Below are 56620 nucleotides of genomic sequence, written 5' to 3'. Positions count from 1 at the left end.
CCGGCGGGCCCGCTCCACCACCTCGTCGAGTCCCACCGTCTCGTCCGTCTCGGACGCTCCGGCGATCACGACGGTGATCTCGCCTTTGACGCCATCGGCCGCCCACTCGGCGAGCTCGTCGAGCCGGCCACGCCGCACCTCCTCATAGGTCTTGGTGAGTTCCCGGCAGACCGCGGCGCGGCGGTCCGGACCCAGCACGTCGGCGGCGTCGGCGAGAGTCTGCGCCAGCCGGTGCGGAGATTCGAAGAACACGACCGTGCGCGGCTGCGTGCGCAGTTCGGCCAGCCAGTCCCGGCGCGCGCCCTGTTTGCGGGGAGCGAAGCCGTCGAAGCAGAACCGTTCGGACGGCATCGCCGACAGCGCCAGCGCGGTCGTCACCGCGGACGGACCCGGCAGACACGTGATCGGCAGCCCCGCGTCGGCACACGCGACCACCAGCCGGTAGCCGGGATCGCTCACCGACGGCATCCCCGCATCGGTCACCAGCAGCACCGTCGCTCCCCCGACGATCGCCTCCACCAGAGCCGGCGCTCTGGACGCTTCCACCTGGTCGTAGTAGCTGATCACCCGGCCGTTGATCTCGACGTCGAGCGCCGCCGCCAGCGCACGCGTCCGGCGAGTGTCCTCGGCGGCCACGATGTCGGCCGAACCGAGCGCCTCGCGGAGCCGGGGCGACGCGTCGCCGGGCTGTCCCATCGGAGTCCCGGCCAGCACCAGCCGTCCGGCCCCCGCTGCGCTCGACTGTCCGTCACTACTGGTCACCGACTCAGACTACTGATCCGGCTACCATCGCACAGGTGACCCCCGCCGCCATCCTCGACCGCGCGACCGCGGAAGACCGCGCGCTCACCGAAGACCTCGGCACGGCACCCGGTCCGCGCGTCCCGGAGCCGGTGTTCGGGCCCACCGACCGGCTCCGCGGCACCGTCGTCGGCGCGATCCTGGTCCTCATCGCGGTGGCCACCAGGTTCTGGGATCTGCAGCACCCGACCGACAAGGGCACACCGGTCTTCGACGAGAAGCACTACGTCCCGCAGGGATGGCAGGTCCTGACCGGCGGCAACTTCATCGAGGACAATCCCGCGTACGGCCTGGTGGTCCACCCGCCCGTGGGCAAGTGGATCCTCGCGGGCGGCGAATGGATGTTCGGCTACAACCCGATGGGCTGGCGTTTCATGTCGGCGGTCTCGGGTGTGATCATCGTGCTCGCGGTGTATCTGACGGTCCGGCGGATGGCGCGGTCGACGCTGATCGGCGCGATCGCCGGCGTCTTCGCGATCTGCGAGGGCGTGCTGTTCGTGCAGTCCCGCATGGGGATGCTCGACATCTTCCAGATCCTGTTCATCGTGCTCGCTTTCGCCGCCTTGATCGCCGACCGCGATCAGATGCGCCAGCGCATGCACCGGGTGTGGCTGCAGGGCCGGATGGACGACTCCCCCTTCGGTCCGCGCTTCGGCTTCCGCTGGTACCGGTTCACCGCCGGGGTGATGCTGGGGCTGGCCTGCGGCGTCAAATGGTCGGGCGCCTATTTCGTCATCGTGTTCACGCTGCTCTCACTGGCCTTCGACGTCTCGGCACGCCGCGCCTACCGCGTCCGGCGTCCGTGGGTCGGTGTGCTGCGACGCGACCTGATCCCGTCGGCGGCGTCACTGGGCGTGCTCCCCTTCCTCATGTACGTGGCGAGTTTCGCACCGTGGTTCTCGTCCGAGACCTCGGTCTACCGTTACGTGGTCGGAGAGAAGATCGGCGCCGGCGGCCCGTTCTCGTGGGTGCCTGCGGCCGTCCGGTCGTTCTGGTACTACGAGTCGGGCATCCTCGAGTTCCACGCCGGGCTGACCAACGCGGCGGGCAATCACCATCCGTGGGAGTCGAAACCCTGGACCTGGCCCATGGGTCTGCGTCCGATGCTCTACGCCATCTCCTACGGGCCTGATCAATGCGGTGGTTCGGACTGCGTGCGTGCGCAGATGCTGATCGGTACGCCGGCGATGTGGTGGCTGTCGCTGCCGATGATCGTGTGGGCGCTCTGGCGCATCGTGTCCCGCCGCGACTGGCGCTACGCGGCGGTCCTGGCCGCATACGGCGCGGGCATCCTGCCCTGGTTCGCCGACATCGACCGGCAGATGTACTTCTTCTACGCCACGGCGATGGCCCCGTTCCTGGTGATGGGGTTGGCACTGGTCTGCGGCGACCTCCTGCGCGCCGCACCCCGCGGCGCCACATCGGAGAGACGGCTGATCAGCGTCCTGGTGGTCTCGCTGTACATCGCGCTGGTGGTCGCGAACTTCGTGTGGCTCTGGCCGGTTCTGACCGGCGCGCCGATCTCTAACGTCGAATGGGGTCAGCAGATCTGGTTGCCGAGCTGGTCGTGAGCTGACGCGGTGTGACCAGCCACATCGCCAGGGCCAGCAGCACCACACAGCCCGTCACGATGAAGGCCGGGCCGAAACCGAAGACGTCGGCGACGAGACCGGTGAGGATCGGGCCCGACACCGCGCCGAGGTCGGAGGCCATGCCGTAGGCCGCGAGCGCGGATCCGCCACGCCGCTTGCCCGCCAGCATGTCGCCGAGCGCGGCCTGGTGCGTGGGTGCGAACAGGCCCGAGCCTACGCCGGCGACGGCGGTCAGAGCCAGCGCGATCCAGATGTCGGGCGAATAGCCCAGCAGCAGCGTCCCCGCAGCGGCCACGATCAGTCCGGGGATCATCACCGCTCGTCGCCCGTATCGATCCGACAACCGGCCCGACAGCAGGATCGCAATCATGTTGCCCGCGGCGTAGCACGCCAGAATGATGCCCGCCCAGGCCGTCCCGTAACCGAGCCCGTCTTGGACGAAGATCGGCACCAGTGCCACGCGGACCCCCATCGACGCCCAGCCCTGCGCGAAGTTCGAAGTCAGGATCGCGCGGTATTCGCGCTGTCGCAGCGACGCGAAGAACGCCGGCGCAGCGGGCAGGACCGCGTCGGCCGCGTCGGCGCGCTGCGGCTCGGGCGGAGGGGGCATGAACGTCGCCACCACAGCGGTCGCGACCAGCAACGCGATCGCGTACACCACGAACGGCAGACGGAGACCGAAGTCCACCAGCGCCGCACCGATCAGCGGTCCGGTGAGGTTGCCGACGAGAAAGCCCGCCGAGAAGTATCCGGAGGCCCGTCCCCGAACCTCCTGGGGCGAGAGCCGGATCAGCAATGCCATCGCCGAGACGGTGAACATCGTCGAACCGATGCCGCCCGCCGCCCGGAACACCAGCAGTTGCCAGTAACTCTGCGCGAACGCGCAGGCCGCGGTGCTCAGCGCGACGATCAGCAATCCGGTCAGGTAGATCTTGCGTTCCCCGAGGATCGTCACCAGACGGCCGCCTGCGGGCGCGAACAGCAGCCGCATCAGCGCGAACGCCGAGACCACGAACCCGGCCGCCGCCGACGACACGTCGAAGGTCTTGGCGAAGATCGGCAGCGCCGGGGCGATGAGACCGAAGCCGAGCGCGATCACGGCGTTCGCGATCAGCAGGATCCACAGTCCGCGAGGCAGGTTCTTCATTGTGGACTCAGATTATCGGGTGCGCGCGACCGGCCCGCGCATCCGGTCGGCGGCGGTCAGCGGCCGCCGCGAACGTGCAGGAGCCGGGCGCTTCCGCGCCCGGCTCCTGTCGAAACCCTGTCTCGCTACCGACGCTGCCGTCAGCGGCGGACGATCATCACCGGCACCTGCGCGTGATGGAGCACCTTCTGACTGCGCGATCCCAGCAGCAGGCCGGTGAAGCCGCCGCGGCCACGGCTGCCCATGACGATCAGCGAGGCCTTGTCGCCCGCGGCGTCGAGGATCGCCTTCGCCGGCTCCTCCGGAACCACCACGCGCTCCACCTCCACATCCGGGTAGTCCTGGCCGTATCCGGCCATGCGCTCGGCGACGGCCTCGACCGCCTGCTGCGACATCTCGTCGATCTCCTGCTCGTCGAGACCGAAACCGTGCAGGGCGTCGGCATCGAGCGGAGTCCAGGTGTGCACGGCGACCAGCTTCTTCTTCCGCAGATCGGCCTGGCGGTACGCCTCGGCCACCGCCGGGTCGCTGATCTTGGAGTCGTCGACGCCCACCACGACCGGTCCGTCACCGCCGAGGGCCCCGCCGGGCACGATCACGACGCGGCCCTTCGAGTGCGCGGCGACGCTGGTGCTCACCGAACCGAGGAACAGACCCTTCACACTGCTCAGACCGCGCGTGCCGAGCACGGTGATCTGCGCGTGTTCGCCGAGTTCGAGGAGCACGCGAGCGGCGTCTCCCTCGACGATCGAGCCGTTCAGCTTCACGTCCGGAGCCACCTCGCGAGCGGTGGCGGCGGCCTCCTGCACGAACCCGGTTGCTTCGCTGCGGATCGCGTCGATCACGTCCTGCGGGATCACGAGGCCGGGGGCGTAGTCACTGGTGGTGGAGCTGTATGCGGCGACGATCTTCAGATCGAGGTCCTCGAGGGCAGCCGCGGCAGCTGCCCACCGAACCGCATTGGTCGATTCGGGCGATCCGTCTACGCCGACCAGAATCAAGCTCATTTGCGACTGCTCTCCTTCACACCGGCCCGGAGCCCTTGTGTCGGCTTCCGTACTAAGCCTCGGCTCCCATTGTTCACCAAGAGCCCGGCCGCCGCATCGGTACTAGGTCCGGGTGTGTCGATCCGTACAATAGAGGTCAAACGTCCCCAACCCGACGCAATCGAGGTGTCCTGACGATGTCGACCACCACCGCCCCGCGCGAGATCCGCGACGCGGCGACGCATGTCTGCGTCACCCTCGCACTCGGAGTCGTGGTGCTGATCGCGGCGATGTCGACCAGCGGCGGACTCAACGAGTTCTTCATCCTCGCCGCCCCGAGCGTCGTGATCCTCGGGACCCTGGCGGCGATGGTCCGGACCTACCTGAACTGGAAATCGGGCGGCCGGTGGCAGATCTGGCAGGGTGCGACGTGGTTCCTGCTGGCGCTCTCGCTTCTCTGGTTCACCGGCGCACTGCCCAGCGTCATCGTGGACTGACCGGGCCGCAGCCGCTCACCGGCTCGCCTGCGCGTCGAGGCTGATCTCCTCCGCGTCGAGGCGCGCGAGCGCGGAGGTCAGGGCCTCCGAGCTGTAGGCCCCGCGGTCGCGGAGATCGATGAGTTCGGCACGCTGGCGGTCGATGATGACGCGTCGGACGCGCCGCATCTCGACCGCGTTGCGCAGACGCCGGTCCAGGACGTCGCCGGTGGGGTCGCCGTCGTCGGAGGCCTCCAGCGAGCGCACCTGTTCCACATTGCGGGCGAGCATGCTGTCGGAACAGACAGCGGGGTCGGTGAGCACTTCGACGCTGATGGAGGCCATCTCCCGGTTCAGCCGCTGCAGTTCACGCGCCGCGTCGGCACGGTGGTCGGGCAGCCTCATCCATTTGATGAACGCACCCAGCGTGCTGCCCTGGATCATCAGCGACCCGGTCGCGACGACGAAGGCGACGAGTACCAACAGCGAACGGTACGGCGTGTCGGCGGGGAGGGTCTGCGCCGCGGCCAGCGTGACGACACCGCGCATCCCCGCCCAGACCACCACGTGTCCTTCGCGGAAGCCGATCGACTCGGTCCGGTAGTACTCGATGTCCGCGAGCCGCCGGTCGATCCGGCGCTGGAACCGCCGCGTCAGCCGGTCGGCGGCCGCGTCGGGATCTCCCAGTCGGTCCTGCATCTGCTCGAGAATCGGCTCCCGGGCGATCACCCTGCGCGACCGCCGGGAGATGGCCGCGACCAGGGTCATCACGAATCCCCACCGGATCACCATCAACAGCACGAACGCGATCGCCGCGGGCCAGAAGGCGTGGATGACGCTTTCGTGGCTCGCCGTCACATCCATCACCAGGGCCTTCAGTTCGAGTCCCATGAGCAGGAAGACGCCGCCCTCCAAGAGCAACTCGACGGTTCGCCACGTCTGCTGGTCCGACTGCCGGTGCGCCGCGGTGAGCCTGCGCACCGACCCTCGGCCCGTCACCAGTCCGGCGGCCACCGCGGCCACCAGTCCGGAGGCGCCCATGATCTCGGTCGGCACGTACGCGATGTAGGGCGCGGTGAACGAGACCGCCGTCGCCACCGCGGCGTTCGAGATGCGCGCGCGGGCGACGATGAAGACCCAGCCCACCGCGCCGCCGACGATGACGGCGCCGATGATCGCCCAGACGAACGAGAGGGCCACGCCCACCATCGACAGTCCGCCCGCCATCGCGGCGATCGCGGCGCGGAGCACCACCAGCGCGCTCGCGTCGTTGAACAGACTCTCCCCCGAGAGCACCGTGATGAGCCGCTGCGGCGCACCGACCCGTTTGACGGTGGTGGTCGCGACCGCGTCGGTGGGACTGAGAATCGCACCGAGGGCCACGCCGGTGGCGTAATCCGCATCCGGCAGTATCAGCATGAAGAGCAGTCCCAGCAGGAGCGCGCTGATCACGACCAGCACGATCGACAGTCCGCTGATCGCCTGGAAGTCGCGCTTGAAGTCCATCGCGGGCAGCGCCACGGCCGCGGCGTACAGCAGCGGCGGAAGCACGCCGATCAACACGACCTCCGGATCCACCCAGATAGGCGGGACTCCCGGCAGGTAGCTCACGGCGACCCCGAAACCGACCAGCAGCAACGGCGCGGCGATCCGCACGCGGGGGGCGAGTTGGTTGGCGCCGGCGACCGCCAGCACGCACACGACGACGATTCCCACGATCTCCACGCGGTCATTCTCCCTTGCCGGCGGTGTGACCCGCGACACCGCCATATGTCCACGCTGACTGTGCCATCGAACATTGACAAGATCGGGCTGCGGTGCGACGCTTGGGACAACAAGTTCTACTTCGGCGGCCTTCGTCCACCGACGCAAGTCAGGAGAAGACAATGACGTCCACGCAGCCCCGGCCCACCACGTACACACCGCCTGCCAAGCAGGACACCGGGACCGACTACCAGCAGGTCCTCGAGGACCTCTCGACCGCGTCGGTCCGACGCAACTTCGACCCCTACATCGACATCGACTGGGACGCGCCGCACATGGCCGTGATCCCGAACGATCCGCGGTGGATCCTCTCGTACAAGGTGGACCCGATCGGCCGGCATCCCTGGTACCAGAGCCTCCCCAAGGAGAAGCAGATCAAGATCGGCATGTGGCGCCAGGCCAATGTCGCGAAGGTCGGTCTTCAGTTCGAGTCGATCCTGATCCGCGGCCTCATGCAGTACGCCGACCGCCTCCCGAACGGTGACAAGCGGTTCCGTTACACCACTCACGAGGCCAAGGAGGAGTGCAACCACACCCTCATGTTCCAGGAGCTGGTGAACCGCATCGGCATGGACACCAAGGGAATGCGCTGGTGGCTGCGCCGTGCATCGCCGATCATCCCGCTGTTCTCCACCTTCTGGCCGACGATCTTCTACTTCGGCGTCCTGGCGGGCGAAGAGCCGATCGACCACATCCAGAAGGACTTCCTGCGCGCACGCGAGGAACTGCACCCCGCGATGTCCGCGGTGATGGAACTCCACGTGGCCGAGGAGGCCCGGCACATCTCGTTCGCGCACAACCACCTGCGCAACACGGTCCCCCGCAAGGGCCCGATCACCAAGTTCGCACTGTCGATCGCGATGCCGATCGTCATGCGCGTGCTGTGCAGCGCGATCGTGGTTCCGCCGAAGGACTTCGAGCGCGAGTTCGACGTGCCGAAGAGCGTCATGAAGGACATCTTCTGGAAGTCGGAGCAGTCGCAGATCTTCCTGTCCGGCGTGTTCGGCGACGTCCGCATGCTCGCCGAGCAGTGTGGCCTGATGAACCCGGCCTCCCGCCAGGTGTGGCGCGCGATGGGCATCGACGGCCGTTCCTCTCGCTACCGCAGCGAGCCCACCTACAACGCGAGCTGAACAGACAACAGTGCCTCACGTCATCACGCAGGCCTGCTGCGGCGACGCCTCGTGCGTCTACGCATGCCCGGTCAACTGCATTCATCCCACTCCAGACGAGCCTGACTTCGGCATCTCGGAGATGCTCTACATCGATCCGTCGACGTGTGTCGACTGCGGTGCGTGCGTCAGCGCGTGCCCGGTCGGCGCGATCGTCCCGGGGCACCGACTTCCCGAGGAGGCCGCGCGCTTCGCCGACGTGAACGCCGGTCACTACCCGGATCCGGCGCCGACCGAGACGCGCTTCCCGGTCCGCACCGACTGGCGGCTGCCGATGGCGCCCATCGTCAAGCCCGCGGCGCTGGGCGGCGCGACACCCGACGAACTGCGCATCGCGATCGTCGGCTCGGGACCGTCGGCCATGTACGCCGCCGACGAGCTTCTGAAGCATCGCCAGGTCAGGGTCACGGTGTACGAGCGTCTGCCGGAACCCTTCGGTCTGGTCCGCTTCGGCGTCGCGCCCGATCACCTGTCCACCAAGACGGTGACCGACCTCTTCAACGAGATCGCGCGTCATCCGAACATCCAGATCCTGCTCAACACCGAGATCGGCCGCGACGTCTCGCTCGACGAGCTCCGCAGTGCTCACCACGCAGTGCTGTGGGCGGGCGGAGCACCCACCGACCGGCCGTTGCAGATCCCCGGTGTGGATCGCGAAGGCGTGCAGAGCGCCACCTCGGTGGTCGGCTGGTACAACGGCCACCCCGATTTCGCGTACGCCGCACCGGATCTCTCGGCCGAGCGAGCGGTCGTTATCGGCAACGGCAACGTGGCCCTCGACGTCGCGCGGATCTTCACCGCCGACACCGATCGGCTCGCACCGACGACGATCGATCCCACCGCCTTGGCGGCACTGCGCGCATCCAATCTGCGCGAAGTGGTTGTGGTGGCGCGCCGCGGTCCCGAGCACGCGGCGTTCACGCTCCCGGAGCTGATCGGCCTCGCCGACGGTCCCGCGCGAGTGTGGGTCGATCCCGCCGAGTTGTCCGGTGTCGACGCGACGAACATCGACGACCCGACGGTGGCGGCCAAGGTGAATCTACTGCGGGAGATCTCGCAGCGGAGCAAGCCCGCCGAGCCCTTCATCCGGCTGTCGTTCGAGCTCACCCCGGTGGAGATCCTGGGCGACGGGCATGCCTCCGGAGTCCGGTTCGTCAAGACCGGCGGCGACGAGGAGTCGGTGATCGACGCGGGTCTGGTGCTCACGGCCATCGGTTACCGCGGTCGCCCCGTTCCGGGTCTGCCCTTCGACGACGAGAAGGGCACGGTCGCGAACGTCGCCGGCCGCGTGGTGGAGAACGGCGAGGCGATTCCGGGCCTGTACGTGACCGGATGGATCAAGCGCGGCCCGACCGGATTCATCGGCACCAACAAGACCGACTCCGGCGAAACCGTGGCGAATCTGCTCGCGGACGCCGAGGCCGGCGCCCTCCCCCGGCCCGGAACCGCACCGGTCCCGGCCTGACCCGAGAGGAGACGGGCCACGCCGGCCTGTGGATGAACGATGGAGCCGAACAAGCTCCGCGTGCGTCTAACGAATGAAGAGTTCATCTCGATCATTCGGAGGCGTCCATGGGATTCGGCATCACTCCCGATCAACTGAACAGCATCGTCGCCCTCTGGCGACGGTCCAGCGATGAGATCGCCGGCCTCGACTGCGCGGCCGGCGATCTGTCTCTGGCGGGCAGCCGGTCGGCGGAATCACTGCGAGCGTGCGCCGCAGCGGTGCACGACGCCGCCGCAGCCCTCTCACGGCACCTCGCCGGCTCGGCCGCGGCGCTCGAGAAGTTCAACACGACGACGGTGGAGTCGGACCGGGCCTGCGCCGCCGACCTCGCCGCCCTCCGGAGGCCGCGGTGACCGGCGTCGCCCAGGTTCTCCGATGGCGTCCGGAGACCCTGCTGGCCACGGCCACCGCTTTCGACGTCGGCGGTGAGAGCGTCGCCAACACCGCCGATGCCGTCCGCCGGTCCTTCGACCTCGATCCGACCTGGTCGGGAGTGACCCGAACCAGTGCCGGGCACCGCGTCGACGCCGAAGTCACGGCGCTGCATCGATTCGAGCGGACGCTCGTCGACCTCTCCGACGCCACGCGAGAGGGACACGGACGGCTGTCCGCGGTGCGCGACCGCATCGTCGGCCAGATCCGCACGGCGCGGAGCTCGGGCTTCAACATCGGCGACGACGGCGCCGTCGCCCACCCGGATCCTCGACGTCGCGCGGACGCCGACTATCTCACCGAGCGGATCACCGCCCTCCTCACTGAGGCCGACGCCGCCGACACCGCGCTGAGCGGCAGGCTCACGATGCTGATGCGGCACCTCGACGGGTCGGGGAACGTGGTGCCCCTCCCGATCGGCGGATACGCTGAGGCCACCGAAGCGGGCCGACTGCTGGACCTGATGCCGCCGGACGTGGTGGAACGGTACTGGGAATCACTCGCTCCGGCGCAGCGACGCAATCTCATCGATTCCGTGCCGGAGGTTGTCGGGAACCTCAACGGCATCGACTTCGCCGACCGCGCGGAGGCCAACACCATCTCGATTCAGCGGACGCTCGACGCCGAAGTCGCGGCCGGCCGGCGCGACGGTGCGAAAGCCCGACAGCTGCGCGCCCTCCTGCGTCCCGCACCCGACCCGCTGCATCCCGGCAGGTCGGTTCCGCGGACCTTTCTGGGTTTCCGCGACGTGGGAGACGGCCGGTTCATCGAACTCGTCGGAGATCTGACAGCGGACGCCACCGGCGCGGCGGTGCTGGTCCCCGGCACCGGAACCGGGTTACACAGCGTCGACGTCTATCGGCGGCGCGCAGCCAACCTGTCGCACGCCAGCGGCGCACCGGTGATCGTCTACGCCGACGGCCCGCTGCCGCAGAAATTGATCGACGCCGATCTCAGCCCGATCGCGGGCACCGCCTCCGACGCCGAGCCCGCACGCCGGATGGCGCCGGGCCTGGTGGAGTTCGCCGCGGCGCTCGACCGGCAGATCGACGCGTCGGGGCTCGACCTGAAGACCACCGTCATCGGGCATTCGTACGGCGGAGCCGTGGTCGGCACGGCGGAACAGTCGGGGCTGCGATCCGATCGCGTGGTGTACGCCTCGTCGGCGGGCACCGGTGTGGAGGACCGGCCTTGGAACAACGCCGAGCCGCACGTCCAGCGGTACTCGCTCACCCCGCCCGGTGACCCGATCCAGTACTGGCAGCAGATGGGCTCATCGGTCCACGGCGGCGATCCGGACACCGCGCCGGGTGTGACACGGCTCGACACCGGGAACTACAGCGACGGCACGCCGGTAGCGGGACGCTCCGCGCACTCGGGCTATCTCGACGACGAGGGTTCCGGGGCGATGCGGGCGATGGCCGCCGTGGTGGCCGGGCGCTGTCCGCCCCCGTACATCGAACGCGCCCCGGATATCGACGCCGCGCAGGACGCCCTCGACGTCGTCGGCGGATGGATCGAGGAGGGGCTGAGCCTGGTGACGCCCGGAAGATGACTCCGCCGAGGCCCATGGAGGCCCATCGGGATCTCAGCCGAATACGTGGGGATCGGCGGCTTCGGTGTGCCGCGCCCATCCGGGATCTCCGGTCTTCGCGAACCGCACCCACGCCGCGTGCATCGCGTCGGCGACCGACTGGTCCGGGTCCGGTCCGGTGAGCGCGTGAGCCGCTTCCAGGTGATCGAAGACGAAGGGCAGCTCGACGGCGTGTCCGGCCCGGATGTCGCACACGGGGCTCTCCCAGGCGAACTCGTAGAGGTATGTCGGCGACTCGGGACGCAGTTCGGCGAGTGCTCTGGTGGGGTCGGCGAAGGCGATCGCCGTGATCGCCTCGCATAACGCATCCCCGGCGCTCACCCCGTCGGCGAGCCGTTCGTCCAGCAGTGCGGTCGGCATTCCGGCACGTGAGAGCATCGCCCGCGCCATCTCGGGAGTCGCCGCCTCGAGCACTCCGGTCGGAGCGAAGAAGAACCGGAACTCGGTGGCGTTCCAGCCGGCGAGCAGCCCGATCCCCGCGCCCGCGCCGTCGGCTATCCGATTCTGCGGAATGTCGGGCAAGATCTCGCCGTCGAGGACCGGGAAAATGTTCATGATGCCCATGCCGATGTCGGTGACGGTCTTGCCCCAGATCTCCGGGTCGGGGTTCATCGTGAACTCGAGGACCGCCTGAGTCTGCGCCTTCAGCAGATCCGCCGTCGGTATCTCGCCGAACGCGGCTGCGGCATGGGGGACTCCGAGCCGCTCGGCGAGTCGCGCGGTCACCTTCCGGGCGTCGTCGACGTCGGCCACCGTGATGCCGTTGCCGCTCTGCATCGCGGCCCGCCCGAACAGGCCGGTGACCCGTGGTGACGACAGCAGCGACGCGACACTCATCGCCCCCGCAGACTCACCGAAGATCGTCACGTTCGCCGGATCGCCGCCGAAGGCGGCGATGTTGTCGCGCACCCACTCCAGCGCCGCGATCTGATCGAGCAGTCCCCGGTTGTCCGGCGCGTCCGGGAAGGCGCCGAATCCCGGAACTCCCAGACGGTAGTTGACGCCGACGCACACCACACCGTCACGCGCGAACGTGTCGCCGGCATAGATCGCGATCCGGTTCGATCCTCGGGCGAAGGCACCGCCGTGGATCCAGACCATCACCGGCAGTCGACCTTCGGACGAAGGATCCGGAGTCCACACGTTCAGGTTCAGATAGTCGTCGCCGAGTTCGACGACGTTGTCGAGGATCGCGGCTATCGGTGCCGGATACCCGACCTGCGGTGCGGTGGGACCGTAGGAGGTGGCGTCGCGGACGCCGTCCCACGGCTCGTGCGGACGCGGTTCCTGAAAGGTGGCGGCCCCGACGGGCGGTGCGGCGTAAGGGATTCCGAGGAACGCGGCGACGCCGCCGCGGATCCTTCCGCGGACACGCCCGGCGGTGGTCGAGACCACCGGGGAACCGCCGCTCGGAAGTCCGGACGCACCGCCGCGTGCAGATGCAGATGAGGTGTGGGTCACATGTCCACGCTACCCGGCGCGGCGGTCAGTCACCCGTTGCGCGCGAGCCGGATTCGCGATCGGCGGCTTCGGCCGAAACCGGCCTCGCGTCTTATAGGATTCGCTTGTTCACGACAGTTACGGGGGTGAGGGACCGACATGTCAGAGCGCATGCACGTACCGGACGCCTTACGCGGCACCGGCGTGATCTGGGTGTTCCTCGGCGGAATGGCCGGCACCTTCGTCCGGTGGCTCGCCGAGGAGAATCTGCCGTCGGGCAAGGGGCGGTGGCCGTGGGACATCTTCACCGTCAACATCGCCGGCGCACTGATTCTCGGTTTCCTGCTGCAGTTGCTGCTGCGACTGGGGCCGGACGCGGGTCTTCGCAAGAAGATCCGGCTCGGGGTCGGCACCGGCTTCTGCGGCAGCCTCACCACCTACAGTTCCTTCGCCCTGGACCTCTCCGACCTCGGTCGTGACGGTTTCCCGTATCTGGCTGCCGGGTACGCCGCGGCGAGCGTCTTCATCGGACTGATCGCGGTGGCGGTGGGGGTCGCCGCCGCGCGCCGGTGCGTCCCGCAGCCCGCGGAGGCGACACCGTGATCGTCCTCGCCATGATGGTCGGCGGCGGGCTCGGCGCCGTGACCCGCTTCGTCCTCGACGCGCTGATGCGCACACGCAAGCTGACCACCGCGATCGGTCCGACCGCCATCATCAACATCCTGGGTTCACTGCTCATCGGTCTGATCGCCGGGTGGGCGACCACCGGTTCGCTCGACTCGAACTGGAACGTCATCATCGCCACCGGCTTCTGCGGCGGGTTCACCACGTTCTCCACCTCGATGTACGAGACCCTGTTCTTCGGTCTGACACCCCGCGCGGTGATCTATCAGGCGTCGACTCTCGCCGGGTCGGTGGTCGCGTGCCTGCTGGGGCTGGCCCTGACCCTGTGAGCGACCGGCGGGTGTCGGGGACCTCGCGACGTCAGTCGCCGCCCGCGCCCGGATGTCGCGCGCTGTGCGGATGGCCGTGTACGTGGGCGATCCCGACTACGTCGTGCAGGATCTGGTGCACCACGGCGTCGTCGATCATCGAGTAGCGCACGCGGCGCCCGGCCCGGGCGGTCCGCACCCACCCGCTGTCGCGGAGGGCACGGAGCGACTGCGATGCCGCGTTCTCGGTGATCCCCACGCGCTCGGCGAGTTCGGCCACCGCCAGATCGGGCTCGCGATGCATCTCCACCAGGAGCGCGAGGCGGGTGGGATCACCGAGAAGAGCGAAACGGGTCGACCAGATCTCGATCTGTCTCGGCGTCAGCCGCTCCCGCGACTGCGCAGACCGTTCCGCCATGCGCATTTCCTCTCGAACTCGTGTGGTCATTCCATCACGGTCGGGGCCGCGCCCGCGACGGGTCCGTCGATCGTTTCCGCGAATCCGGCCGCGCCGCCGAATCTCTGATACACGTTCAATTCGACATATGTCAGTTCACACACATGTCCCGTCCTCCTTCGACGTCAGGCACAGCTCCATGCGCACCGGCCGCCTCCTGTGTCCCGCCCTCGTCCTCGTTCCGGCTCTCGTCCTCGGCCTCGCCGGGTGCACGTCGTCCGACGCCGGAGGCACCGGCCAGATCGTCCTCGCCGACGCCGTCGAGCTCGGCGGCTACAACCCCCTCGACGGCTACGGGACACTCGGCGTCTCGCCCCTCTACGAGGGTCTCCTCCGGCCGTCGGCAGCGGACAGCTCCCGGGTACCAGACCTGGTGCCGGCGCTCGCGAGTGAGCCCCCGCGCGCGGTGAGCCCGGGGGTCTGGCGGCTGCCGCTGCGCGAGGACGTCCGATTCTCCGACGGCTCGGCACTCGACTCCGCCGACGTGGTCGCCACCTACCGCGCGCTCACCGACCCCGCGGTCGCCTCGTCGGTGAGCGCGGCGATCGGCCCTATCTCCGAAGTCGCGGCCGAAGGTCCGCACGCGGTGACCGTCCACGTGACCGGCGAGGCCGATCCGTCGCCGTATCTGCTGCTGGGCATCGTTCCCTCGGAGAAGGTCGAGAACCGTCCGGCCGCGGATTGGGACATCGGCAGGCATCCGGTGGGCACCGGCCCGTACCGACTCGAATCCCTGCAGCCCGATCAAGCGGCCTTCGTCGCGCGCGAGGACTACTGGGGGTCGGCGCCCGCCCTGAAGAAGGTGGTCTACACCTACACGCCCGACGACAACGCCCGGGCGCAACGGATCGTCAGCGGCGAGGTGTCGGGAGCGAACCTGCCGCCCAAACTCGCGAACAGTCTGGCGGACCGATCCGGCGTCACGGTGGTCGACGCCGACTCCGCCGACTGGCGCAGCGTGAGTCTGCCCTCGCAGAACGCGTTCACGGCGGACGTCGCCGCCCGGCTCGCGATGAATCTCGCGGTCGATCGCCGTGCGCTGGTCGACGATGTGCTCGGCGGTCGAGGCGCCCCTGCCGCCACCCCGATCTCGGCGGTCTACGGCGAGAACTACGAGCCCGCCGCCCAGTTCACGGTCGACGTCGCTCGCGCGGGCACGATCCTCGACCGCGCCGGGTGGGTCCGCGGGCCGTCGGGCGTCCGCCGGCGCGGCGGCGACAAGGCCGAGTTCACACTGCTCTACCCCGCCGACGACACCCTCCGTCGCGACCTGGCGGTCGCGTTCGCCGCCGCGGTGAAACGCGTCGGGATCTCCGTGGATCCGCACGGCGCCAGCTGGGACGAGACCGAATCCCGGCTCGCCGACGACGCGGTGCTCCTGGCCGGCGGCGAGTTCCTGTACAGAATCGATTCCCAGGTCTACTCCGCACTGCACACCCGGACGCCCGGTGCGTCGCCGTTCTCCAATCCAGGCGACTTCGGCTCTCCGGAGATGGACCGCCTGCTCGAACAGGCGCGCGCGAGCGCTCCGGGGCCGGCGAACGAAGCCCGCTACCGCGAGATCCAGCGGCTGTACCGGGAGGTGCCGTCCTCGGTGTTCCTCGCCTTCGTCCATCACACCTACGCCGTTCGCGACGACGGCTGGCGCTACGATCCCCCGGTGCTGGAACCGCATGCTCACGGGGTGGTGTGGGGGCCGTGGTGGAACCTGCCGTCCTGGCGGCGGTGAGACGATGACCATCGCGCCGAACCGGCCCGCCGTACGGCGACCGGCCCCGATCGACGAACCGCCCGAACCGCGCGCCGGCCGATCCCGGACGCGCCGCGCGGGCCGACTGCTCGTGCGCCGCGCCCTCATCGGGGTCCCGACCGTCGGCCTCATCTCGCTCGGCATCTTCGCGCTGGCCGCGGCATCACCGTTCGATCCCCTCACCGCGTATCTGGGCAGCAGGTATCAGAGCGCGACGCAGGCTCAGCGTGAGGCCACCGTCGCCGCCTATCACGTCGATCAGAGCTGGTGGTCGGCGTGGTGGCAGTGGTGGCGCGATGTACTCAGCGGCGACCTCGGCTGGTCCTCGACGCTGTCCCAGCCGGTCGCGACGGCGCTCACCGAACGCCTGCCCTTCACCTTCGGCATGGCCGCGGTGAGCTTGACGCTGGCGACCGTGATCTCACTGTCGGTCGGGACCGTGGCGGGCATGCGGAGGGGCGGACTGCTCGACCGATGCTGCACCGCGGGCGCCACCGTTCTCGCCGCCGTCCCGCCGTTCGTGGTTTCGCTGGTGCTGGTCACCGTCTTCGCCGTCGGTCTGAGCTGGTTCGCGTCCTCGGGTGCGCGAACCCCGGGCAGCCGCTACTCGCCGTCGGATCTGCTCGCGCACGGCGTGCTGCCGACGGTGGCGCTGACCGTGTCGATGATCCCGTGGCTGCTGTTGACCACCCGGGCCTCGGTGGTCGAGGCGACGGGCTCGGATGCCGTCCTCGCGGCGCGTGCGCGCGGGATCAGCGGGATGCGGCTGCTGCGCGGCCACGTGCTCCCGGTGTCGGTGCTGCTTACGCTTGCACTGATCGGGACCCGGCTGCCCGAACTGATCGCGGGCGCCGCGATCGTCGAGACCGTCTTCGGCTGGCCCGGACTGGCGAAGGCACTCGTCGATTCGGCCGTCGCACTCGACTTCCCGCTGCTCGCCGCGCTCACCCTGGGATCGGCGGTGCTGGTCATCGTCGGCTCGGCGCTGTCGGATGCGGCCGCCGCCTGGATCGACCCGAGGATCGGGCTCACCGCATGATCGGGCGAGTGAAGCTGCGCCCCGGCCGGACCGGATGGCTGGCGGCGGGCCTGGCGGCCGTCGCCGTCGTGGTGATCGCGCCGCTCGTCGCGGGCCCGCAGCAGCCCGACTTCGCGCGAGCGCTGACCGCGCCCGGACACGATTTCCTGCTCGGATCCGATCATTCGGGCCACGATCTGGCGATCCGGACCGCTCAGGGCCTGCAGATCTCCCTGCTCATCGCCGCGATCTGCGCCCTGGTGTCGACCGCCATCGGCATCGCCGTCGGCGTGGGAGCGGCCGCTTTCGGCGGCTGGTTCGACGCGTTGACCATGCGGTTGGTCGACGGTGTCAACGCCCTTCCCCATCTGGTGCTCGGGGTGGTCATCGCCGCGATGTGGCGGGGCGCCCCGCTCGCGATCATCGCGTCCATCGCGCTGACCCACTGGCCCGCGGTGGCTCGTGTGGTCCGCACCGAACTCCTGAGTCTGCAGACCGCGGGATGGATCGAGTCGGTGCGGCTCGCGGGCGCGGGCCGCACTTTCATCGCCACCCGGCACATGGTGCCCGCGGTGACCGGGCAGGCCCTGGTCGCGATGGTGGTGCTTCTGCCCCACGCGGTCTGGCACGAGACCACACTGTCGTTCCTCGGCGTGGGTCTGTCGCCGGATCGGGCGAGCCTGGGCACCCTGCTCGACGACGCCCGCGGCGACGTGCTCACCGGTGCGTGGTGGACGCTGGTGGTGCCGGGGCTGGCGCTGATCGCCGCCGCGCTCGCGGTGACGCGCCTGGGAACACTGGTGGCGCGGCGTCACCGACCGCCGGCCGGGAGCGTCTGGTGACGGCCGCGGTCGCCTCCCTGGCCGGCGTCACGGTCGACGTGTCCGCGGACCGGGGCCGGCGGCGCACCGCGGTGCGCGTGCTCGACGACGTCTCGCTCGAACTCGCACCCGGCACGGTCACGGCGCTGATCGGCAAATCCGGCTGCGGCAAGTCGATGGTCGCCTCGGCTCTGTGCGGACTGCTCCCCGTCGGCTCGGTCGCCACCGGACGCGTGCGGATCGGCGACCGCACGCTGGACCCTCGCGACTCGGCGTGGCATCGGGTACGCGGACGAGAGGTGGGCCTGGTCCCGCAGTCGCCGGCCACGAGCTTCACGCCGGTGCGGACCATCGGAAGCCACTTGTCCGAGACGGTGACGGTACTGGGCGCGGACCGCTCGGTCCGTGAACTGGCCGACGCGGTCGCGTATCCGGCGCGGGCGCTGGACCGGTATCCGCACGAGGTGTCCGGCGGGATGGCGCAGCGTGCGGCGATAGCCGCGGCCGTCGCGGGCCGGCCGCGAGTCCTCGTCGCCGACGAGCCGACCTCGGCGCTCGACCCCGAGTTGGCCGCGGCGACCTGGCGGTTGCTCGCCGGAGCCGCGGCCGACGGCGCGGGCGTCCTCGTCGTCACCCACGACATCGAGACCCTCCGGCAGGTCGGCGTCTGCGATGCGATCGCCGTGATGCGCGAGGGCCGACTGCTCGCCCGGTTCTCAGCCGGTGAGTTCGACGGCCTCGCCTCCACGTCAGCGTCGGACGCGGCGGACGCTGCGTACTCTGCGTACTCTGCGGACGCGACGACGCGACTGACCGACGACGAGTACATCGCGCAGTTCCTGCAGGAGGTCCGGTGATCGAGGCGAAGGGTTTGACCGTCTGCTACGACGGTGTCGAGGTGGTAAGCGACGTGGACGTCGACGTCCGTCCCGGCTCGATCACCGGTGTCCTCGGGCGGTCGGGCAGCGGCAAGACCACGCTGCTGCGGGCTCTCGCCGGCCTGGTCCGGCCCGCTCGCGGATCGGTCACGTACGACGGATCGGTCCGTCCGAGGCCGGGATCGATCGCCATGCTCGCGCAGCATCCGCGACAGGTGGCCGATCCCCGATGGACCCTGGCCCAGACCATCACCGAACCGGCGCGGATCGCCGGCAGGCGCGCCGAGCGCGACACCGCCGCCGCCGTCGCGGCGCAACGCGCCGGGCTCGCCCTCGATCTTCTCGACCGGTTCCCGCCACAAGTGAGCGACAGTCAGCTCCAGCGCGCCTGCCTGGCACGAGTGGTCGTGCAGCGTCCGGGATACCTGCTGTGCGACGAGCCGACGGCGATGCTCGACCCGATCTCGGCATGCGCCGTCGTCGAGGTGATCAGCGCGCTGGCGCGCGACGGGGTCGGCGTCGCACTCGTGAGCCACAGCCGCGCGCTCGTGCGAGCGCGCAGCCGATGCGTGCTGGACCTGTCGGACGACGCTGCGGGTCAGCTGCCGGCCGTCGGCCGGACCGACGTGGAACCCGTCACCGACTCGTCGTCGTTGTAGGCGCAGGCCCCCTGTTCCACCTCGTCCATGCGGTCCTCGTCGGCCGGGTCCACCCGCAGCCCGACCGTCCACTTGATGAGAAGCGCGATGATCAGCGTCAGGACGAACGAGTAGCCGATGACCGCCAGCAGTGCCACCACCTGGTGTCCGAGCAGTGCCCCGCCTCCCCCGAAGAACAGCCCGTCGTGGCCCGAGTCGTTGATCTCACGGCTGCCGAAGAAACCGACGGCGAGGGTGCCGAGAACGCCGCCGACGAAGTGGACGGCGATCACGTCGAGCGCGTCGTCGTATTTGAAGACGTCCTTGAGCCGCAGCGCCAGGTGGCAGACGGCGCCCGCCAGCACGCCGATGACCAACGCGCTGACGGTGCTGACGTATCCGGCCGCGGGAGTGATCGTCGCCAGTCCGGCGACGCCGCCGGTCACCGCGCCGAGCACGGTGGCCTTGCGGGTCAGGACCCATTCGATGAACAGCCAGACCACCAGTGCCGCCGCACCGGCGACGTGCGTGTTCAGCAGGGCCTGCGCGGCGAGCCCGTCGGCGCGCAGGCCGTCGCCCGCGTTGAACCCGAACCAGCCGAACCACAGGATTCCGGCGCCGACGATCACGAACGGGATCGAGTGCGGCAGCGGAGCGCGGTTCCCGAACACCTTCCGCCGGCCGAGCACCAGCAGCAACGCGACCACGGCGGCTCCCGCCGACGCGTGCACCACCATTCCGCCGCCCAGTCCTGCGCTCCGAGTTTCACCAGCCAGCCGCCCGGGTTCCACAGCCAGTGCGTGATCGGCGGGTACACCACCACCGACCAGGCGATCAGGAACACCACCCACCCGAAGGCCTTCAACCGGCCGACCACCGCGCCGGTGATCAGCGCGGGTGTGATGATCGCGAACATCATCTGGTAGGCGACGAAGGCGAGCGTCGGAATCGCCAGATGCGTCGCGGCGTCGACCACGTGACGCGGGTTGGTGGGCACCGACCCCAGATCCGAGAGCCCGAACAGTTCGAGATCGCCGGTGACCCCGCCCTTCGACGGCCCGAACGCCAGGGTGTATCCGATGACGACCCACGTGAGAGTGACGATTCCGATCGGCACGATGTTCTGCTGCATCATCGTCAGCACGTTCCGCTTGCTGACCATGCCCGCGTAGAACAGCGCCAGACCCGGTGTCATGAACAGCACCAGGGCCGCGCAGATCAGCACCCAGCCGGTGTCACCTGGACTCACTTCCAGGGACGCTCCGGCGGCCAGCACGCTCGCTGAAGGTTCAGACATTCACTCGTCTCCTCGGCTTGTCGGAGTCTGCAGGCTCCTCCTGCAGGGGGTTGGCGAAACCGCGGGCGGGGTGAGCCGCGGCCGTCGTCACTGCTGGCCCCGCCACGGTTGTGCGGGGCCGATCGGTGCACCGAGCACTTCCTCGCGCACGATCGACCAGAAGGCCCGGACCCGTTCGGTGACGGGCTGGCGCTCCACGCCGAGCACCTTGAAGATGAGTCCGCAGTCGCCGGGGAGCCGGCTAGCGCCGCTGTAGGCGCCGTCGATGAGGCCGGTCGGCACTCGGACCAGGATGGCCTCGGCGTGCTCGGGCGGGGTCAGCACGACAACGTTGCCGAAGACGTCGTAGCGCCCCATGGCGCCGGGATGGCGGATGGGGCTGCGCTGCGGTTCGATCAGGATCTTCTCGGTGAACAACCGCGTCCCGTCGGGGCGCCGCGCCTTCATCAGCGAGGAGAAGACGTCGTACCCGAAGACCTCGTCGGCGCGGTGGTGCTTGCGGCCGGACAGCACGATCTCCGAGGACAGCAGGGTCGCCGACTCGGCGATCTCGATGTCGCTCGTCACCACGTACCGCGAGTTGCGGTGCGGGATCGTCGAACCCGGGAGGTACTCGACGTAGGCCCCGTCGCCGAGCACGAAGGTCTGCGCGTGCACGGCGTAGTTGGCGTCCATCTGCTGCACCTTGGTGGCCGACTGGGTGGTGATGTGGACGCGCGTATCGGTCTCGGCCACGACGTCGACCGACAGGCGGTCGCCCTGCACCACTCCGCCGGAGGTGGAGACGATGCAGACGCACGCCATGTCGGGGACGGCCTCGTCCCAGTACAGGGCCTGCTGCACCAGCAGCGGCGTCTGGCGGTACAGGTCGGCGAGAACGGTTCTGCCACGCCGTTGTTCGAATCGCATTCGCAACGCACCGATCTTTCCGGGGGTGCCCACCCGGGCCTGTCTGGGCTGATCCTGGTAGATCGCCAGCTCGGGCAGGTCCACGGCGCCCACGGCCTCGGTCAGCCGCCGACGGAGTCGAAGAGGACTCCGTGGGCGATCAGGTCGACGACCTCTTCGACACCCTCTCCGGTCTTGCAGTTGGTGAACACGAAGGGCTTACCGTTGCGCTGCGCGGCCGAATCGCGTTCCATCACCGACAGATCCGCGCCGACGTACGGCGCCAGATCGGTCTTGTTGATGACGAGGATGTCCGACTGCGCGATGCCCGGACCGTTCTTGCGCGGGATCTTGTCGCCGGCGGCCACGTCGATCACGTAGATGAAGAAGTCGACGAGGGCCGGGCTGAAGGTGAGCGTCAGGTTGTCGCCGCCGCTCTCGATGAACACGATGTCGGCGTCGGGGAAGGTCGCCTCCATCTCCTCGACCGCGGCCAGGTTCATGCTCGGGTCCTCCCGCACCGCGGTGTGCGGGCACGCGCCGGTCTCGACGCCGACGATCCGCTCCTCGATGAGCACCCCTTTGAGCGCCTTCTGCACGTGCTTGGCGTCCTCGGTGGTGACGACGTCGTTGGTGATGATCAGCACGCTGGTGCCGCGCTCCACGAAGTGCGGCGTGATCGCCTCCAGCAGTGCCGTCTTGCCCGAGCCGACGGGTCCGCCGACGCCGATGCGAGTGGTCTTCTTCATTGGGTCCTCAATTCATGAACATGCGTACGTGCGATCGGACGTGGATCGACGCGAAGATGTCGAGCATGGGAGCGAACGTGGACATGTCGTCCAAGCTCAGGTCTTTCACCGCGTGGTAGTCCTCGTCGGCGGTCGCGCCGACATCGAAGAGGATCTGCTGGGTGTCCATGTGGTCCACGCGAACCACCCGCAGCGCCGCTCCCACCACGGTCGCGGCGACGCCGTACTGGTGGATGCCGAACGACTCCTGTTCGCCGGCACCGATTTCGGCGAGCACCAGGGCCCGGGTGGCGGGATAGGTGCCGGGCACCTCGCCCGATTTGATCCGCTCGAGCCAGTCGGCGATCGGCGCCGACTCCGGCGCCAGACGGAGTCCCAGTTCGGCGAGCTTGCGGCCCATCCGCGTCACCATGACGCGGCCCTCCTCGTTGAGCTTGCGCTCGATCACCGCGAAGTCGGCATCCGCGAGCCCCGCGTCGTCGCAGGCGAGCGCGGCGCGGTGCGCGTGCAGCACGGCGATGCCGTCGCAGGACGCTCCCTGCTTCACGCACACCTGCACGAACTGCCGCAGGCTCTCGGCGTCGGTGACCAGGCCTTCGGCGACGGCCGTCTCCAGGCCGTTGGAGAAGGAGAACGAGCCGACCGGCAGCATCGTGTCGGAGAACTGCATCGCCCGCATGAAGCGGGTGATGTCGGGGACGGCGCCGGTCTCGGTCACGTCAGTGGTCGTCACCGGCGTGGCCGTGCGGATGCGTGTGGGTGTGGCCCCCGCCCTCGCGGGCCGCACCGCCGAACAGCCGTCGAGCCTCGTGCGGCGCGATGTACGGGATCACCTCGGCGCCGGGGATGAACCGGTGCACCACGCCCTCGAGTGCGTGCGTGCGCATCACCGAGTTCATCACCGGCTGCGCGACGGTGAGCGGCACGTACACCTTGACGCCCTTGACCACGGCGGGCCAGTGCGGGTTGCCGATCGCATGCCCCAGCTCCAGACAGGTCTGGATCACGGTGTTCTCGTCGCGTCCAGCCACCTGGCTCAGGTCCACCTCCATCACGTCCTGAAGGGTGATCCGGGCGATGATCGCGGTCTTTGCGTCCTCGTCGTATTCGAGCACGTCGCCGTCGCGGAGCTGCACGCCGCGGTCCAGCGACACGGCCACCTCGTCGCCGTTGGCGGTGGTCCGCCGCAGCCGCGACTTCTGCGCCTCCCACTGGTCGAGGAAGACGTAGTCGCAGTCGGCGTCGGCCAACCGCGCCTTCCATTCGTCGTCGTGCTCGTTGCCGAGAATCGACTCCACGACGTTGAGCCCGGTCGCCGGACTTTTCATGAAGAGTTGCCTCCGTAATACGGTCGGTAGCGGGTGCGGTCAGCTGATGAAGTTCAGCTGAAGAAGTACAGCTGGTTGAGACTGATGTGGGTGGCCGGTTCGACGTACGCGTGCTCGCCGTCGACGGTGACCGCGAAGGTCTCGGGATTCACCTCGATGTCGGGTATGTAGTCGTTGCGGACCATGTTGTCCTTGCTGATCTCACGGGTGTCCTGGACGGGGATCACCTGGCGTTCGAGTCCGTACCGTTCGGCGATCCCCGACTCGTACGCCGCCTTGGAGACGAAGGTCGCGGACGTCTCCTGCAGGGTCTTCCCGTAGGCGCCGTACATCGGGCGGTACATCACCGGCTGCGGGGTCGGCAGGGACGCGTTCGGATCACCCATCGCATGCCAGTTGATCACTCCGCCCTTGATGACGGTGCGGGGCTTGGCGCCGAAGAAGGCCGGCTCCCACAGCACCAGGTCGGCCATCTTGCCCGGGGCGATCGAACCGACCGAGTGGGCCAGACCGAAGGTGATCGCCGGATTGATCGTCACCTTGGCGACGTAGCGGAGCACGCGGAAGTTGTCGTTGCCCGGCGCGTCCTCGGGCAGCTTGCCGCGGGACCGCTTCATCGCATCGGCCATCTGAACGGTGCGCAGCCAGTTCTCGCCGATCCGGCCCATCGCCTGCGAGTCGCTCGACACGATCGAGATGACGCCCATGTCGTGCAGCACGTTCTCGGCGCCGATCGTCTCGGCGCGGACGCGGCTCTCGGCGAAGGCGACGTCGGACGGCGCCAGCGGATTCAGGTTGTGGCAGACCATGATCATGTCGAACAGCTCCGCCTGCGAGTTGATCCCGTAGGGCAGCGTCGGGTTGGTGGACGCGGGCAACACATTGCGTTCCGCGGTCACGCGGAGCAGGTCGGGCGCGTGACCGCCACCCGCGCCCTCCGAGTGATAGGTGTGAATCGTCCGGCCGTCGAATGCGGCGATGGTGTCCTCGACGTAGCCGGCCTCGTTCAGCGTGTCGGTGTGGATCGCCACCTGGATGTCGTAATCGTCGGCGACGGCCAGCGCCGTCTTGATCGCCTCCGGTGTGGAACCCCAGTCCTCGTGGATCTTGAGACCGCCCGCCCCGGCGAGCAGCTGCTCCTCGATCGGCGGACGCCGCGACGAGTTGCCCTTGCCGCAGTGCAGGACATTCACCGGCAGACCTTCGTTGGCCTTGAGCATCATCTCCAGATTCCATGCGCCGGAGGTGATCGTGGTGCCGTTGGTTCCGTCGGTGGGACCGACGCCGCCGCCGATCAGCGTGGTGATGCCGCCGGACAGTGCGGTGTACGACTGCTGCGGCGAGATCATGTGGACGTGCGAGTCGAGGCCCGCCGCGGTGAGGATCAACTGCTCGCCGGAGATCGCATCGGTGGCCGGCCCGGTGATCAGGCCCGGCGTGACTCCGTGCATGGTGGACGCGTTGCCCGCCTTGCCGATACCGGCGATCTTGCCGTCCTTGATACCGACGTCGGCCTTCACCACGCCCAGTTCGGCGTCGATGATGACGACGTTGGTGATGACGATGTCGAGGGCGCCGGTGTCGCTCGTCGACGACGGGTCCTGGCCCATACCGTCGCGCAGCGTCTTGCCTCCGCCGTAGATGGCTTCGTCTCCGATGACCCGGAGGTCCTTCTCCACCTCGACGTACAGATCGGTGTTGCCGAGGCGGATCTTGTCGCCGGCGACCGGACCGAAGAGTCCCGAGTAATCCTTCCGAGAAATGCTGGTCATCACTTGTCCTCAATTTCTGACGTACGGGCTTGTGCGGGCTGTGGCGCGGACTTGAAGCCTCGCTGCTCGAGCAGGTCCACCACGTGCTGATAGCGCGGCCGGTAGACGTCGCGCACCGGAGCCCAGCCGTTGACGATGCCGTTGAACCCGTACACCCGGCTCTTGCCGGCGAACGGAACCAGCGTCACGTCCTGTTCGTCGCCCGGCTCGAATCGCACCGCGGTGCCCGCCGGAATGTCCAGGCGCCATCCGAAGGTGGCGGGCCGATCGAACTCGAGTGCCCGGTTCGCCTCCGTGAAGTGGAAGTGTGATCCGACCTGGACCGGCCGGTCACCGGTGTTGCGCACGGTGATCTTCTGTCGGGGCCGCCCGACGTTGAGCTCGATCGGCTCGTCCCGCAGGACGTACCCGCCCACCGGGACTCCCGAGGGCACCCCATCGTCGTTCGTCGAATTCTCCGAGGCCATGCTGCGCTACCCTTCGTAAGCTCGCCGAGTGGTGGTCAACGAATCGGATTGTGGACCGTCACGAGACGGGTGCCGTCGGTGAACACGGCTTCCACTCGGACCTTGGTGATCATGTCGCCGACGCCTTCCATCACGTCGTCGACGGTGAGGACGTTGGCGGCCTCGCTCATGACCTGTTCGACGGTCTTGCCGTCGCGAGCGCCCTCGAGTGCGGCGGCGGTGATGATCGCGACTGACTCGGGGTGGTTCAGTTTGAGCCCGCGGGCTTTTCGACGTTCGGCCACCATCGCGAGATTCAGAATCGTCAGCTTGTCGAGCTCACGCGGCGTCAAATGCATGCCATCCCCTTGAAAGACATCGAGCGGTGATCCCGCCGCCGTCTCCGCACGGAAGACCGCGGTGTGACTCATGTGATTTGAACTAGCACCGGCTCCGACTCGCCGCTGAGTTCTGGACAACTCGCCCGAAGACCGGCGCACGGTAGCACCCGATGGCGCGGAATGTGTTCCAGATCAGTGGATTTCGGCCGTCCGAATGGTCACGCCACTTTCCGGCGTCGACGACCCCACTCGGCGATAAGACCTCGCCGTCAACCGTAGGTGCGGCGCACGGCGTCCGACTCGGTCGGCAGCGGCTGATCAGGGCACTTCTCGAGAACCCGGGAGATCGCGTCCTTCTCGGCGCCGGTGACCCACAGGCGGTACTTGAGTTTGACCGCCACCTGCCGCGCCACGTATGCGCAGCGAAAGCTCTTGTTCGGCACGAGCCAGGACGCCGCGTCCGAGTCGGACTTGGCGGAGTTGGGGGCGCGCGTCGAGGCGATCAGGTTCAGCGGATCGTTCGAGAAGGCGATCCGCTCGGCCCGGCTCAACTGCTGTGCGCCCTTCTGCCACCCGTCGCCCAGGCTCACGACGTGGTCGATCGGCACCAATGCCGATGTCTTGTTCCCGCGCACGAATTCGACCACCGAGCCGGTGTACGGGTCGTGCAGAGTCCCTGACTGCACCACGCACGGCGGCACGCGGGGCGAGGTGCCGCGGACCTTGCACGTCACATCGGTCAGATCGCGGGAGAGGATGTCCTCCCGCGTACTCAGCCCGTTGCGACCCCAGGCGGCGGTTTGGTCGTCGGTCCATGCCGGACCGAACTCGGCGCGCGCGTACCCCGTCTTCGGCGCCCGCCCCTTGACCGCGAGTCGCGCCAGCCCGGCCCGCGCCGTCCCCACGGGAGCGGGCGCCTGCGTCTCCGGCTCGACGGCCCCGGACGGGGACACCGGTACGGGAACGTGCGAGCGCGTCACCGAGGGAGTTGCCGGAGCCTGCGCGGCGGGCGCGGGCAGCGAGCATCCGGACACCAGGCCGGCGACGAGCGCTCCGGAGGCGACTGCCAGAGCTGTCCGTCGCGGCCTCCTCGTCATTCCCACATGCGCGAGAGTAGACGGCGCCTCGGACACCGGAACCAGCGAGTCTCGACTGCCACTCAAGACTTCCCCGGCGCCCCGTGCGTTAACCAGAAGTGAGGTCAGGTTAACTTCGGGTGTCCGGATCTCCGCGGAGCGCGGCGCGCACCAGATATTCACAGCAAACCCGCAGGTAAAACGCACTTTCTTTCATGCACGAACGGCACTGTGTTCGTAGCCACCACCGCAGGTGAATGTGATTCGGGTCTGCATAGAGATACCGATTCGACCGGTTGTGTAACGATTTTCTGGCATCGCCCGATGCGGCCAACTCCTACCGAAAGGCGAACACATGTTCCCCGCTCTGACCCAGTTCTTCAACGACTTCACCGTCTTCGGCGGCGACCTCCTGCACGTCGCCATCACCATCGGTTTCGGCGGATAGGCCACCGTTGGACGCCGGTACGCGGCCCCTCGACGCAGGGGCTTTGCGTACCGGCGTTCGCGTCCTGTTAGACTGATCTCCGGTCGTCGGCAAGACGCTCAGGGGCTATGGCGCAGTTGGTAGCGCGACTCGTTCGCATCGAGTAGGTCAGGGGTTCGATTCCCCTTAGCTCCACAGAAGTGAGGCCAGGTCAGAGGAAATCCTCGACCTGGCCTCACTCGTTCTCACGGCCGCATCCCCGGAAGCGCTTCCGCCAACAGACGAGCGATGAGAAGACGGCGCACGCCACCGCCACGCTGATCGGCACCGCCCACGCGATCACGCCGAGACCAGCCAAGATCAGCAGCATCACCAGGGGCACGAACAGCGGGAGGAGCGAGCCCGCACCGGGCCACGAGCTCATGAGCCGTCGCCGGCGGCGGCGTCGGGTAGGTGGACGCGCCGCGCGTGATCGACGAACTCCGCCAACGCACGCCACGGGTCCGCTACCTGTGCGGCCCCCCGACATGCCCGCAGGATCATCCCGCCACGCGCCGCGCACTGCGGCGCTGATCTCAGCGTCATCACCCGTGACCTGTACGGAGAGTTCTTCCATCCGGCTCACGAGCTTCTGCACGCGCGGGTCGTCGGCGGTCGCACCGGACAGGCGCAATTCCTCGACTCGTCGGTACAGATGAGGCCATTCGATCTCGGTCCGGTAGGCCAGGCCCGGACCGGTCTCCGCCGCTGCGGCAGCGAGGCGCTCGCGTTGCTCCCCGTTCAAGTGGCGGTCGAGCACCTCGCCCGCGCCGGTGCGAGCCGCTCGCATGAGCCGCAGCATCTCCGCAGGGTCGACGCACTCGACACTGGCGTCCCCGGCGGCGACCACTGCGGCCAGTCGTTCCCGCAACCGGCCCAGAGCGATCAGTTCCGCATCGACGCGCCGGAGTTGATCAGACAGCACCCGTAGCGGGGCGAGCCATCTCGTCCCAGTGATGCAGGGTCCGCACCGTCAGTCCGCTCGTCTCCGCGACCTGACCGGCGCTCCACCGCTTCGACACGTTCGCCATGTCTCCACCATGCAACCTCACGTCGCGTGAGGTGCAAGCCGCGCGAGACACACCGCGCGTGAGCTCCACCCCGAACTCCGGAAATCGGACGCTACCTGCGGTTTCGTGTCTCACCTCACAAACTGGGCGAGGCGCCGTCGTTGACCTGCAATATCACCGAACTACTACAAAGCACCATAGGCGCTTGGTAACGACCTAATAACGGTATCGCGACGAACTCATGTACGTTCGTCCGCAGTCCTCGAACAGCCGCCGTTCGCGGCCCGAATCGCCTGCGTGGCCGGCTGTCGAGAGGAAGCCACCCTCCCCGACACCAAGGTCTGACCATGCATCCGAATCGCAAACCGCTGAAGTCCGCCCTGCTCGTCGCGGCCGGCCTGGTTCCGGTCACCGGAGCCCTGATGGGCGTGACGTCGAGTTCCCCGGACCGCGTGGCATCCTCCGACCACGCCGCGGCCTCGACGCCCATCCGTGCCGAGGCCGACCCCCGTCCGGCACCGTCGACCACCCAGACCCCAGTCCGGCCGGTCGCCGCCACACGGCACGCCACCCCTCCCGCACCCGCGCTGCCCGCCTCGGTGACGACCGGCGTGATCCCGCGCATCAACTTCGAGGCCTACCGCTCGGCTGCGGCCACGATGGCCAAGACCACGCCCCGATGCCATATCGATTGGAAGCTGATCGCAGGAATCGGCCGGGTGGAGTCGCAGCACGCCAACTTCGGTGACGCCGACTCGCGCGGCCAGTTGCGGCATCCGATATACGGCCCCGTCCTCGACGGCTCGCTCGCCGGCAACCAGGTCATCGCCGACACCGATGGCGGACGCCTCGACGGCAACGCGCAGTACGACCGCGCCGTCGGACCGACCCAGTTCCTCCCCGCGACGTGGGAACACTATGCGGCCGACGGCAACGGCGACGGCAAGACCGACCCGCAGAACCTCTTCGACGCGGCACTGACGACGGCGCGCTACCTCTGCGACGAGAACCTGGACCTGGCCGATCCGGCCGGGCAGAGCCGCGCCGTCCTGCGATACAACAACTCCGCCGAGTACGTCAGCAACGTCCTCGGATTCGCGCGGAGTTACTGAGCGCGCCATTCCACCGCGCGCGTCCGTTCACGCGACGCCGTTCTGTCGTCCGACTAGACGACTTAAGCCGGTTTGTCCGACCCTTCGCATACCATCCCGGATGTCCGACTGAGGGGTTTCATCCCTCAGGCAACACCTTTCACAGGAGTCCGAGATGACAAACCCCGAGTCGCAGCCTCAGCAGCCGAATCCGTACGGTCAGCAGCCGAATCCTTACGGTCAGCCGTACCCGTACGCCCCGCAGCCGCCGGCGAAGAAGCGAAAGAAGTGGCCGTGGATCGTCGGCGGACTGGTGGTGCTGTTCATCGCCGTGATCGCGGGCTGCTCAGCAATGGTCGGCGGCGTCGCGAATGAGATCGACAAGGCCGCGAACAGCACCGCCACCGTCACCTACCGGGTTACCGGCGGGGGTACCGCGTCGGTGACCTACAGCGACAAGGACTTCAACATGGCCCAGGACACCGCAGCGCAGCTGCCCTGGACCAAGGACGTGACCCTGCAGGGGTTCGGCAAGATCGCCAGCCTCACCGCCACGAACGACTTCGAGGCCGACGCGAGCCAGACGATCACCTGCGAGATCCTGGTGAACGGCCAGGTGAAGAACACCCAGACCAGCAAGGGTCCGGCGGCCACCGCGAACTGCACCTACAGCGTTCCCACCGAGGAGAGCCAGCCGAGCAGCTAATCGCCCGGGTTGTCCGCAGGTCCCGTCGCCATGACGGGACCTGCACGCCCCGGCCCACGACGATAAGCTCAGCGGCATGGCGCTCAGTGATACAGAGGTCGCGACGGTCCTCGACCGCGCGATCGCGACGATCGACCCGATGCTCGACGTGCTCATCACCGCCGATCCGCTGGACCTGAAGCCTCGGACGCACGCCTTCCAGAATCCACGGAACTGCCTCGACCGCAGTGCCGTCGCAGCGTCCGGCGTTCTCAACGTCCTCGACTGGCCGGGTACCGCCGGATGGGACGATCTGCCACTGCGCGACCGCGCCGACTGGTGGGTCTCCCGCATCGGTCTGGTGACGACCGGCGGCGTCGCGTTCCCCAGCATCTTCGGTCCCTGGACCAAGAAGCTGCCGATGTCCGATTACCTGGGATTCGCCAGCCAGGCGCTGGTGCTGCGTGCGGTGAGCCGTGAGTACGGCGTGGTGTCACGCGACGCCGCAGTCGCGATGCTCGCATCGATCCTGTTCGGCCGGAACCTCGATGTCCGACTCGAATCCCCTGCCGACGCCGAACCCTTCGACGACGGTTCGACCCGCCGAGAGAAGGCGTTCGTGTCCCGGCTGTGGAGCGTTGGCCGCACCCTTCACGACCTGTCCCGGTCGCTCGGCGATCGACCGGGCTCTCCACGCCTGTTGAGCTGGCTGGGCTGGATCCCGTTCGTCGGCGGCGCCGCGAGCTATCTCGGTGAACTCATCGCACTTCGCCGCGCTGCCAAACTGTGCAGGGAATGGGTGGTCGCCCACCCCGACACGATCAGCACCGGCGAGCAGCCCTGACAGCGTGCATCTCGCGCAAGACTCCTACGACTCCTCGTCGTCCTGAGAATCGGCCGCCGCGTTGCGCGCGGCGGCGATCTCCAGCGCACGACGCGCCGTCGCCTCATCCGGATAGGGCCCCATCCGATTGAATACGTTGCCGATCTTTCCCTGCGTCACGTTGCCCGTGGAGAGATCGAAGTACCACTGGTCGTCGTCGCTCATGTCTCCAGCCTAGGGCGAATCATGCCGCACGGCAGCGTTACACAGCCGTTCGACGGAACTGCGGGCTGTCGTGATCATCGCCGGCGCTGTCGTCGTACTCGGACTGGTAGGCGAAGTCGTAAGTCGGGAGATGGTCGAAGGCCGGGTCCTCGTCGTCGATCTCGAGGACGATCGCTCCGCCGGGCCGGCGGAGGCGTGCGGGCGGCTCCACGTAGGTGGGTTCGGCTCGACGAGACTGCAGCCGCTCGTCCTCCAACCGCTGACGTCGGCGGCGAGCCGCACGCTGAGCAGCTCGCGCGTGCTCCTCACGCACCGTTCTGCGCAGGAACACCAGGTACAGCGAGAACACCGCGACCATCGCGACCGCGGCGATGATCCCCCACGGCCGGAAGACGAATGCGCCGACGATAGATCCGATCGTGAGCACTGCCAGGATGAGGACCATCCGCTGCCGTTCGCGGTACTGCATCCGCTCACGTTCGGCCACATGGTCCGGTCCGCGCCCGCCGCGACCGCGCAGTTCGCGCGCCGTCGGAGCAGACCCCGCGTCGTCGTCCAGGACGGAGCCGAACTCGCCCGCCGCCGCTGCATCGTCGTCATCGTCCTGCGCGTACTCGTCCTGCGCGTACTCGCTCTCGTCGTCCTCGGCGTCGTACTCGTCGTACTCGTACGCGTCCTGGTCGTCCTCGGCGTGCTCCTCGTACTGGTCTTCCTCGAACACCTCGCCGTCGTTCGCCTCGTCGTATGCCTCGTCCACCGGGATCTGATCCGCGTCACGCGCGGCCTGTGCCTCGTCGAGGTCGACCACGTCCGCTACAACCACCGGGATCTGGTCGGTCATCTCGACCGCCGACAGGACGTCCACATCCGGCCCCGCCTCAGACTCCGCCTCAGGCTCCTCGGCAGACTCTTCGGCGTCGACCATCTCGGCGTCGTCCAGTCCATCCAGGTCGGCGTCGTCGAGTTCGACATCGACCACATCGTCGTCCTCGGTCTCCGCCGGTGTCTGGTCTCCGGCTTCGTCGACGAGCTCCGCGTCGACGGTCTCGATGACCCCCGAATCGGCCTCCAGACGGTCGACGTCGTCATCCCGATCGTCGACTGCCGCATCCGCTTCGTCCGCCGCTTGCGTCGCGGAAACGGCCGTGACGTCGGCCTTGCGCTGCGCGGCCTTCGCCTGTTCGGCGGCCTTCGCGGCTGCGCGCTGGGCGGCGCGCGCCCGAGCCGCGGTCCTGCTCGACGTCCGCCGACTCGAGCCGCCACGGTGCACCAGGCGGGTGTTCGCAGCCGCTTCGGTTGTCTTGCGGGCCTGAGGCCGACCGCGCAGCACCATGGGGACCAGCACGAACAGCCAAACTGCGATCAGGGTCACCCACAGCACAGAAGTCGGCATGACCGGCAGCTCCTTTCCGGGTCGAGCGACGAGTATCCACTCCACAGGGTAGGAACCGTCCGACGGCGTGCGGCTCAGGCGCGCCGGGGAACTTCCATTTCTCAGCGAACGATCAGCACCTCAGACGGCGTGGGCGCGACCGGCGCGGATCAGTGTGTCGACCGCGCTCCCCGACACCTCGTCGACGGTGAGCCCGAACAGCAGATGGTCGCGCCACCGCGCGTTCACATCCATGTACCGCTTCAACAATCCCTCGCGACGGAAGCCGATCTTGGTCAGCACCGCCTGCGACGCCGCGTTCTCCGGCTGCACGGTGGCTTCCAGCCGGTGCAGTCCGACCGGCCCGAAGGCGTGATCGACACCCAGCGCCACGGCGGCCGAGGCCACGCCACCGCCCGCCACGTCGGAATCGACCCAGTACCCGATCCACGCGCTGCGCACCGCCCCGCGCTGAACGTTGCCGATGGTCAGCTGCCCGGCGTATCGCCCGTCCACCTCGATCACGAAGGGCAGCACCGTTCCGCGCTTGGCCTCGGACTTCAGGAGCGAGAACAGCGGCGCCCAGGACGACGGCTGGTGGCGCGCGTCCCACGGCCCCTGGCCGGTCGGTTCCCACGGAAGCAGGTCGTTCTGGTTTTTGATCCGCAGTCGACTCCACTCGCCCGCATCACGCATCCGGATCGGGCGCACGCGAACCACACCGGACTTGACCCGGACGGGTCCCAGCTCCGCCGGCCAACCCGGGCTCCGCGGCGAATCGACCAACCACCTCAGCACAGGGCGATTGTAGTCAGGCGGCCCGGCCCGCTATCCGCGCTGCGCCAAGAACATGACATCGACGTGATCACCGGTCCGCAGTTCTTCGACGTCCTCGTCCACCACGATCAGGCAGTTGGCCTCGGCCAACTCCGCCAGCAGATGGGAGGCGCCGCTCTCCGACTCGCCGATCACCTGGACGAGATACTCCCCGGACCGCTCGTCGCGCATCAGCTGGCCGCGCAGGAATCCGCGCCGGCCCTCCACCGACAGAATCGGGCCGATCGTCCGTGCCGTCACCATGCGCCGCATCGGCTGCCGTTTGCCGAGGGCGATGCGGATGAGGGGCCGGACCATCACTTCGAAGGTGACGAGCGCGCTGACCGGGTTGGCGGGCAGCAGGAAGGTGGGGATCTCGTCCCGCCCGAGCCGTCCGAAGCCCTGCACCGATCCCGGATGCATTGCCACACGCCCGATCTCGAGGTCGCCGAGATCGGCGAGCGCCTCGCCCACGGCGCGCGACGCGGCCCCGCCGATCGATCCGCAGATCACCACGATCTCCGACCGGATCAGCTGGGCCTCCACGGCTTCGCGCAGGCGGGCGGGGTCGCGCTCGGCGATCCCGACGCGGTGCACGTCGGCGCCGGCGTCGCGCGCGGCGGCCGCGAGGGAATAGCTGTTGATGTCGAAGACCTGCCCGGCACCGGGTTTCCGATCGATGTCGACCAGTTCGTTGCCGACGGCGATCACCGAGACCCGCGGTCGCGGATGCACCAGGACCCGCGACCGTCCGACCGCGGCCAGCAGACCGACCTGCGCGGGGCCGATCACCGCGCCCGCGCTGACCGCGACGTCACCGGGACGGACGTCGTCGCCGGTGCGCCGGACGTAGTCGCCGCTGTCGACGGCGTGCCCGACCATCACCCGCGATTCGCCCCCGTCGGTCCATCTGACCGGCACGACCGCGTCGGCCAGCGTGGGCATCGGCGCTCCGGTCTCGACCCGGACCGCCTGTCCCGGCTGCAGCCGGGTCGGGGTGCGCGAACCCGCGGTCACGTCTCCGACCACCGGGAGATGCACCACGAGCCGGCCGCTGTCGTCGAGTTCCTCCACCTCGATCCCGTCCGCGTTCAGCTCGGTCACATCGTCGGGGGCGGGAGCGCCGGCCGGCGCCACATCCACCGCGCGCACCGCGTAACCGTCGACGGCGGCTTGATCGAAACCGGGCAGCGGGTCGGAGGTGACGACCTCCTCCGCGCACAGCAGGCCCTCGGCCTCGGAGATGGCCACCTGCACCGGTCGCGGTGCGACCACCGAAGCCGTCACGAGGCTCAAATGGTCCTCGACCGAGCGCATAGTTCTCCTCACGTCCCCCGAGTGGTCTCAGATCGGTGCGCGCCGACCGCTCGCACGACCGGGCAACGCGCAGTTCGAGGCTAACGGCCCGCTCCGCGCAGAGCCCGCAGGCGCGCTGAACACAGCGAGATCGGTCAGTCGTCGGCGAGCCGTCGAACCAGCCATTCCCGCAGCTCCGGACCGTAGTCGTCACGGTCGAGAGCGAAGTCGACGGCGGCCTTCAGGTATCCGCCGGGATTCCCGAGATCGTGCCGGCTGCCCTCGTGGACCACGACATGGACGGGCTCGCCCCACTCGATCAACAACGCGATCGCATCCGTCAGCTGGAGTTCGCCGCCCGCGCCCGGCTCGATGGTGCGCAACGCGTCGAAGATCTTGCGGTCGAGGATGTACCGGCCCGCCGCCGCCAGATTCGAGGGAGCTTCCGCTGCGGGCGGCTTCTCGACCATGCCGCGCACCCGCTTGACCTCCGGATCGTCGGCGACCTCCTCGACGTCGAATACGCCGTACGCGCTGATCTTCTCCCCGGGCACCTCGATCGCGCACAGGACGCTGCCGCCGTACCGAGCGTGTGCGGCCGCCATCCGGCCGAGGACTCCGCCGGGCAGCACCAGATCGTCGGGCAGCAGCACCGCGATCGCATCCTCGTCGTCAGCCAGTTCCGGTTCCACGCAGCCGACGGCGTGGCCGAGGCCGAGCGGGCGGTCCTGCACTACCGAGTCCACCTCCAGCAGCGACGGGGCGTTCCGCACCTTGGCGAGCATCGCCTCCTTGCCGCGCTTGGCGAGGCGGCCCTCGAGGACCAGGTCTTCGACGAAGTGCGCGACCACACCGTCTTTACCCGGCGAGGTGACGATCAGCAGCCGCTCGGCACCCGCCGACTTCGCCTCTTCGGCCACCAACTCGATGCCGGGGGTGTCGACGATGGGCAGCAGTTCCTTCGGCACCGTCTTGGTGGCCGGCAGAAACCTGGTGCCGAGACCGGCCGCGGGAACGACGGCGGTGTACGGGATGGGCGGCGCATGCATCACGGCGCGCCGGCCTGACGGTCGAGCGGAGGTGTCGGACATGTGCCTCAGCGTAATGGCCGTTTCTGGCAGGATCGGACGTGAGTCTCTGAAAGGGAGCCATGAGCACCGAAAAGTCCGACATGCGGCGCCGCGTCCTCGATGCCAGGTCCCGGATGTCGCCCTTCGTTCTCGCCCAGTGCAATGCGGAACTCGCCGAATGGATGTATCGGTTGCCCGTCGAACTCGCCGCGGGCGACACGGTCGCAGCATACGTCGCCACCCGCGCCGAACCCGGCGGGACGGCGATGCTCGACGCGCTGCTCGATCAGGGGCTGCGGGTGCTGCTTCCGATCGTCCCCGAGGGCGATCCGGCACGACTGCAGTGGGGCGAGTACCGCGGCGAGAGCTCACTGACTCAGGGCCGGTGGCGCCTACTCGAACCTCAGGGCTACCGGCTCGATCCGGATGTGCTGCACGACGCCGCCCTCATCCTGGTCCCGGCGGTGGCCGCCGACCGCACCGGCGCGCGGCTCGGCCGGGGTGCCGGCTATTACGACCGCACCCTCGCCGCCGTGGAGGCGCCGGTGGTGGCCGTGGTGCACGATGCCGAGTTGTTCGACGACGGCGTCCCGCACGAGGCCAACGACGTCCCGATGGACTGGGTGCTGACCCCGGGCGGCGGATTCAGCCGCGTGTCACCGGGCTGATCGGACATTTGCGCGGAGCGACCCGCGCGAGCCCGTGTCAGGCGGAGGCTGCCGCCGGTGCCGCCGCGGCGCTCGTCCCGGAGGCCGAACCGCTCGTCGACGAGTCGGACGACGACGAGGTCGAGCCGGAGTCGCTGGAGGAGGAATTGGCCGCCACCGATCCGCCCGAGCGAGAGTCGGTGCGGTAGAAACCGCTGCCCTTGAAGACGATGCCGACCGAATTGAAGAGCTTGCGCAAGCGGCCGCTGCACTGCGGGCACTCGGTCAGCGAGTCGTCAGAGAACGCCTGCTGGATGTCGAACTTGTTGTCGCACTCAGTGCACGCGTAGCTGTAGGTGGGCACGGAAACCTCCGAAGGTCGAGAACTCGTTGTCTAGTGTAAACCGAATCTGGCACTCAATCATTCCGAGTGCCAGCGACGGTGCGGATCGAGTGCTTTCGGCCTAGTCGTCCAGCTCGACGGCGGCCTCGCCGTTCACGCGCGCATGCCGCACGTCCCACCGGAGCAACGCACCGCCGAGGACGGCCGCGACCAGCGAACCGAGCAGGATCCCCACCTTCGCCGCGGGTTGGTGATCCGCGGGGAGACCGGTGGCGTCGGAGAACGACAGTTCGGCGATCAGCAGTGCGACTGTGAAGCCGATACCTGTCAGCAGTCCCACGGGCACGAGGCTGCGCACAGAGATGCCCTCCGCGAGACGCAGCGGCGTCAGCCGTGTCACCAGGAAGGTGGTGACCACCACTCCGAGCACTTTGCCGACCACGAGACCGCAGAACACGCCGATGCTCACCGGCTGCACGATGTGCCCCACCCCGATGACCGTCACACCCGCAGAGGCGAACGCGAACAACGGCAGGGCGATGCCCGCCGAGATCGGCGCCACGGTCTCCGCGAACGATTCGGTGCGCGGGTGACGCTCGTCGAATACCAGAGCGGCGGGGACCGCGAAACCGAGGAGGACGCCGGCCACGGTGGAATGGACACCGGACGCGTGGACGAATCCCCACGCGGCCAGCCCCAGCGGCGCCAGAATCCACCAGTGCGTGCGACGCAATCTCACCGCGAACCCGAAGGCCACGACGCAGACCAGCCCGATCGCGAGCATCACGAAGTCGATGGTCTCGGTGTAGACCGTGGCGATCACGATGATTCCGAGCAGGTCGTCGACCACCGCGAGTGTCATCAGGAAGACGCGCAGCGCGCTGGGCAGTCCTGCGCCGAAGATCGCGAACACCGCCAGCGCGAAGGCGATGTCGGTAGCGGTCGGCGTCGCCCACCCGCGCAGCGCCTCGGGATCGTTGGTGGCGACGATCGCCACATAGATGAGTGCGGGAACCACCATCCCGCCCACCGCCGCCGCCACGGGCACACCGGCGCGGCGCGGGTCACGCAGACTGCCTGCGACGAATTCGTGCTTGAGTTCGAGCCCGACGACGAAGAAGAAGATCGCGAGCAGACCGTCGGCCGCCCACTCGGCCAGCGACAGGTCGAGATGAAGCGACGCCGGCCCCACCACGGTTTCCAGCATCGAGTGATACCCCTCGCGCCACGGCGAGTTCGCGAGGGCGAAGCCGAGCAGTGCGGCGACCAGAAGAACCGCGCCGCCCTGGATGTCACCGCTGATCCAGCCCTTCCACGCCTGTCGCCGCGACGATCCCTGATCGGTCCCCGAGTCGGTCGTCGATGGGCCGTAGACCCCGTGATCGCTCATGTACACATCTTTGCAGACACCGAATCTGTGGAAATCGTTGTCGAGCGAGCGTGCGCATCCACAATCGGCGAATTGCCCACGACCGGCGGCGCCACCCAGCGGACTGTTGAGGTATGACGATTTCGCATCGCCCCGGCCACCTCTCACCGAGCGCGTTGTCTCGGGTGCAGGCCATTCTCGGCACTGGACGATTTCGGTCAATTCGGATTCGACGAATCGCTGCGGCACTTCTCGTCATCGCCGCGCTCGGCGCATTCGCCGTATCGCGGCGGCACGTCGGTTCGCCGATCGTACTGACGGCTGCGACCGATCTTCGACCGGGCACTCTCCTCACCGCCGCGGATCTCGCCGCGCGTGCCGTACCGGCCGACCTGTCCCCTCCCGGTGCGCTCACCGATACCGGCTCCGCGATCGGCCGCAAGCTGACCGGACCGGTGCGCCGCGGCGAGATGATCACCGAGACACGGCTGCTCACGTCGCGGCTGCCCACCGCACTGACCGGCGATCCGGGAGCGCGGCTGGTGCCGATCCGCCCCGCCGACGAGTCGGTCGTCGCCCTGGTCCGCCAGGGCGACGTGGTGGACGTCCTCGATTCGGAGGCCACCGTTCTGGCCCGAGGCGCGATAGTCGCCGGCGAACCGTCGAATCCGTCGGGCAAACCGATGAACTCGGCGGCGACGCCGATTCTTCTGGCGATGAACGAGCAGGCGGCCCGCCGAGTGGCATCGACCGGATTAGACATGGCCTTGGCCGTCATACTCCACTGAATGACAGCCGAACGGTCCTGTTCCACCGCACGAAACCTTTATATGTGGTTTAGACTCAGCAACCAGCAATAGCACCAAGATCAGAGGGGACGCGCGTGCTCAAAGGTTTCAAAGACTTCATAATGCGGGGCAATGTGGTCGAACTGGCCACAGCGGTGATCATCGGTGCGGCGTTCACGGCGATTGTCACCGCATTCACCGAGAAGATCATCAATCCCCTCCTCGCCACGATTCCCAGCGGCGACTGCCCCACCGCGGACGGCGCCGCCAGTGGCCCCGCCCAGATCTGCGGGTTCGGATTCTCGATCAAGTCCGACGACCCCGCGACCTTCCTCGACTTCGGTGCCGTCATCTCCGCGGTCATCAACTTCATCATCGTCGCCGCGGTGGTCTACTTCCTGATCGTCGTTCCGTACAACAAGCTGCAGGAACTCCGGAAGCTCCAGGACAAGGAGGAGGATCCGGATCCCGAGATCGTCCTGCTGACGCAGATCCGCAATGCCCTCGACCCCGACGCCAAGGAGCGCGACGAAGCCGAGAAGGCCGCGAAGGAGGCGGAGATGGCTGCCGCCGATCGCGCGAACCGCGAGCCGGCACCGACGCCTGCGCCGATGGCGCCTCCCCCGTCACCCGGCTACGGCGATCGGACGCAGACCATGAACATCCCGCCTCAGGCGCAGCAGGCTCCGCCGCAGGCCCACCCGCAGCACGAGCAGCAGCCGGGGCACCAGGGTTTCACGCCGCCGTCCGGCCCGCCGACCGGAGGCTTTCCGACCCCGAATCCGGCGCCGGGCGAGTACCCGCCTCCGGGCAATCTGCCCCCGGGTCAGTACGCTCCGGGCCAGTACCCGCCGCCTCCGGGTCAGAATCCCGGTGACGCGCCGCGTCACTCACGCTGACTCATCGACGAGACCGAATTCTCGACGAGACGCACGGCACCCGCTGCGGGGCGGGTGCCGTGCGTCGTTTTCGGGCACTCCGACTCGCGTGTACGACGCGAAATTGTTACCTTAGCCTTGCCTTTAACTCGATCTCTGAAGGGGACGTTATGCCGACCACCGCATCTCCCGACCTCGCGGCAGACCTCCGCTTGTCGGAGCAGATGAAGCAGGGATCGTCCTCCGAGCACGAGCAGGCCGAGAACTCCGAGTTCATCTCTGAGCTGCTGGCCGGCCGGATCAACGAGGCTGGGTACATCGCTTACCTGCAGCGCCTGCGCATCGTGTACGACGCGCTCGAGCGCGCATCGCGTGCCCTCGCCGACGACCCCCAGGTGTCACTGGTCCACGACCCGGCGCTGGAGCGGGTCGCGACGATCGACGCCGATCTGGCTCACTGGAGCGCGCGCGGGGGCATCGTTCCCGAGCCGGTCGACTCTCCGGCCGCCGACGCCTATGCCGCGCGCATCACCGAATCCGCGTCGTGGGGTGGCCATCTGGTGGCTCACCACTACACGCGCTACCTCGGCGACCTGTCCGGCGGCCAGGCCATCGGCCGCCTCCTGGACCGGGAGTTCGAGCTCGGCGGCGAGGGCGTCTCGATGTACTCCTTCGAGCTCGCCACCGCGAACAAGCCCTACAAGGACGCGTACCGGGCCAAGCTCGACGCGATCGGCGATTCGCTCAGCGCCGCCGACCGCGAGCGCATCGTCGACGAGGTCCGGGTGGCCTTCCGACTCAACCAGCAACTCTTCGCCGAACTGGTCGGCCTGCTGGACGACTACCGCCGCTGACCGGCGCCCGGCTCGAAAGCCACCGGCACAGGAAAGGGCCGCGACCTCCTCGGAGGTCGCGGCCCTTTTTCGCCTGGTGCTCGGTCAGCCGATGCTGAACGGCTTGCCGTAGAGCGTCACGTTGCCGACGTAAGTGTCGGTGGAGACGCGGACGGTCACCTTGGCACGCGCCTGGGCGTAGCCCGCGCAGCCGTCGACGCCGAAGCGCTCGTTGCTGTAGGCGACGCCGCCCTGAGCGTTCTTGAAGGTGAACGCGTTGGTCTCGTAGTCGTCGACCACGGAATGGATGACCGGCGTGTAGACAGCCTTGCCCGGGGACAGCTTGATGCCGCCCGTGCCCCCGAATGCCTTCGGGTCTAGCGTGACCGTCTGATCCGGGATGCTGCCGGTGATCTTGCCGGTGGCGCCCATGTCGGCACCGAAGTTGACCTGGCAACCGACGATGTAGCCGGCATTGACACTGCCGCCCTTGACGCCGCCGGTGGTCTTGACGCTGACCTTGCCGGAGACGAAGACCTCGCGGGAAAGCGGGGTGCTGGTGACGGCGCGGCCGATCCTGGCCGACTCGCCGTACAGCTTGATGGTGACGCTGCCCTCGGGCAGCGACTTGGTCTTCGAGACGCTCGGCAGTGCGACGGCATTGGCCGGAGCGGCGAGCGTGGCGCCGGCGGCGACGGCGCCGGCGAGTGCTGCGGACGCGGTGAGACCGCGGACTACGCGCTTGTTCATTCTTCTACCTCGTGAGTCTGTGATCTCGGGTCAGCCGAGGCTGAACGGGGTGCCGAGCAGGTTGGCCTGCACGTAACCGCTGTTGCCGGACAGGGACTTCTCCTCGGCGTCGTAGCCGTCGGCCGCGACCACCTGGACCACCGAGCGCGCCGAGGCGTACCCGCCGCACTGCTGCACGTCGATCGAGAAGCTGTCGACCATGATCGTGCCCTTGCTCTTCTTGAGGCTGATCTTGTCCGTCTTGGCGTACACGACCTGGCCCGGAGCCAGCGGCACGGACAGCGAACCGCTACCGGACACGCCTCCCGACAGGTCGAACGATCCGCTGAGCGTGCCGGTGAAGCCCGTCAGGTTCACCTGGCAACCGACCAGGTAACCGACGGTCATGACACCGGTGCCCTTGCTCAAGGTCGTCTTGTAGGTTCCCGACACGGCGGCCGCGCGGCCCGCACCGTTGGCGGCCAACGACGGCATGATCCGGCTGCTCTCGCCGCTGCGCGAGATCTCCACCACCTGGCCGTCGACACCGACAGCCTTGGTGCGGCCACCCGGCAGACGACCTGCGTCAGCCTGACCTGCTCCGACTACTGCTCCGGTTACTGCGGTGAGCGCGACTGCAGCCAGGGCTGCAGCGCGGCGCTTACCGACACCACTGAACTTCACACGTATCACCCTTCAACGTGACCGACACCACGGTCGGCTTAAGACTGTGCGGCAGATAATGGATTCTCAGCCGCGGCTTAGATTAACCCAGCCGCACAGTCGCCGCTCGGCGCCGGAGAGGATTGCCGGATTTCACGTGAGAAGGGTCACTTACCCGCTAGTTATGGTGTGGGGGCCGGTTCTCGTCGTACCAACGACGACCACGCCCGGAATGCGCGTCTTCGCCCGGGTCGGTCCTGACCTCGGGCAATTCATCGCCGAAGACGGCGTCGAGGCGCCGCTTGCGACGCCACGCCTCCTCCTCCGACCGGTCGGCCGAAGACGTCTCAGAACTCACTGATCGCGGCGATGACGTGATGCGCCAACGGGATCAGCGTCGCCATGCCGTCACGGACGGCCGCGCGGGAGTCGGCGAGATTGACCACGACCGTCTGCCCCGAGATGCCGGCGAGTCCGCGCGAGAGCCCCGCGTCGGTAGCGCCCGCGGACAGTCCCGAACTGCGAATGGCCTCCTCGATGCCGGCCAGCCGACGATCGAGCAGGGGCTCGGCCGCCTCGGGCGTCACGTCCCGCGGCCCCACCCCGACACCGCCGACCGAGACGACGAGATCGACGCCGCCGATCACGGCGGTGTTGATCGCGTTCCGGATCTCCACCTCGTCGCCGGAGACCGTGGTGGTCGCGTCGACGTGGAAGTCCGCCTCCTCGAGCAGTTCCACCACCAGCGGCCCCAGCAGATCGTGATCCTCCCCGCCGACGGCGCGGTCGTCGATCACCACCACCAGGGCCCGCGGCGTCACGATGCCCTGGACCACGGCTTCGGCTTCGGCTTCTGCGGCGTCAATCATGATTCGACCTTCCTCGAGTGCACCGCCGTCGCGGCGCTCGTGTGTGGCTTGTCCTCCGGGCGCCCGGTGCCGATCAGCTGGCGCCCAGCTTCACGTCGACGGTCTTGGTCTGCCCGTTGACGACGTACGTGATCTTCACGGTATCCCCCGGAGCATAGGAACGGATAGCGGCGACGAGCGCGTCCGACGAAGCGATCTTGCGGTCTTCGACCTGCGTGATGACCGCGCCCTTCGGGATTCCCGCCTGATCGGCGGCACCGCCGCCGACGACATTCACCACCTGGGCGCCCGGCTGCGTCACGTCGCTGCTGGGCCGGACGTTGACGCCGAGGCTCGCCTGCTGGACACGGCCGCCCGAGCGCAGCGCGTTCGCGATCCGCATCGCCTGGTCCACCGGAATCGCGAAACCCAGGCCGATGCTGCCGGACTGCTGCTCAGTGCCGCCGTTCACGGTCGCGATGGCGGTGTTGATGCCGATCAACGCACCGTTGGCGTTGACGAGTGCACCGCCGGAGTTGCCCGGGTTGATCGCCGCGTCGGTCTGGATGGCGTCCATCACCGATTCCACCGAACCGTCGGCGCCGGAGGTGGACACCGGCCGGTTCAGGGAACTGATGATGCCGGTCGTGACCGTCCCTTCGAGTCCGAGCGGCGACCCGACGGCGATCACCTCCTGGCCTACCGAGAGGTTGGCCGACGAGCCGATGGTGATCGGCCTCAGACCGGTCTTGTCGGCCTGGATGACCGCGATGTCGGATGTGGGATCGGTGCCGAGCACCTTCGCCATCGCTCGACTGCCGTCGTAGAAGCTGACCAGGATCTTGTCCGCGGGCTTACCGCCGCCGGCGCTGATGACATGGTTGTTGGTCAGGATCACGCCGTTGTCGCTGAGAATGACGCCCGAGCCCGATCCGACCTGATTCCCGACCTCGACGGTGATCGAGACGACCGACGGGAGGACCTGGGCCGCGGTGGCCTGGACCGAACCCGGCGCGGCACTGGGCTGCGCGGTGTTGGTGGGTCCGGAGGCGACGACGTTCGACGTCGACGATCCGTCTTTGTCCGAACCGCCCGCGACCGAGGCGCCGATCGCTCCTCCCGCGCCGCCCGCGAGGAGCGCGACGGCCACGGCGCCGATGAGAAGCTTGCGACCCCCGTTCGACCGTGCCGGTGGAACGTCGGCCGACGACGATCCGGGCGCCTGCGGCATCTGCCCTAGCGGTGCGGTTCCGCCCGGCTGCTGCTGGTAGTACGGCGCGGTCGGCTGATCGGGCCGCGGGTACTGACCGAGCGGGCCGGTCGCTCCCGGAGGCGGCGACGGGAACTGACCGCTGGGCGGGTTCGACGGCGAGCCCGGTGAATGGTTTCCAGCGTCCGCACTGCCGTAGGGATTCGTGGGAAGTCCGCCGGTCGGAGGTTGATTCGGATCTCCGGGGACCTGACGCCAATCGTCGTTGCCGGGGTGTTCGCCGTTGGTCATGGATTAAACCCTATTGCACCATTCTGTGAAGCCGCTCAGTCCCCGTTGCCGAGTTACTGCGAGGTTCCTGCCGAGTACCTGTGAACGATCGTCAGCGTCTCACGACGATCGGATCGGGCTCAGTATGGTGCGGCAGACCGGGTATCCGCATGCGAATCAGCGCACCTCCCTGGTCGGATCCCTCGGCCACCACCGAGCCCCCGAGACGGGTGAGAACCTGCCGCACGATCGCCAGGCCGAGGCCCGAACCCGGCATCGATCGAGTCGCATCGGCGCGGTAGAACCGTTCGAACACCATCTCGCGATCCTCCGGGGCGATGCCCGGCCCCGCGTCGGCCACCGTCAGGTCGGCACTGGCCGGTCCCACCTGATGGAGCCGCACGTGCACGGTGCGGCCAGGCGGACTCCACTTCGCTGCGTTGTCGAGCACGTTCAGCACCGCCCGCGCGAGGCCGTGCTCCTCACCGAAGACGAACCACGGAACGGTTTCCACGTCGAAGTCGATGTCGGCGCGCCGGCGCCGGACCCGCTCGAGCGCGGCGTCGATGACGTCTTCGAGGGCGACCTCCTGGTGCACGGCCTCCAGCGCGTCGTCGCGCGCGAGGTCGACGAGATCGCCGACCAGGGTCGACAGTTCCTCGATCTGCGCCATCACATCCGAGCGCAGTTCCACCATGTCGGCCGCGGGTACGGGCGGTGCACCCGGTGCCGATGAGGCGATGAGCAGTTCGAGATTGGTGCGCAGCGAGGTGAGCGGAGTCTTGAGTTCGTGTCCGGCGTCGGCGACGAGACGGGCCTGCTTGTCGCGCGACTCGGCGAGCGCGCGCAGCATCGTGTTGAAACTCTCGGTGAGCCGCGCGAGTTCGTCCTTGCCGGTCACCGGGATCGGCGTGAGGTCCTGAGTTCGTGCGACGCGTTCGGCCGCGGCCGTGAGACGGGTGACCGGGCGCAGTCCGGTGCGGGCCACCGCGGTTCCGGCGATCGCGGCGAAGGCCACCCCCGCTCCGCCGACGATGAACAGCACCGAGCCGAGCCGGCCGAGGACCGCGTCCGTCCGGTCCAGCGACTGCGCCAGCACCAGCGTGCTGCCGTCGGACAGTTTGCGCGCCAGCACCCGGTGGTTGGCGGTGGTTCGCAGACTCTGATTGAGCTTGCCCGGCGGATTGGTCGACTTCGCCACATCCTTCTCCGGATCCCCGAAGGGGACGTCGCCGACCATGATGGCGCGGCCGTCCTGCTCGATCAGGGCGATCGAGATGGACGTGGAGAACACGGTGCCCGCCACCAGCGCCTCGGGACCGTTGCTCAGCCGGCCGAGCTTGGCGAGGGCGGTGAGACCGTCGGCACGGGCGACGAGCTGGGTGTCGACGTCGTTGTACATCGCGCGCGACACCACGAAATACGCGGCTCCGGCCATCAGCACCGCCGACAGCAGGACCACCGCGGCGGCCAGGAGCGCGACGCGGCGTCGCAGTGAGACCGCGCGCGTCAGGCGGAACGGACCACGCATCGGCTACGGGGTGCCCTCGCGCAGAACGTATCCGACGCCGCGCACGGTGTGGATCAGACGCGGCTCGCCGTCGGCCTCGGTCTTGCGGCGCAGGTAGCCGATGTAGACCTCCAGCGCGTTGCCGGAGGTCGGGAAGTCGTAGCCCCACACCTCCTCGAGGATGCGACTGCGGGTCAGCACCCGCTTCGGGTTGCTCATCAGCATCTCCAACAGCGCGAACTCCGTGCGGGTGAGGCTGATCTGGCGCTCGCCTCGGGTCACCTCGCGGGTCACGGGGTCGAGGGTGAGGTCGGCGAAGGAGACCGCCTCGCTCTCCTCCTCGTCCCGGGTGGTGCGGCGCAGCAGCGACCGCAACCGGGCCAGCAGTTCCTCGAGTGCGAAGGGCTTGGGCAGGTAGTCGTCGGCGCCCGCGTCCAACCCGCTGACCCGCTCCGAGACCGAATCGCGGGCAGTGAGCACGAGGATCGGCAGGTCGTCGCCCGCCGACCGGAGTCGCCGGCACACCTCGAGACCGTCCAGACGCGGCATCATCACGTCCAGAATCATCAGGTCCGGGCGATCGGCGATCACCTTCTCCAGCGCCTCCAGCCCGTCGCCCGCGGTCTCGACCGAGTATCCGTTGAAGCTGAGCGACCGTCGGAGCGATTCGCGGACCGCACGATCGTCGTCCACCACCAGGATGCGCATGGTTACAGTCTTATATCCACAACTGAGATTCGACTGAGCGAACACGCCGTTCGGCGCGATTCGGTCGCGCTCAGCGACGCCGCCGTCCCGCCGCCGCCAGCATGTCGGCCACTTCGGTGAACTTCACCCGGGGACGCCCCTCACGGGCACCCAGCTCGCGCTCGCGCCGGTCGATCGCCGCGATTCCCCGGTAGCCGATCGCCTGACGTCGCCTGCGCCGTAACAGTGCACTGAACTCCTCGGCGGTACCGCCCGCGCGACGCAGACCGGATGCGGCGTCCTCGATGAACGCCTCGACCGTGTCGATGGCGTGCAACTTGTTGGAGCCGATACCGCCGGTGGATCCGCGGGCGGCCCAGCCGACGGCGTACGCACCGGGAATCGGCATGCCCTCGGCGTCGACGATTCGGCCCTCGCTCACCGGGAACCGGCCCGCTTCGGCGTCGAACGGAAGCCCGCCGACCGGTACGGACCGGTAACCGATCGATCGGACCAGCAGATCGGCGGCGATGCGGTACGAGCGTCCGCCGGTGTTCACCGAGACCGACTGCAGCGCGCCGTCTCCGTGTGCGGCCTCGGGGACCGTGTTGAAGAGGAACACGATCCGGCGGCGGTCGGAGGACGCGGGTCCCGAGAGGTCGGGCAGCAGATCGGGCAGCAGGTCGAGCGAGGCCGTGCCGTCGTGCACCACCACCTCCACGCCGGGAAGCACCGACAGCGCGCGGTACTCGGCCGCGGTGTACGCCGCGGCGTCCTGACCTCGCCGGCCGAGCAGGACCACCTCATGGATGTCCTGCCTGCGCAGGAGGTCGAGCGCACGGTCGGCGATGTCGGTGACCGCCAGCGCCTCCGGCGGCGATACGAGGATGCGGGCGATGTCGAGCGCGACGTTGCCCGTCCCGACGATCACGGCCCGGCCGCTGCCGTCGACCGGGATGTTCGGCCCCGAAGCGCCGGGCACGGCGTTGTACCAGGCCACCAGTTCGGTGGCCGACGTACTGCCCGGCAGATCCTCGCCGGCGATCCCGAGGCGGCGGGCCTGCGATGCACCGGTCGCGTAGAAGACGGCGTCGAAGTGGTGCGCCAGTTCGCCCGGCGTGATCTGACCGGCCCGTACATCGGGGCCGATCTCGACATTGGTGGCCATCGTGACCCGCGGGTGCCGGTACAGGATGTCGAAGGTCTTCATGACGTCCTTGGTGCTCGGATGGTCGGGCGCGACGCCCGCGCGGACCAATCCGCCCGGTGTGGGCAGCTTGTCGAACACCGTCACCTGCGCGTCCGTCCGGTTCAGCACCGTCCGCAGGGCGTATCCGCCCGACGGACCCGTGCCGACGATCGCGACCCGCAGATCGCGCGGCAACCGCGGGATCTCCGGGTACACCACATCGGTCCAGCCGGACGAGACATCGGGGTTGTCGCGATAGTAGGCGGCGTTGATGTCGGCGAAGATCTCGTCGCGCTCACCGAGCCGGTCGGCCGGGAAGATCGCATTGACCGGGCACGCGTCGGCGCATGCTCCGCAGTCGATGCACGCGTCGGGGTCGATGTGCAGGATGTCGGAGGTGCCGAAACCCCGTTCCTCCGGCGTCGGGTGGATGCAGTTCACCGGGCACACCGACACGCAGGCGGCGTCGCTGCAGCAGGACTGGGTGATGACGAACGACAACGAGTGCCCCTTTACTTCGAGCGCGTCCGGGCTGGTCGGGAAGCGGGTCCGGCGATCGATCCGCCGCTAGATCATGTGCGCCTTGCGGTAGTAGTGCATGGCCGGCTTGGTCAGCAGGCCCACCTCGTCGAGGAACTCCATGAGGTGACCGCAGCTGCTGCGGATCATCGAGTGGAAGTGGCCGTTGTCGCGGCGCTCGGCCAGCGCACGCTTCACGTCGAGACCCGCATCGGCGTAGGCCTTCGGCTGGATCAGACTGCTCACGATGAGGTACGCGCCCGCCGCCACCGACAGCGCGCTGAACTGCCTGCGGGCCCAGCCGATCCCGTCGACCGACTCACGCACCTGTTCGCGCGCGAACTTCATGTGCCGGGATTCCTCGAGAACGTGGATCTCGTTGACGGTCCGGATGAAGGGGAGCACCCGCTCGTCGCGCATGCATCCGCGTTGGAACACGTCGAGAACCTCCTCGGCGACGAAAATGCCCGCATAGGCGACCTCGTTGCGCGCAAGGAGCTTGAAAGACTTGCCCAACTGGGCGATCTTCGGGTGCGGATGATACGAAGTGCCGACCATCTTCTCCGACGCCTTGGCGAACATCAGCGAATGCCGGCACTCATCGGCGATCTCCACCAGCGCGAACTGGAACTCGGAGGAGTGGTAGTCGCCGACGTACTGATCGCGCAGAACCATCTCCTGCAGAATCATCTCGAACCAGATGCCGATGTTCATGATCGACGCGAACTCGTGACGCGTCAGATCGACTCGCTGCTCGTCGGTGAGCTCGTCCCAGTAGTCGGTGCCGTACAGCGACGACCACTCCGGGCTGCATCCGTACTTGTCGGGATCCATCGGCAACGACCAGTCGATCTCGGTCATCGCATTGCGCGAGAGTCGGGCGGCCGATCGCAGCAACCGTTCGGACACCTGCTCGGCACCCGAGTCCTGCAGGCTGATCAGGTTGTCGCCCGCGTTCTCCCGTTCGATCGCTGCCGTCATGTTGACCTCCGGTACATTGTTCCATCGCATCTTGTAACAACAATCATTGTCACGGTAACACTCGCGTCCTGAGACGTAAACAGTCTAGAGTTCCTACCGGAGAGTAATATCAATGCGAGGGCGTCCTCGCAGGTCACAGTGGGGAGAATCCAGAGTCATGCCTTCGATCTTCATTTCCGGCGGTGCCGCGGGCATCGGCCTCGCGACCGCCGAGCGATTCGCCCTCGAAGGCTGGACGGTCGGCGTCTACGACGTCAGCGACGAGGCGCTGGCCGCCGTCCGCGAGGAGCACCCCGACTTCATCACCGGTCACCTCGACGTCCGCGACCCGCAGCAGTGGTCGACGGCACTGGCCGAGTTCACCTCGCACACCGACGGCCGCCTCGACGTGCTCGACAACAACGCCGGGATCCTGGTGGCGGGCCCCCTCACCGAGATCTCGACCGACGCGATCAAGGCGCAGATCGACATCGACGCACTGGGAGTGACCCTGGGCGCGCAGGCGGCCCACCGGTATCTCAAGGCGACTCCGGGATCGCACCTGGTGAACATCGCCTCCGCATCCGCGATCTACGGCCAGCCGGGAATCGCCACCTACAGCGCGACCAAGTTCTACGTCGCAGGCCTCACCGAGGCGCTGGAGTTGGAGTGGGCGGCCGACGACATCCGCGTCGTGAGCATCTGGCCGCTGTGGGCCAAGACCGCGCTCGCCGACAACGATGCGAAATCAACCAGGACGCTCGGTGTCCGCATCACCCCCGAACAGGTCGCCGACAAGGTCTGGGAATCGGTTCATCCGACCATCGCGGACCGCGTGCTGAGCCGCACGAGCTACTCGGTGGGGCTGCAGACCACGGTTCTGGGCAACGCGGCCAAGTTCATTCCCAACGTCCTCAACCGCGGCGTGAACAAGATCCTCTCGCAGTAGCCTCCGACGAGACGGAGCCTCCGCAGGCCCCACGACGAAACGGCTGGGGCCGGCGATCTCTCGCCGGCCCCAGCCGTTGAAGTCTGTGTGTCAGCCGCGCTCAGCGACGGTCGAGATCGACCAGACCGAGCTTCGCTGCCTTGACCAGGCGGCGCGGGATGCGCTGCGAAACACCGTTGATCTTCTCTTCCTGCAGTGCGACGTTGTCCGCCTTCCACTGCGAACGACGGCTACGGGTGTTGGCCCGCGACATCCGGCGCTTGGGTACTGCCATGGTTCCAGCCCTTCTCTTACCTGGCGCGGGTGGGCTCGGGCTGTCTCCCGACCCGCCAGACCCGCTGAAGTCTTCTCACCACGGCACAGCGGCCGCGGCACACAACCAGACCAGGTTAGCCGCCGCGGGCTCCCGGATGCAAAACGCGGCGGCCCGGACGAGGTCGTGACCGGAGGGTTCGGGCGCCGCGGGCATAATGCGTCGGGTGTCTGGCGTCATCTCGGGGTTCACCGTCATCTTCATCGTCGTCGCCCTGGGTTACGTTCTCGGCCGGACGGGCAGTCTCGGCGAACACGCGGCGGCGGTGCTGGCGCGCACCGTCTTCTTCGTCTGCACACCCGCACTGCTCATCCACTCTCTGGCCACCAGCGATCTGTCGGCGATCTTCTCGTCCACGCTCGTGGTCGCCTCGGCATCGGCCGTCGCCGTGGGCGCGGTCTACGCGCTGATCGCGTGGTTCTGGCTGCGCCGCGCCGTACCGGAGATCGTGATCGGCGCGTTGTCCTCCTCGTACGTCAACAGCGTGAACCTGGGTCTGCCGATCGCGATCTTCGTGCTCGACGACGCGTCGTTCATCGCTCCCCTGCTGCTGTTCCAGATCGTCTTCTATTCCCCGGTCGCCCTCGCGACCCTCGATCTGACCGCGCTGTCGGCCGAGCGACGGACCTCGACGCTGCGCACGGTGACCACGCCGTTGAAGAACCCGATCCTGGTCGGCGGCGTGATCGGCCTGATCGTCTCGGTGGCCGGATGGCATCCGCCGCAGGCCGTGATGGAACCACTGGACATGCTGGGGCAGGCCTCAGTCCCGCTGGCGCTGCTCACCTTCGGCCTCACGCTCACCGGCGTCACCGTCTTCAAGAAGGGTCAGAGTCCGCGGCGAGACGTCGCGCTGGCCGCCGCGATGAAGGTGGTCGCGATGCCGCTCGTCGCCTACGCGCTCGCACGCTGGGGATTCGGGATGACCGGGCATCGGTTGTTCGCGCAGGTCGTGATCGCCGCCCTGCCGACCGCGCAGAACGTCCTGGTCTACGCGACCAGATACCGGCGCGGTGAGGTCCTCGCCCGCGACTCGGCCCTGATCACCACGCTCCTGTCGATCCCCGTCATCGCGCTGATCGCCGCCACGCTGGCCTGACCGGCCCGCCGTCAGCGGGCACGACGGGGGCCGAGCCGGTCGGCCCGGCCGCGCCTCTGCACACGGACCCCGCCCATCAACGAGAATCCGGTGATCACCACCCGCGGGGCGCCCTCGCCGCCGGGACCGGCGGCGCTGCCGTCGAAGCCGCCCATGACAGCCCTCCCGTGCACCTCCACGGTGACGTCCGGCGGGACCACGATGTCGACGCCGCCCATGATCGCCTTGCACTTCACCGTGAGCACAGGCGCCGTGTACTCGACGTTCCGCAGGTCGAGCACCACGCCGCCCATCACTGCGGTGGCCTTCAGTCGATCACCCACGACCGCGCCTCCGCCGACTTCGGTTCCGCCGAAGAAGCCGGACGCGGACGTGACGGGATCGGCACCGGAGGCACTGACGCGGGTCTGGCCGAATGCGGCGTCGGCGGCCACCGAGCGGAGCTGATCGAGGGGCAGGTCCCGAGTCAATGCGTCCAGATCGGCCCGGGTCCGCGCGACCGAGGCATCGCCGGCGCGCCGGCTGTACTCCTCCGGAGTGAGCACGCCCATCGTCATCGCGGCCGATAGATAGGAATGAGTGCGTTCGCGGTCGGCGTCGCTGACCAGCATCGCGGCGGCATCACCGGCGGATGGCTGCGGAGCACGGGAGGTGCGGGGCTCGATGTCGCTCATCTGCCCAAGCCTAGACAAGAATCGCCCGGCTCACCGGCGACGCACATCGCGTACCCCGGCCGCGTCCGCCGCCCGCCGGTACGCAGCCGCCAGGGTCTCGACGGTCTCGTGCGCATTCAACCCGCTCGGGTTCGGCAGGACCCAGAGCTCGGCGCCGCCGATCGACTCCGGCTGCCGGCCCACCACGGCCGTGCGGCGCCCGAACGCCGCGCGATAGGCGGTGACCCCCAGGATCGCGAGGACGCGCGGCCGCACCCGGAGCACCGTCGCCTCCAGTTCCCGACCGCCGCGCAGCAGCTCGTCCCGAGTCAGGTCGGAGGCTTTCGCGGTGGCCCGCGCGACGACATTGGTGATGCCGATCCCGGCATCGGTGAGCGCCGCGGCGTCGTCGTCGGACATCCCCGCCGACGCGTCGATCACGTGATCGGTGATGCCCGCGGCGTGCAGTGCCGGATAGAAGCGATTGCCGGGCCGGGCGAAGTGGGCCCCGGTCGCCGCGGTCCACAGCCCGGGATTGATGCCCGCGATCAGCAGCCGGCAGTCGGGGCCGATCAGATCCGGAACGGTCGCACCGATCCGGTCGAGCAGTTCCTCTCGGGTGAACCCCACCGCCGGCTACCGGGCCCGTCGCGACCGGAGGTAATCCCCGACCACGGCCGCACCGAGACCGTCGAGGTCCGGCGCCACGACGCGGCCGCCGATCCGGCGCGCGATGCGGTCGATGAACCGCGCCAGGCCGGGATCCTCGCCCAGCCGGAAGAACGTGATCTGGGTGCCCATGCGCGAGAGATGATCCAGCTCCGACACCGTGAGCCCGATAGTGCGCGGATGCGGCGGGTAGAAGAAGAAGTCCTCTCCGTTCGGCTCCAGATGCGCGGTCGGCTCACCGTCGGTGACGATCAGCACCACCGGCTGGGCATTCGGGAACCGCCGGAGGTGCCGCTGCGCCAGCAACAGCGCGTGGTGCAGGTTGGTGCCCTGCTCCATCCGCGGCTCGAGCGCGGTCAATACGTCGACGGTGGTGTCGCGGGCCACGCGGCCGAACTCGATCAAGTGCAGTTCGTCGGTGCGGAACCGGGTGCTGATGAGCTGATTGAGGGCCAATGCCGTCCGCTTCATCGGAGTCCAACGGCCCTCCATCACCATGGAGAACGAGGTGTCGACGAGGAGGACGACGGCGGCCTGGGTCCGCGCCTCGGTCTCGATCACTTCGATGTCACCGACGTCGAGGCGCACGCCGTCGCCCGATGCGAGACGAGCGGGGGCGGACGGGTCCTCGGCGACGGTGCGCAACACCGCGTTGGTGACGGTGCGGGTGACGTTCCACGGCTGGGTGTCGCCGAACTGCCACTCACGGCTGCTTCCGGTGGGCTCCCCGAGCCGGCCGGCGAGGTCGGACTGCCGGTCGCCGCCGCGTGCGGACAACTGCTGGGCGATGTCACGCAGGATCGCCTGCCCGAGTCGGCGCATCGCCTTCGGACTCAACCTCGTCTGACCGTCCGGGGCGCGGTCGAAGAAGCCCTCCTCGCGCATCGCCCGGTCGAGTTCGGCGAGCGTCCGCGCATCGGCCGCGGCTTCGTCACCGAGTTGCCGCGCGAGGGCGTCGAGGTCCACGTCCTCGAGCTGCGCCCCCGCGTATCCCTGCGACAGCTGCTCTGCCAGGTTCTCGAGCTCGGCGATATCGCGCAGCGCCGCCGCGCCCTCGCCGAGTCCCATCGGCTGATCGCCGGAGAACTCCTGGCCGCCGTTCCAGTCGAGGTCGGGCCGCGCCTGACGCAGCGCGTCGTCCATCTGCGCGAGCTGCGACATCAGCGCAGGCGAACCGAAGGCCTGCTGCGACAGTTCGGCGAGCTCCGCCTGCTGTTCGGGGGTCAGCGAGTTGAAGAACTGCTGCGCTGCGGCGGACCGGCGCGCCAGGGAGTCGATCAGCTCCTCGGTGCTGCGCGGATCCTCCGGGAAGAACTCGCCGTGCTTGTCCATGAACTCGGCGAACTGCTCGCTCGTGTCCTCGCCGCGATTGTGCGCGGCGAGCAGGTCGTTGAGATCGTCGAGCATCTCCGAGATGCGCCGACGATCGTCGTCGGTGGCGCCCTCCAGAGCCTGCTTCATTCCGGCGAACCGCTGGTCGAGCACTTCGCGCCCGAGCAGGTCGGAGATCTTCTCGTAGTCGGCGCGCGCCTGCGGACTGCGCCAGTCGTAGTCGGCGAGTTCGCGGACCGCCTGCGCCGTCGACGCCGGAAGGCTCTCGATCTGCATCTCGGCGAGCCGGGCGTCGTCGTCGAGGTCGCGCGCGAGTTGCTTGCGTTCGCTGAGCACCGCCGAATCGAGCAGTTCGCGGATCTCGTCGAACGTCCCGTCGAGGTTCCGGTTCCGTAGCAGTTCGCGCCGTCTGCGGTTCGCCATCTCCGCCAGCCGGTCCAGCCCGCGCATGTTCTCGCTCCCGCGACGGAGGAACTCGCGAAGCGCACGGTCGGGCGAGGATCCCGCCATCACGTCGTCACCGATCGCCTCCAGGGCCTCGCGGAGGTCGACGGGCGGCGCCAGCGGGTCGGGCCCGCCGGTGTAGCGCCGGTAGGACGAGCGGTGGAAGCGCCTTCTGCTCATGAGCTACGCCGTGTCGTCCTCGTCGACCTGTTCCACCAGGTAGGCGGTGCGGCCGTACTCGTCGGTGTCCTTGCCGATCCGGCGCGCGAGATACAACCCCTCCAGGGCCAGTTCGGCGGCGCTGGCGCGCTCGGCGGCGTCGGTGGAGTCCAGGCGCCGGCTGATCTCGTCGATCACCTCGGCCACCGCGCCGGTGTCGCCGAGCGCTGTGAGCACGTCGCCCGCGGGAACGCGGTCGCCGGTGAGCACCTCCTCGCCCGCCTCCAGCGCCGCGACGAGCGGCGCCATGTCGACGCCGCCTAGGTGGGCCCGGACGGTGTCGGCGACGGATTTGCGGAGCAGGTAGTCGAGGATCTCGAGCTCACGCCCCTCCTCGCCGGACTCGAACTCCACTTTGCCGCGCAGCACCTCGATCACCGCGTGCAGGTCGACCGGTCGCGCGACCGGGAACTCCTCGCCGGCCACCACGGAACGATGCAGCGCGGCCGCGGCCACCGTCTCCGCACCGGCGATCGAGAACCGCGCGGACACACCCGAGCGCTGGTCGATCGACGGATGCTCGCGGGCGTAGCGGGTGAATCGCGCCAGCACCTCGATCAGATAGGACGGCACCGAGGCGACGAGGTCGGCCTCCTGCTCGATGACGTCCACCTCGTCCTGCAGGTCGAGCGGGTAGTGCGTGCGGATCTCGGCACCGAACCGGTCTTTGAGCGGAGTGATGATCCGCCCTCGATTGGTGTAGTCCTCGGGATTCGCGCTGGCCGTCACGAGGACGTCGAGGGGCAGTCGCAGGCTGTAGCCGCGGACCTGGATGTCTCGCTCCTCCATCACATTGAGCATCGACACCTGGATCCGTTCGGCGAGGTCGGGCAGCTCGTTGATCGCGATGATGCCGCGATGAGCCCGCGGGATGAGACCGAATGCGATGGTCTCCGGATCGCCAAGACTCCGCCCCTGGGCCACCTTCATCGGGTCGATGTCGCCGACCAGGTCGGCCACCGAGGTGTCCGGGGTCGCGAGCTTCTCGCTGTACCGTTCGCTCCGATGCCGCCATGCCACCGGCAGCGCGTCACCGAGCTCCGCGGCCCGCCGGATCGAGGCGGGCAGGATGGGGTTGTACGGATGCTCGTCGAGTTCGGAGCCGTCGATGACCGGCGTCCATTCGTCGAGCAGCCCGGCCAGCGTGCGCAGCAGCCTGGTCTTGCCCTGTCCGCGCTCACCGAGCATCACCACGTCGTGCCCCGCGATCAACGCGCGTTCGAGCTGCGGGATCACGGTGTCGTCGAATCCGACGATGCCGTCCCACGGGTCGTCGCCTGCGCGCAGCGCCGTCAGCAGATTGTTGCGGATCTCGTCCCGGACGTCACGTTCCACGTGCCCGG

57 protein-coding genes, 1 tRNA gene and 1 pseudogene (2 of these 59 running past the window's edge) are annotated in these 56620 nt (G+C 68.5%); 23 read left to right on the top strand and 36 right to left on the bottom strand.

Features of this window, described 5'->3' with window-relative positions; translation table 11 throughout:
- On the bottom strand, positions 1-696 hold the 5' portion of the coding sequence (gene rsmI / locus P5P27_RS03440; RefSeq protein WP_101841731.1) for a 16S rRNA (cytidine(1402)-2'-O)-methyltransferase. The gene continues 111 nt to the left of window position 1, outside the view; the window shows 696 of its 807 coding nt (coding positions 1-696); it begins with the start codon at positions 694-696; its stop codon lies beyond the left edge, outside the window.
- Positions 697-797: 101 nt separating this feature from the next.
- Between rsmI and P5P27_RS03435 the strand changes: the two genes are divergently transcribed.
- Positions 798-2372, top strand: coding sequence for a dolichyl-phosphate-mannose--protein mannosyltransferase (locus P5P27_RS03435; RefSeq protein ID WP_278126383.1), 1575 nt, complete (start codon positions 798-800; stop codon positions 2370-2372).
- Here P5P27_RS03435 and P5P27_RS03430 read toward each other — a convergent pair.
- Positions 2326-3540 (bottom strand): MFS transporter, encoded by a 1215-nt coding sequence (locus P5P27_RS03430; RefSeq protein ID WP_006894770.1) that lies wholly within the window; start codon positions 3538-3540, stop codon positions 2326-2328. The two genes, P5P27_RS03435 and P5P27_RS03430, sit on opposite strands and share 47 nt — an antisense overlap.
- A 140-nt stretch (positions 3541-3680) precedes the next feature.
- Positions 3681-4547, bottom strand: coding sequence for a universal stress protein (locus tag P5P27_RS03425; RefSeq protein WP_006894768.1), 867 nt, complete (start codon positions 4545-4547; stop codon positions 3681-3683).
- Positions 4548-4723: 176 nt separating this feature from the next.
- Between P5P27_RS03425 and P5P27_RS03420 the strand changes: the two genes are divergently transcribed.
- Complete coding sequence (locus P5P27_RS03420) at positions 4724-5023, top strand: hypothetical protein (RefSeq protein WP_278126379.1); 300 nt, start codon at positions 4724-4726, stop codon at positions 5021-5023.
- Between the two features lie 15 nt (positions 5024-5038).
- Here the strand turns inward: P5P27_RS03420 and P5P27_RS03415 are convergent, their stop codons facing one another.
- Complete coding sequence (locus P5P27_RS03415; RefSeq protein WP_062367669.1) at positions 5039-6727, bottom strand: cation:proton antiporter; 1689 nt, start codon at positions 6725-6727, stop codon at positions 5039-5041.
- 161 nt (positions 6728-6888) lie between these two features.
- Here P5P27_RS03415 and P5P27_RS03410 point away from each other — a divergent pair, with 161 nt between their 5' ends.
- The 4 genes from P5P27_RS03410 to P5P27_RS03395 all read left to right on the top strand — a co-directional run bounded on the left by P5P27_RS03410 (position 6889) and on the right by P5P27_RS03395 (position 11432).
- Entirely contained in the window at positions 6889-7899 is a 1011-nt protein-coding gene (locus P5P27_RS03410) for an AurF N-oxygenase family protein (RefSeq protein WP_006894764.1), read from the top strand.
- Positions 7900-7909: 10 nt separating this feature from the next.
- Positions 7910-9403 (top strand): FAD-dependent oxidoreductase, encoded by a 1494-nt coding sequence (locus P5P27_RS03405; protein ID WP_278126376.1) that lies wholly within the window; start codon positions 7910-7912, stop codon positions 9401-9403.
- Positions 9404-9510: 107 nt separating this feature from the next.
- On the top strand, positions 9511-9798 hold the full coding sequence (locus P5P27_RS03400; protein ID WP_062367626.1) for a hypothetical protein: 288 nt from the start codon (positions 9511-9513) through the stop codon (positions 9796-9798).
- Entirely contained in the window at positions 9795-11432 is a 1638-nt protein-coding gene (locus P5P27_RS03395; protein WP_006894761.1) for an alpha/beta hydrolase, read from the top strand. Before P5P27_RS03400 ends, P5P27_RS03395 begins: the two co-directional genes overlap by 4 nt.
- 33 nt (positions 11433-11465) lie before the next feature.
- Here P5P27_RS03395 and P5P27_RS03390 read toward each other — a convergent pair whose 3' ends face one another.
- On the bottom strand, positions 11466-12866 hold the full coding sequence (locus P5P27_RS03390; protein WP_045537749.1) for a carboxylesterase/lipase family protein: 1401 nt from the start codon (positions 12864-12866) through the stop codon (positions 11466-11468).
- 204 nt (positions 12867-13070) lie between these two features.
- On the opposite strand from P5P27_RS03390, the gene P5P27_RS03385 reads away from it, so the two are divergent.
- Together P5P27_RS03385 and P5P27_RS03380 are read left to right on the top strand one after the other, a co-directional pair.
- Positions 13071-13514 (top strand): FluC/FEX family fluoride channel, encoded by a 444-nt coding sequence (locus P5P27_RS03385; RefSeq protein ID WP_006894759.1) that lies wholly within the window; start codon positions 13071-13073, stop codon positions 13512-13514.
- The gene (locus P5P27_RS03380; protein WP_006894758.1) at positions 13511-13864 is read left to right on the top strand and encodes a fluoride efflux transporter FluC; all 354 of its coding nucleotides are present in this window, start codon (positions 13511-13513) and stop codon (positions 13862-13864) included. The genes P5P27_RS03385 and P5P27_RS03380 overlap by 4 nt, the downstream gene beginning before the upstream one ends.
- 31 nt (positions 13865-13895) lie before the next feature.
- Here P5P27_RS03380 and P5P27_RS03375 read toward each other — a convergent pair whose 3' ends face one another.
- Positions 13896-14261, bottom strand: a complete 366-nt coding sequence (locus tag P5P27_RS03375; RefSeq protein WP_278126373.1) for an ArsR/SmtB family transcription factor — start codon at positions 14259-14261, stop codon at positions 13896-13898.
- Positions 14262-14388: 127 nt separating this feature from the next.
- On the opposite strand from P5P27_RS03375, the gene P5P27_RS03370 reads away from it, so the two are divergent.
- The 5 genes from P5P27_RS03370 to P5P27_RS03350 are packed head-to-tail and all read left to right on the top strand — an operon-like array spanning position 14389 to position 19426.
- The gene (locus tag P5P27_RS03370) at positions 14389-16029 is read left to right on the top strand and encodes an ABC transporter substrate-binding protein (RefSeq protein ID WP_278126371.1); all 1641 of its coding nucleotides are present in this window, start codon (positions 14389-14391) and stop codon (positions 16027-16029) included.
- Positions 16030-16033: 4 nt separating this feature from the next.
- A complete protein-coding gene (locus P5P27_RS03365; RefSeq protein ID WP_278126370.1) occupies positions 16034-17089 on the top strand; it encodes an ABC transporter permease in 1056 nt (351 codons plus the stop codon).
- Positions 17086-17910, top strand: a complete 825-nt coding sequence (locus tag P5P27_RS03360) for an ABC transporter permease (protein ID WP_278126368.1) — start codon at positions 17086-17088, stop codon at positions 17908-17910. Before P5P27_RS03365 ends, P5P27_RS03360 begins: the two co-directional genes overlap by 4 nt.
- On the top strand, positions 17907-18746 hold the full coding sequence (locus P5P27_RS03355; RefSeq protein WP_278126366.1) for an ATP-binding cassette domain-containing protein: 840 nt from the start codon (positions 17907-17909) through the stop codon (positions 18744-18746). The genes P5P27_RS03360 and P5P27_RS03355 overlap by 4 nt, the downstream gene beginning before the upstream one ends.
- Positions 18743-19426 (top strand): ATP-binding cassette domain-containing protein, encoded by a 684-nt coding sequence (locus P5P27_RS03350; RefSeq protein ID WP_278126364.1) that lies wholly within the window; start codon positions 18743-18745, stop codon positions 19424-19426. The genes P5P27_RS03355 and P5P27_RS03350 overlap by 4 nt, the downstream gene beginning before the upstream one ends.
- On the opposite strand, the pseudogene P5P27_RS03345 reads toward P5P27_RS03350, so the two are convergent.
- The 9 genes and pseudogenes from P5P27_RS03345 to P5P27_RS03305 all read right to left on the bottom strand — a co-directional run bounded on the left by P5P27_RS03345 (position 19366) and on the right by P5P27_RS03305 (position 27323).
- A pseudogene (locus P5P27_RS03345) lies at positions 19366-20600 on the bottom strand (ammonium transporter). The gene P5P27_RS03350 and the pseudogene P5P27_RS03345 sit on opposite strands and share 61 nt — an antisense overlap.
- Positions 20601-20789: 189 nt before the next feature.
- Positions 20790-21704 (bottom strand): urease accessory protein UreD, encoded by a 915-nt coding sequence (locus P5P27_RS03340; RefSeq protein ID WP_278126363.1) that lies wholly within the window; start codon positions 21702-21704, stop codon positions 20790-20792.
- An 8-nt stretch (positions 21705-21712) separates the two neighbouring features.
- Positions 21713-22339, bottom strand: coding sequence for an urease accessory protein UreG (ureG, locus tag P5P27_RS03335; protein ID WP_006894749.1), 627 nt, complete (start codon positions 22337-22339; stop codon positions 21713-21715).
- A gap of 7 nt (positions 22340-22346) precedes the next feature.
- A complete protein-coding gene (locus tag P5P27_RS03330) occupies positions 22347-23072 on the bottom strand; it encodes an urease accessory protein UreF (protein ID WP_233500102.1) in 726 nt (241 codons plus the stop codon).
- The gene (locus P5P27_RS03325) at positions 23059-23667 is read right to left on the bottom strand and encodes an urease accessory protein UreE (protein WP_062367635.1); all 609 of its coding nucleotides are present in this window, start codon (positions 23665-23667) and stop codon (positions 23059-23061) included. Before P5P27_RS03325 ends, P5P27_RS03330 begins: the two co-directional genes overlap by 14 nt.
- Before the next feature lie 53 nt (positions 23668-23720).
- Positions 23721-25439 (bottom strand): urease subunit alpha, encoded by a 1719-nt coding sequence (locus tag P5P27_RS03320; protein WP_278126361.1) that lies wholly within the window; start codon positions 25437-25439, stop codon positions 23721-23723.
- Complete coding sequence (locus P5P27_RS03315) at positions 25439-25906, bottom strand: urease subunit beta (protein WP_006894744.1); 468 nt, start codon at positions 25904-25906, stop codon at positions 25439-25441. The genes P5P27_RS03320 and P5P27_RS03315 overlap by 1 nt, the downstream gene beginning before the upstream one ends.
- A gap of 35 nt (positions 25907-25941) precedes the next feature.
- Positions 25942-26244, bottom strand: a complete 303-nt coding sequence (locus P5P27_RS03310) for an urease subunit gamma (protein WP_006894743.1) — start codon at positions 26242-26244, stop codon at positions 25942-25944.
- 251 nt (positions 26245-26495) lie between these two features.
- A complete protein-coding gene (locus tag P5P27_RS03305) occupies positions 26496-27323 on the bottom strand; it encodes an HNH endonuclease family protein (protein ID WP_081598052.1) in 828 nt (275 codons plus the stop codon).
- Between the two features lie 528 nt (positions 27324-27851).
- On the opposite strand from P5P27_RS03305, the gene P5P27_RS03300 reads away from it, so the two are divergent.
- A tRNA-Ala gene (locus tag P5P27_RS03300) sits at positions 27852-27924 on the top strand.
- A 40-nt stretch (positions 27925-27964) separates the two neighbouring features.
- Here the strand turns inward: P5P27_RS03300 and P5P27_RS03295 are convergent.
- Positions 27965-28693, bottom strand: coding sequence for a hypothetical protein (locus tag P5P27_RS03295; RefSeq protein WP_045540197.1), 729 nt, complete (start codon positions 28691-28693; stop codon positions 27965-27967).
- A 432-nt stretch (positions 28694-29125) separates the two neighbouring features.
- On the opposite strand from P5P27_RS03295, the gene P5P27_RS03290 reads away from it, so the two are divergent.
- The 3 genes from P5P27_RS03290 (at position 29126) to P5P27_RS03280 (ending at position 31398) form a co-directional block, all read left to right on the top strand.
- A complete protein-coding gene (locus P5P27_RS03290; RefSeq protein ID WP_278126358.1) occupies positions 29126-29890 on the top strand; it encodes a lytic transglycosylase domain-containing protein in 765 nt (254 codons plus the stop codon).
- Positions 29891-30044: 154 nt separating this feature from the next.
- On the top strand, positions 30045-30575 hold the full coding sequence (locus tag P5P27_RS03285) for an MmpS family transport accessory protein (RefSeq protein ID WP_006894716.1): 531 nt from the start codon (positions 30045-30047) through the stop codon (positions 30573-30575).
- A 76-nt stretch (positions 30576-30651) separates the two neighbouring features.
- The gene (locus P5P27_RS03280) at positions 30652-31398 is read left to right on the top strand and encodes a hypothetical protein (protein ID WP_278126355.1); all 747 of its coding nucleotides are present in this window, start codon (positions 30652-30654) and stop codon (positions 31396-31398) included.
- A gap of 24 nt (positions 31399-31422) precedes the next feature.
- Here P5P27_RS03280 and P5P27_RS03275 read toward each other — a convergent pair whose 3' ends face one another.
- From P5P27_RS03275 to P5P27_RS03255, 5 genes are all read right to left on the bottom strand, one after another.
- Entirely contained in the window at positions 31423-31602 is a 180-nt protein-coding gene (locus tag P5P27_RS03275) for a hypothetical protein (RefSeq protein WP_006894714.1), read from the bottom strand.
- A gap of 37 nt (positions 31603-31639) precedes the next feature.
- Complete coding sequence (locus P5P27_RS03270; protein WP_278126352.1) at positions 31640-32995, bottom strand: gephyrin-like molybdotransferase receptor GlpR; 1356 nt, start codon at positions 32993-32995, stop codon at positions 31640-31642.
- A 120-nt stretch (positions 32996-33115) separates the two neighbouring features.
- Entirely contained in the window at positions 33116-33772 is a 657-nt protein-coding gene (locus P5P27_RS03265) for a GNAT family N-acetyltransferase (RefSeq protein WP_039866720.1), read from the bottom strand.
- 30 nt (positions 33773-33802) lie between these two features.
- A complete protein-coding gene (gene glp, locus P5P27_RS03260; protein WP_062367640.1) occupies positions 33803-35107 on the bottom strand; it encodes a molybdotransferase-like divisome protein Glp in 1305 nt (434 codons plus the stop codon).
- Between the two features lie 134 nt (positions 35108-35241).
- Positions 35242-36177, bottom strand: coding sequence for a UTP--glucose-1-phosphate uridylyltransferase (locus P5P27_RS03255; protein ID WP_039866719.1), 936 nt, complete (start codon positions 36175-36177; stop codon positions 35242-35244).
- A gap of 59 nt (positions 36178-36236) precedes the next feature.
- Between P5P27_RS03255 and P5P27_RS03250 the strand changes: the two genes are divergently transcribed.
- Complete coding sequence (locus P5P27_RS03250) at positions 36237-36824, top strand: 5-formyltetrahydrofolate cyclo-ligase (RefSeq protein WP_006894709.1); 588 nt, start codon at positions 36237-36239, stop codon at positions 36822-36824.
- Positions 36825-36861: 37 nt separating this feature from the next.
- On the opposite strand, the gene P5P27_RS03245 is transcribed toward P5P27_RS03250, so the two are convergent.
- A complete protein-coding gene (locus P5P27_RS03245) occupies positions 36862-37167 on the bottom strand; it encodes an FmdB family zinc ribbon protein (RefSeq protein ID WP_006894708.1) in 306 nt (101 codons plus the stop codon).
- A gap of 100 nt (positions 37168-37267) precedes the next feature.
- Positions 37268-38536, bottom strand: coding sequence for a Na+/H+ antiporter NhaA (nhaA, locus tag P5P27_RS03240; protein ID WP_006894707.1), 1269 nt, complete (start codon positions 38534-38536; stop codon positions 37268-37270).
- 113 nt (positions 38537-38649) lie between these two features.
- On the opposite strand from nhaA, the gene P5P27_RS03235 reads away from it, so the two are divergent.
- The 3 genes from P5P27_RS03235 to P5P27_RS03225 all read left to right on the top strand — a co-directional run bounded on the left by P5P27_RS03235 (position 38650) and on the right by P5P27_RS03225 (position 41035).
- Positions 38650-39303 (top strand): SAF domain-containing protein, encoded by a 654-nt coding sequence (locus tag P5P27_RS03235; RefSeq protein ID WP_006894706.1) that lies wholly within the window; start codon positions 38650-38652, stop codon positions 39301-39303.
- Between the two features lie 95 nt (positions 39304-39398).
- The gene (gene mscL / locus P5P27_RS03230; protein WP_006894705.1) at positions 39399-40202 is read left to right on the top strand and encodes a large conductance mechanosensitive channel protein MscL; all 804 of its coding nucleotides are present in this window, start codon (positions 39399-39401) and stop codon (positions 40200-40202) included.
- A gap of 149 nt (positions 40203-40351) precedes the next feature.
- Positions 40352-41035 carry a biliverdin-producing heme oxygenase gene (locus P5P27_RS03225; RefSeq protein WP_006894704.1) on the top strand — a complete coding sequence of 228 codons (684 nt, stop codon included), beginning with the start codon at positions 40352-40354 and terminating at the stop codon, positions 41033-41035.
- Positions 41036-41119: 84 nt separating this feature from the next.
- On the opposite strand, the gene P5P27_RS03220 is transcribed toward P5P27_RS03225, so the two are convergent.
- The 8 genes from P5P27_RS03220 to P5P27_RS03185 all read right to left on the bottom strand — a co-directional run bounded on the left by P5P27_RS03220 (position 41120) and on the right by P5P27_RS03185 (position 49620).
- Positions 41120-41764: an MspA family porin gene (locus P5P27_RS03220; RefSeq protein WP_045538912.1), complete on the bottom strand. Its 645-nt coding sequence runs from the start codon at positions 41762-41764 to the stop codon at positions 41120-41122.
- A gap of 30 nt (positions 41765-41794) precedes the next feature.
- Positions 41795-42427 carry an MspA family porin gene (locus P5P27_RS03215; RefSeq protein WP_045538914.1) on the bottom strand — a complete coding sequence of 211 codons (633 nt, stop codon included), beginning with the start codon at positions 42425-42427 and terminating at the stop codon, positions 41795-41797.
- Positions 42428-42753: 326 nt separating this feature from the next.
- Positions 42754-43275, bottom strand: coding sequence for a MogA/MoaB family molybdenum cofactor biosynthesis protein (locus P5P27_RS03210; RefSeq protein WP_006894701.1), 522 nt, complete (start codon positions 43273-43275; stop codon positions 42754-42756).
- Positions 43276-43348: 73 nt separating this feature from the next.
- Complete coding sequence (locus P5P27_RS03205) at positions 43349-44755, bottom strand: S1C family serine protease (protein ID WP_278126346.1); 1407 nt, start codon at positions 44753-44755, stop codon at positions 43349-43351.
- A 91-nt stretch (positions 44756-44846) separates the two neighbouring features.
- The gene (locus P5P27_RS03200) at positions 44847-46265 is read right to left on the bottom strand and encodes a HAMP domain-containing sensor histidine kinase (protein ID WP_278126345.1); all 1419 of its coding nucleotides are present in this window, start codon (positions 46263-46265) and stop codon (positions 44847-44849) included.
- Between the two features lie 3 nt (positions 46266-46268).
- Positions 46269-46952 (bottom strand): response regulator transcription factor, encoded by a 684-nt coding sequence (locus tag P5P27_RS03195; RefSeq protein ID WP_006894695.1) that lies wholly within the window; start codon positions 46950-46952, stop codon positions 46269-46271.
- Positions 46953-47022: 70 nt separating this feature from the next.
- The gene (locus P5P27_RS03190) at positions 47023-48621 is read right to left on the bottom strand and encodes an FAD-dependent oxidoreductase (RefSeq protein ID WP_278126343.1); all 1599 of its coding nucleotides are present in this window, start codon (positions 48619-48621) and stop codon (positions 47023-47025) included.
- A 66-nt stretch (positions 48622-48687) separates the two neighbouring features.
- Complete coding sequence (locus tag P5P27_RS03185) at positions 48688-49620, bottom strand: AurF N-oxygenase family protein (protein WP_278126341.1); 933 nt, start codon at positions 49618-49620, stop codon at positions 48688-48690.
- A gap of 157 nt (positions 49621-49777) precedes the next feature.
- Between P5P27_RS03185 and P5P27_RS03180 the strand changes: the two genes are divergently transcribed.
- A complete protein-coding gene (locus P5P27_RS03180; protein ID WP_006894692.1) occupies positions 49778-50548 on the top strand; it encodes an SDR family oxidoreductase in 771 nt (256 codons plus the stop codon).
- A 100-nt stretch (positions 50549-50648) separates the two neighbouring features.
- Here the strand turns inward: P5P27_RS03180 and rpmF are convergent, their stop codons facing one another.
- Positions 50649-50822 (bottom strand): 50S ribosomal protein L32, encoded by a 174-nt coding sequence (rpmF, locus tag P5P27_RS03175; protein ID WP_006894691.1) that lies wholly within the window; start codon positions 50820-50822, stop codon positions 50649-50651.
- Between the two features lie 205 nt (positions 50823-51027).
- Between rpmF and P5P27_RS03170 the strand changes: the two genes are divergently transcribed.
- Positions 51028-51960: an AEC family transporter gene (locus P5P27_RS03170; protein ID WP_006894690.1), complete on the top strand. Its 933-nt coding sequence runs from the start codon at positions 51028-51030 to the stop codon at positions 51958-51960.
- Between the two features lie 11 nt (positions 51961-51971).
- Here the strand turns inward: P5P27_RS03170 and P5P27_RS03165 are convergent, their stop codons facing one another.
- The 4 genes in view from P5P27_RS03165 to P5P27_RS03150 are tightly spaced (at most 30 nt apart) and all read right to left on the bottom strand, a layout consistent with a single transcriptional unit that may run on beyond the window.
- A complete protein-coding gene (locus tag P5P27_RS03165) occupies positions 51972-52634 on the bottom strand; it encodes a DUF1707 SHOCT-like domain-containing protein (protein ID WP_006894689.1) in 663 nt (220 codons plus the stop codon).
- A gap of 30 nt (positions 52635-52664) precedes the next feature.
- Complete coding sequence (mug, locus tag P5P27_RS03160) at positions 52665-53243, bottom strand: G/U mismatch-specific DNA glycosylase (RefSeq protein ID WP_278126336.1); 579 nt, start codon at positions 53241-53243, stop codon at positions 52665-52667.
- 6 nt (positions 53244-53249) lie between these two features.
- Positions 53250-55238, bottom strand: coding sequence for a VWA domain-containing protein (locus tag P5P27_RS03155; protein WP_278126335.1), 1989 nt, complete (start codon positions 55236-55238; stop codon positions 53250-53252).
- 3 nt (positions 55239-55241) lie between these two features.
- A protein-coding gene (locus P5P27_RS03150; protein ID WP_006894686.1) for a sigma 54-interacting transcriptional regulator crosses the window boundary here: on the bottom strand, positions 55242-56620 show its 3' portion. 73 nt of this gene lie beyond the right edge of the window; the window shows 1379 of its 1452 coding nt (coding positions 74-1452); its start codon lies off the right edge, out of view — the gene reads right to left on this strand; its stop codon occupies positions 55242-55244.

Origin of the sequence: Gordonia sihwensis (assembly GCF_029632925.1) — a bacterium.
Classification (GTDB): Bacteria; Actinomycetota; Actinomycetes; order Mycobacteriales; family Mycobacteriaceae; genus Gordonia; species Gordonia sihwensis.
The sequence above is the reverse complement of the archived record's forward strand: the minus strand, read 5'-3'. Positions and strand labels throughout refer to the sequence as shown.

Bases quoted from the DNA above. Each gene is read 5' to 3' on its own strand.
- P5P27_RS03365 (WP_278126370.1), top strand. From the start codon at position 16,034: ATGACCATCGCGCCGAACCGGCCCGCCGTACGGCGACCGGCCCCGATC.
- P5P27_RS03185 (WP_278126341.1), bottom strand. From the start codon at position 49,620: ATGACGGCAGCGATCGAACGGGAGAACGCGGGCGACAACCTGATCAGC.
- P5P27_RS03255 (WP_039866719.1), bottom strand. From the start codon at position 36,177: ATGTCCGACACCTCCGCTCGACCGTCAGGCCGGCGCGCCGTGATGCAT.
- P5P27_RS03370 (WP_278126371.1), top strand. From the start codon at position 14,389: ATGTCAGTTCACACACATGTCCCGTCCTCCTTCGACGTCAGGCACAGC.
- P5P27_RS03225 (WP_006894704.1), top strand. From the start codon at position 40,352: ATGCCGACCACCGCATCTCCCGACCTCGCGGCAGACCTCCGCTTGTCG.
- P5P27_RS03205 (WP_278126346.1), bottom strand. From the start codon at position 44,755: ATGACCAACGGCGAACACCCCGGCAACGACGATTGGCGTCAGGTCCCC.
- P5P27_RS03220 (WP_045538912.1), bottom strand. From the start codon at position 41,764: ATGAACAAGCGCGTAGTCCGCGGTCTCACCGCGTCCGCAGCACTCGCC.
- P5P27_RS03375 (WP_278126373.1), bottom strand. From the start codon at position 14,261: ATGGCGGAACGGTCTGCGCAGTCGCGGGAGCGGCTGACGCCGAGACAG.
- rpmF (WP_006894691.1), bottom strand. From the start codon at position 50,822: ATGGCAGTACCCAAGCGCCGGATGTCGCGGGCCAACACCCGTAGCCGT.
- P5P27_RS03200 (WP_278126345.1), bottom strand. From the start codon at position 46,265: ATGCGTGGTCCGTTCCGCCTGACGCGCGCGGTCTCACTGCGACGCCGC.
- P5P27_RS03420 (WP_278126379.1), top strand. From the start codon at position 4,724: ATGTCGACCACCACCGCCCCGCGCGAGATCCGCGACGCGGCGACGCAT.
- P5P27_RS03195 (WP_006894695.1), bottom strand. From the start codon at position 46,952: ATGCGCATCCTGGTGGTGGACGACGATCGTGCGGTCCGCGAATCGCTC.
- P5P27_RS03360 (WP_278126368.1), top strand. From the start codon at position 17,086: ATGATCGGGCGAGTGAAGCTGCGCCCCGGCCGGACCGGATGGCTGGCG.
- P5P27_RS03325 (WP_062367635.1), bottom strand. From the start codon at position 23,667: ATGAAAAGTCCGGCGACCGGGCTCAACGTCGTGGAGTCGATTCTCGGC.
- P5P27_RS03180 (WP_006894692.1), top strand. From the start codon at position 49,778: ATGCCTTCGATCTTCATTTCCGGCGGTGCCGCGGGCATCGGCCTCGCG.
- P5P27_RS03315 (WP_006894744.1), bottom strand. From the start codon at position 25,906: ATGGCCTCGGAGAATTCGACGAACGACGATGGGGTGCCCTCGGGAGTC.
- P5P27_RS03310 (WP_006894743.1), bottom strand. From the start codon at position 26,244: ATGCATTTGACGCCGCGTGAGCTCGACAAGCTGACGATTCTGAATCTC.
- P5P27_RS03235 (WP_006894706.1), top strand. From the start codon at position 38,650: ATGACGATTTCGCATCGCCCCGGCCACCTCTCACCGAGCGCGTTGTCT.
- P5P27_RS03385 (WP_006894759.1), top strand. From the start codon at position 13,071: ATGTCAGAGCGCATGCACGTACCGGACGCCTTACGCGGCACCGGCGTG.
- P5P27_RS03305 (WP_081598052.1), bottom strand. From the start codon at position 27,323: ATGACGAGGAGGCCGCGACGGACAGCTCTGGCAGTCGCCTCCGGAGCG.
- P5P27_RS03275 (WP_006894714.1), bottom strand. From the start codon at position 31,602: ATGAGCGACGACGACCAGTGGTACTTCGATCTCTCCACGGGCAACGTG.
- P5P27_RS03285 (WP_006894716.1), top strand. From the start codon at position 30,045: ATGACAAACCCCGAGTCGCAGCCTCAGCAGCCGAATCCGTACGGTCAG.
- P5P27_RS03210 (WP_006894701.1), bottom strand. From the start codon at position 43,275: ATGATTGACGCCGCAGAAGCCGAAGCCGAAGCCGTGGTCCAGGGCATC.
- nhaA (WP_006894707.1), bottom strand. From the start codon at position 38,536: ATGAGCGATCACGGGGTCTACGGCCCATCGACGACCGACTCGGGGACC.
- ureG (WP_006894749.1), bottom strand. From the start codon at position 22,339: ATGAAGAAGACCACTCGCATCGGCGTCGGCGGACCCGTCGGCTCGGGC.
- P5P27_RS03290 (WP_278126358.1), top strand. From the start codon at position 29,126: ATGCATCCGAATCGCAAACCGCTGAAGTCCGCCCTGCTCGTCGCGGCC.
- P5P27_RS03250 (WP_006894709.1), top strand. From the start codon at position 36,237: ATGAGCACCGAAAAGTCCGACATGCGGCGCCGCGTCCTCGATGCCAGG.
- P5P27_RS03410 (WP_006894764.1), top strand. From the start codon at position 6,889: ATGACGTCCACGCAGCCCCGGCCCACCACGTACACACCGCCTGCCAAG.
- P5P27_RS03320 (WP_278126361.1), bottom strand. From the start codon at position 25,439: ATGACCAGCATTTCTCGGAAGGATTACTCGGGACTCTTCGGTCCGGTC.
- glp (WP_062367640.1), bottom strand. From the start codon at position 35,107: ATGCGCTCGGTCGAGGACCATTTGAGCCTCGTGACGGCTTCGGTGGTC.
- P5P27_RS03165 (WP_006894689.1), bottom strand. From the start codon at position 52,634: ATGAGCGACATCGAGCCCCGCACCTCCCGTGCTCCGCAGCCATCCGCC.
- P5P27_RS03425 (WP_006894768.1), bottom strand. From the start codon at position 4,547: ATGAGCTTGATTCTGGTCGGCGTAGACGGATCGCCCGAATCGACCAAT.
- P5P27_RS03280 (WP_278126355.1), top strand. From the start codon at position 30,652: ATGGCGCTCAGTGATACAGAGGTCGCGACGGTCCTCGACCGCGCGATC.
- P5P27_RS03400 (WP_062367626.1), top strand. From the start codon at position 9,511: ATGGGATTCGGCATCACTCCCGATCAACTGAACAGCATCGTCGCCCTC.
- P5P27_RS03155 (WP_278126335.1), bottom strand. From the start codon at position 55,238: ATGAGCAGAAGGCGCTTCCACCGCTCGTCCTACCGGCGCTACACCGGC.
- P5P27_RS03270 (WP_278126352.1), bottom strand. From the start codon at position 32,995: ATGCCGACTTCTGTGCTGTGGGTGACCCTGATCGCAGTTTGGCTGTTC.
- P5P27_RS03430 (WP_006894770.1), bottom strand. From the start codon at position 3,540: ATGAAGAACCTGCCTCGCGGACTGTGGATCCTGCTGATCGCGAACGCC.